The 49,289-nt window shown below is 73.5% G+C and carries 46 protein-coding genes, 1 tRNA gene and 1 pseudogene (1 of these 48 only partly in view); 27 read left to right on the forward strand and 21 right to left on the reverse strand.

Annotation, left to right across the window (positions count from 1 at the left end; genetic code table 11):
* Together ACQ393_RS15715 and ACQ393_RS15720 are read left to right on the forward strand one after the other, a co-directional pair.
* Positions 1-68 carry the end of a hypothetical protein gene (locus ACQ393_RS15715; RefSeq protein WP_430647814.1) on the forward strand. The gene continues 622 nt to the left of window position 1, outside the view, so the window shows 68 of its 690 coding nt (coding positions 623-690); its start codon lies off the left edge, out of view; its stop codon occupies positions 66-68.
* A 180-nt stretch (positions 69-248) separates the two neighbouring features.
* Positions 249-656: a dehydrogenase gene (locus ACQ393_RS15720; RefSeq protein ID WP_430647815.1), complete on the forward strand. Its 408-nt coding sequence runs from the start codon at positions 249-251 to the stop codon at positions 654-656.
* A 25-nt stretch (positions 657-681) separates the two neighbouring features.
* Here ACQ393_RS15720 and radA read toward each other — a convergent pair whose 3' ends face one another.
* Positions 682-2,049 (reverse strand): DNA repair protein RadA, encoded by a 1,368-nt coding sequence (radA, locus tag ACQ393_RS15725; protein ID WP_430647816.1) that lies wholly within the window; start codon positions 2,047-2,049, stop codon positions 682-684.
* A gap of 9 nt (positions 2,050-2,058) precedes the next feature.
* Positions 2,059-2,874 carry an SGNH/GDSL hydrolase family protein gene (locus ACQ393_RS15730; RefSeq protein WP_430647817.1) on the reverse strand — a complete coding sequence of 272 codons (816 nt, stop codon included), beginning with the start codon at positions 2,872-2,874 and terminating at the stop codon, positions 2,059-2,061.
* 137 nt (positions 2,875-3,011) lie between these two features.
* On the opposite strand from ACQ393_RS15730, the gene ACQ393_RS15735 reads away from it, so the two are divergent.
* Together ACQ393_RS15735 and ACQ393_RS15740 are read left to right on the forward strand one after the other, a co-directional pair.
* Positions 3,012-3,101, forward strand: a tRNA-Ser gene (locus ACQ393_RS15735).
* Between the two features lie 374 nt (positions 3,102-3,475).
* Positions 3,476-5,851, forward strand: a complete 2,376-nt coding sequence (locus ACQ393_RS15740; protein ID WP_430647818.1) for an FG-GAP repeat domain-containing protein — start codon at positions 3,476-3,478, stop codon at positions 5,849-5,851.
* A gap of 6 nt (positions 5,852-5,857) precedes the next feature.
* Here the strand turns inward: ACQ393_RS15740 and ACQ393_RS15745 are convergent, their stop codons facing one another.
* Positions 5,858-6,940 carry a DNA polymerase IV gene (locus tag ACQ393_RS15745; RefSeq protein WP_430647819.1) on the reverse strand — a complete coding sequence of 361 codons (1,083 nt, stop codon included), beginning with the start codon at positions 6,938-6,940 and terminating at the stop codon, positions 5,858-5,860.
* 178 nt (positions 6,941-7,118) lie between these two features.
* Here ACQ393_RS15745 and ACQ393_RS15750 point away from each other — a divergent pair, with 178 nt between their 5' ends.
* A complete protein-coding gene (locus tag ACQ393_RS15750) occupies positions 7,119-7,385 on the forward strand; it encodes a GlsB/YeaQ/YmgE family stress response membrane protein (RefSeq protein WP_430647820.1) in 267 nt (88 codons plus the stop codon).
* A gap of 126 nt (positions 7,386-7,511) precedes the next feature.
* Here ACQ393_RS15750 and ACQ393_RS15755 read toward each other — a convergent pair whose 3' ends face one another.
* Both ACQ393_RS15755 and ACQ393_RS15760 read right to left on the reverse strand, forming a co-directional pair.
* Positions 7,512-8,264, reverse strand: coding sequence for a glutamine amidotransferase (locus tag ACQ393_RS15755; protein WP_430647821.1), 753 nt, complete (start codon positions 8,262-8,264; stop codon positions 7,512-7,514).
* On the reverse strand, positions 8,261-8,974 hold the full coding sequence (locus tag ACQ393_RS15760; RefSeq protein ID WP_430647822.1) for a LysR family transcriptional regulator substrate-binding protein: 714 nt from the start codon (positions 8,972-8,974) through the stop codon (positions 8,261-8,263). Before ACQ393_RS15760 ends, ACQ393_RS15755 begins: the two co-directional genes overlap by 4 nt.
* Positions 8,975-9,116: 142 nt before the next feature.
* Here ACQ393_RS15760 and ACQ393_RS15765 point away from each other — a divergent pair, with 142 nt between their 5' ends.
* The gene (locus ACQ393_RS15765; RefSeq protein ID WP_430647897.1) at positions 9,117-9,518 is read left to right on the forward strand and encodes a DUF5997 family protein; all 402 of its coding nucleotides are present in this window, start codon (positions 9,117-9,119) and stop codon (positions 9,516-9,518) included.
* Between the two features lie 31 nt (positions 9,519-9,549).
* On the opposite strand, the gene ACQ393_RS15770 is transcribed toward ACQ393_RS15765, so the two are convergent.
* Positions 9,550-10,182, reverse strand: coding sequence for an alpha/beta hydrolase (locus tag ACQ393_RS15770; protein WP_430647823.1), 633 nt, complete (start codon positions 10,180-10,182; stop codon positions 9,550-9,552).
* Positions 10,183-10,223: 41 nt separating this feature from the next.
* Between ACQ393_RS15770 and ACQ393_RS15775 the strand changes: the two genes are divergently transcribed.
* Positions 10,224-10,805, forward strand: a complete 582-nt coding sequence (locus ACQ393_RS15775; RefSeq protein ID WP_430647824.1) for an NUDIX hydrolase family protein — start codon at positions 10,224-10,226, stop codon at positions 10,803-10,805.
* A gap of 33 nt (positions 10,806-10,838) precedes the next feature.
* Here the strand turns inward: ACQ393_RS15775 and ACQ393_RS15780 are convergent, their stop codons facing one another.
* From ACQ393_RS15780 to ACQ393_RS15795, 4 genes are all read right to left on the reverse strand, one after another.
* Positions 10,839-11,342, reverse strand: a complete 504-nt coding sequence (locus ACQ393_RS15780; protein WP_430647825.1) for an N-acetyltransferase family protein — start codon at positions 11,340-11,342, stop codon at positions 10,839-10,841.
* Positions 11,343-11,437: 95 nt separating this feature from the next.
* Positions 11,438-13,000, reverse strand: coding sequence for a DEAD/DEAH box helicase (locus ACQ393_RS15785; protein WP_430647826.1), 1,563 nt, complete (start codon positions 12,998-13,000; stop codon positions 11,438-11,440).
* Between the two features lie 226 nt (positions 13,001-13,226).
* Positions 13,227-13,856: a DUF1684 domain-containing protein gene (locus tag ACQ393_RS15790; RefSeq protein ID WP_430647827.1), complete on the reverse strand. Its 630-nt coding sequence runs from the start codon at positions 13,854-13,856 to the stop codon at positions 13,227-13,229.
* Positions 13,853-14,419 carry a hypothetical protein gene (locus ACQ393_RS15795; protein WP_430647828.1) on the reverse strand — a complete coding sequence of 189 codons (567 nt, stop codon included), beginning with the start codon at positions 14,417-14,419 and terminating at the stop codon, positions 13,853-13,855. Before ACQ393_RS15795 ends, ACQ393_RS15790 begins: the two co-directional genes overlap by 4 nt.
* Positions 14,420-14,531: 112 nt before the next feature.
* On the opposite strand from ACQ393_RS15795, the gene ACQ393_RS15800 reads away from it, so the two are divergent.
* On the forward strand, positions 14,532-15,797 hold the full coding sequence (locus ACQ393_RS15800; RefSeq protein WP_430647829.1) for a hypothetical protein: 1,266 nt from the start codon (positions 14,532-14,534) through the stop codon (positions 15,795-15,797).
* Positions 15,798-15,825: 28 nt separating this feature from the next.
* Here ACQ393_RS15800 and ACQ393_RS15805 read toward each other — a convergent pair whose 3' ends face one another.
* Positions 15,826-16,590, reverse strand: coding sequence for an SDR family NAD(P)-dependent oxidoreductase (locus ACQ393_RS15805; RefSeq protein WP_430647830.1), 765 nt, complete (start codon positions 16,588-16,590; stop codon positions 15,826-15,828).
* Positions 16,591-16,641: 51 nt separating this feature from the next.
* On the opposite strand from ACQ393_RS15805, the gene ACQ393_RS15810 reads away from it, so the two are divergent.
* Positions 16,642-17,238 (forward strand): 2-phosphosulfolactate phosphatase, encoded by a 597-nt coding sequence (locus ACQ393_RS15810; protein ID WP_430647831.1) that lies wholly within the window; start codon positions 16,642-16,644, stop codon positions 17,236-17,238.
* Here the strand turns inward: ACQ393_RS15810 and ACQ393_RS15815 are convergent.
* The 3 genes from ACQ393_RS15815 to ACQ393_RS15825 form a co-directional block, all read right to left on the reverse strand.
* Positions 17,225-17,845 (reverse strand): CGNR zinc finger domain-containing protein, encoded by a 621-nt coding sequence (locus tag ACQ393_RS15815; protein ID WP_430647832.1) that lies wholly within the window; start codon positions 17,843-17,845, stop codon positions 17,225-17,227. The genes ACQ393_RS15810 and ACQ393_RS15815 overlap by 14 nt on opposite strands.
* Before the next feature lie 61 nt (positions 17,846-17,906).
* Positions 17,907-18,401: a SprT-like domain-containing protein gene (locus ACQ393_RS15820; protein WP_430647833.1), complete on the reverse strand. Its 495-nt coding sequence runs from the start codon at positions 18,399-18,401 to the stop codon at positions 17,907-17,909.
* A gap of 123 nt (positions 18,402-18,524) precedes the next feature.
* Positions 18,525-19,691 carry a PQQ-dependent sugar dehydrogenase gene (locus tag ACQ393_RS15825; RefSeq protein ID WP_430647834.1) on the reverse strand — a complete coding sequence of 389 codons (1,167 nt, stop codon included), beginning with the start codon at positions 19,689-19,691 and terminating at the stop codon, positions 18,525-18,527.
* Between the two features lie 75 nt (positions 19,692-19,766).
* On the opposite strand from ACQ393_RS15825, the gene ACQ393_RS15830 reads away from it, so the two are divergent.
* From ACQ393_RS15830 to ACQ393_RS15840, 3 genes are read left to right on the forward strand one after another with little or no spacing between them, the layout of a single operon-like run.
* Entirely contained in the window at positions 19,767-20,528 is a 762-nt protein-coding gene (locus tag ACQ393_RS15830) for a LamB/YcsF family protein (protein WP_430647835.1), read from the forward strand.
* Positions 20,525-21,190, forward strand: coding sequence for a 5-oxoprolinase subunit B family protein (locus tag ACQ393_RS15835; RefSeq protein ID WP_430647836.1), 666 nt, complete (start codon positions 20,525-20,527; stop codon positions 21,188-21,190). The genes ACQ393_RS15830 and ACQ393_RS15835 overlap by 4 nt, the downstream gene beginning before the upstream one ends.
* On the forward strand, positions 21,187-22,047 hold the full coding sequence (locus ACQ393_RS15840) for a biotin-dependent carboxyltransferase family protein (protein WP_430647837.1): 861 nt from the start codon (positions 21,187-21,189) through the stop codon (positions 22,045-22,047). The genes ACQ393_RS15835 and ACQ393_RS15840 overlap by 4 nt, the downstream gene beginning before the upstream one ends.
* Before the next feature lie 33 nt (positions 22,048-22,080).
* On the opposite strand, the gene ACQ393_RS15845 is transcribed toward ACQ393_RS15840, so the two are convergent.
* From ACQ393_RS15845 to ACQ393_RS15875, 7 genes are all read right to left on the reverse strand, one after another.
* On the reverse strand, positions 22,081-22,935 hold the full coding sequence (locus tag ACQ393_RS15845) for a spermidine synthase (RefSeq protein WP_430647838.1): 855 nt from the start codon (positions 22,933-22,935) through the stop codon (positions 22,081-22,083).
* A gap of 24 nt (positions 22,936-22,959) precedes the next feature.
* The gene (locus tag ACQ393_RS15850) at positions 22,960-23,715 is read right to left on the reverse strand and encodes a spermidine synthase (RefSeq protein ID WP_430647839.1); all 756 of its coding nucleotides are present in this window, start codon (positions 23,713-23,715) and stop codon (positions 22,960-22,962) included.
* Positions 23,716-23,833: 118 nt separating this feature from the next.
* Positions 23,834-24,712: a hypothetical protein gene (locus ACQ393_RS15855; RefSeq protein WP_430647840.1), complete on the reverse strand. Its 879-nt coding sequence runs from the start codon at positions 24,710-24,712 to the stop codon at positions 23,834-23,836.
* On the reverse strand, positions 24,709-25,374 hold the full coding sequence (locus tag ACQ393_RS15860) for a hypothetical protein (protein ID WP_430647841.1): 666 nt from the start codon (positions 25,372-25,374) through the stop codon (positions 24,709-24,711). Before ACQ393_RS15860 ends, ACQ393_RS15855 begins: the two co-directional genes overlap by 4 nt.
* Positions 25,371-25,997 carry a hypothetical protein gene (locus ACQ393_RS15865; protein WP_430647842.1) on the reverse strand — a complete coding sequence of 209 codons (627 nt, stop codon included), beginning with the start codon at positions 25,995-25,997 and terminating at the stop codon, positions 25,371-25,373. The genes ACQ393_RS15860 and ACQ393_RS15865 overlap by 4 nt, the downstream gene beginning before the upstream one ends.
* A 9-nt stretch (positions 25,998-26,006) precedes the next feature.
* Positions 26,007-27,197, reverse strand: coding sequence for a hypothetical protein (locus ACQ393_RS15870; protein ID WP_430647843.1), 1,191 nt, complete (start codon positions 27,195-27,197; stop codon positions 26,007-26,009).
* Between the two features lie 28 nt (positions 27,198-27,225).
* Positions 27,226-27,522, reverse strand: coding sequence for a hypothetical protein (locus ACQ393_RS15875; protein ID WP_430647844.1), 297 nt, complete (start codon positions 27,520-27,522; stop codon positions 27,226-27,228).
* Positions 27,523-27,903: 381 nt separating this feature from the next.
* Between ACQ393_RS15875 and rpoB the strand changes: the two genes are divergently transcribed.
* The 15 genes and pseudogenes from rpoB to ACQ393_RS15950 form a co-directional block, all read left to right on the forward strand.
* Positions 27,904-31,395: a DNA-directed RNA polymerase subunit beta gene (gene rpoB / locus ACQ393_RS15880; protein WP_430647898.1), complete on the forward strand. Its 3,492-nt coding sequence runs from the start codon at positions 27,904-27,906 to the stop codon at positions 31,393-31,395.
* Between the two features lie 44 nt (positions 31,396-31,439).
* The gene (gene rpoC, locus ACQ393_RS15885; RefSeq protein WP_430647846.1) at positions 31,440-35,342 is read left to right on the forward strand and encodes a DNA-directed RNA polymerase subunit beta'; all 3,903 of its coding nucleotides are present in this window, start codon (positions 31,440-31,442) and stop codon (positions 35,340-35,342) included.
* Positions 35,343-35,506: 164 nt separating this feature from the next.
* Positions 35,507-36,181 carry a hypothetical protein gene (locus ACQ393_RS15890; protein WP_430647847.1) on the forward strand — a complete coding sequence of 225 codons (675 nt, stop codon included), beginning with the start codon at positions 35,507-35,509 and terminating at the stop codon, positions 36,179-36,181.
* A 170-nt stretch (positions 36,182-36,351) separates the two neighbouring features.
* Positions 36,352-37,533 (forward strand): hypothetical protein, encoded by a 1,182-nt coding sequence (locus tag ACQ393_RS15895; RefSeq protein ID WP_430647848.1) that lies wholly within the window; start codon positions 36,352-36,354, stop codon positions 37,531-37,533.
* A gap of 119 nt (positions 37,534-37,652) precedes the next feature.
* A complete protein-coding gene (locus tag ACQ393_RS15900) occupies positions 37,653-38,873 on the forward strand; it encodes an RDD family protein (protein ID WP_430647849.1) in 1,221 nt (406 codons plus the stop codon).
* The gene (locus ACQ393_RS15905) at positions 38,870-43,351 is read left to right on the forward strand and encodes an FtsK/SpoIIIE domain-containing protein (RefSeq protein ID WP_430647850.1); all 4,482 of its coding nucleotides are present in this window, start codon (positions 38,870-38,872) and stop codon (positions 43,349-43,351) included. The genes ACQ393_RS15900 and ACQ393_RS15905 overlap by 4 nt, the downstream gene beginning before the upstream one ends.
* A 120-nt stretch (positions 43,352-43,471) precedes the next feature.
* Positions 43,472-43,762 carry a WXG100 family type VII secretion target gene (locus tag ACQ393_RS15910; RefSeq protein WP_400996246.1) on the forward strand — a complete coding sequence of 97 codons (291 nt, stop codon included), beginning with the start codon at positions 43,472-43,474 and terminating at the stop codon, positions 43,760-43,762.
* 84 nt (positions 43,763-43,846) lie between these two features.
* Entirely contained in the window at positions 43,847-44,146 is a 300-nt protein-coding gene (locus tag ACQ393_RS15915; RefSeq protein WP_430647851.1) for a hypothetical protein, read from the forward strand.
* A 10-nt stretch (positions 44,147-44,156) separates the two neighbouring features.
* A complete protein-coding gene (locus ACQ393_RS15920; protein WP_430647852.1) occupies positions 44,157-45,434 on the forward strand; it encodes a hypothetical protein in 1,278 nt (425 codons plus the stop codon).
* On the forward strand, positions 45,431-46,045 hold the full coding sequence (locus ACQ393_RS15925) for a hypothetical protein (protein WP_430647853.1): 615 nt from the start codon (positions 45,431-45,433) through the stop codon (positions 46,043-46,045). The genes ACQ393_RS15920 and ACQ393_RS15925 overlap by 4 nt, the downstream gene beginning before the upstream one ends.
* The gene (locus ACQ393_RS15930; RefSeq protein WP_430647854.1) at positions 46,045-46,590 is read left to right on the forward strand and encodes a hypothetical protein; all 546 of its coding nucleotides are present in this window, start codon (positions 46,045-46,047) and stop codon (positions 46,588-46,590) included. Before ACQ393_RS15925 ends, ACQ393_RS15930 begins: the two co-directional genes overlap by 1 nt.
* Entirely contained in the window at positions 46,587-47,498 is a 912-nt protein-coding gene (locus ACQ393_RS15935) for a hypothetical protein (RefSeq protein ID WP_430647855.1), read from the forward strand. Before ACQ393_RS15930 ends, ACQ393_RS15935 begins: the two co-directional genes overlap by 4 nt.
* 88 nt (positions 47,499-47,586) lie before the next feature.
* The gene (locus ACQ393_RS15940; RefSeq protein WP_430647856.1) at positions 47,587-48,063 is read left to right on the forward strand and encodes a DUF6121 family protein; all 477 of its coding nucleotides are present in this window, start codon (positions 47,587-47,589) and stop codon (positions 48,061-48,063) included.
* Positions 48,064-48,136: 73 nt separating this feature from the next.
* Positions 48,137-48,784 carry a spermidine/putrescine ABC transporter substrate-binding protein gene (locus tag ACQ393_RS15945; protein WP_430647857.1) on the forward strand — a complete coding sequence of 216 codons (648 nt, stop codon included), beginning with the start codon at positions 48,137-48,139 and terminating at the stop codon, positions 48,782-48,784.
* A gap of 312 nt (positions 48,785-49,096) precedes the next feature.
* A pseudogene (locus tag ACQ393_RS15950) lies at positions 49,097-49,289 on the forward strand (30S ribosomal protein S12); the annotation flags it as partial.

Genomic DNA, 49,289 nt, shown 5'->3' on the forward strand with positions numbered 1-49,289 from the left:
CGTATCACCTGAGCGTGACGGTGGACGGCTTCGAGTCGGCGACGTCGAAGCAGTTCCTCGTCTACTGACCGGCGGATCGAAGCCTCGCATGTGTCCGCGTGTGACACGGGAACGTTGATGCGGCGAGGAATGCTCAGCAGGATCGAACCGGGCCAACCATCCTCCGGTCCACGGGGTCCGCGGTGTCACCTCGCACCGCGGGCCCCCGGCCGGGGCGGGAGCGCGGGCCGCCTCGGTAGGCTGGCCTGATGGCCGGTGCGAAGCGTTCGAAGCCCAAGCAGCCCGTGGAGTTCCGCTCGCAGGCGCTCGCCGAGGCCCTCGAGCGGCAGGACATGGCGGCGGTCGCCCTCGCGCTTCGGAACGGCAACACCGTCGTGCCCCTGATCAAGCCCGGCCCGCGCGACACGCCGCTCGACGGCGGCGAGGTGTGGACCTACCGCGACGCGAACACGGGTGAGGTCGCGCTCCTGCTCTTCAGCGACGCGAAGCACAAGCCCGCGAACCTGCCGCCCGCGGTCGGCCTGCAGAGCCCGGCGTGGCTGAAGACCTTCCTCACGCGCTACGAGTCGACGATCACGACGGTCTTCCTCGACATCGCCGGGCCGCACCCCATGCAGGCGTCGCCCGCCGAGTTGCTGAAGGCGCTCGAGATCTAGGCGGCCGAGTCTGCCGCCGCCGGATCTAGAACGCCGCGTCGAGTTCGCGTTCGCGTCGACCGGATGCCGCCATCATGGCCCGCTCGACCGCCGCCCGCACACTGCCGAGGTCGTCGTCGAGCAGGGCCCGGTAGCCCAGCCGCGCGGCCTCCGAGGCGCGCTGCCGGGCCGATGCCACCGGGCGCACCTCGCCCGCGAGGCTGATCTCGCCGACCGCGGCGAGGTCGTGCGGCACCGCCCTATCGCGCATCGCGCTCGCGATCGCGACGGCGATCGCGAGGTCGGCCGCGGGCTCCACGAGCCGCACGCCGCCGACCGTGGAGACGTAGACGTCGTGCTCGCCGAGCTGCCGAAGGCCCGCCCGGCGTTCGAGCACGGCGATGATCATGGCCACGCGCGACGGGTCGACCCCGTTCACCACGCGGCGCGGCTGCGGCGCCTTGGTGCCGACCACCAGGGCCTGCACCTCGACGGGAAGCGCTCGGCGCCCCTCGAGCGCGACCGTCACGCAGGTGCCGCTCACGGCACTGCGGGAGCGGCTGAGGAAGAGCCCGGACGGATCGGGCACCTCGGAGATGCCGTCGCCCGTCATCTCGAAGCAGCCGACCTCGTCGGTCGGGCCGAACCGGTTCTTCAGCGCCCGGACGAACCGCAGCGCGGTCTGGCGGTCGCCCTCGAACTGGCACACCACGTCGACGAGGTGCTCGAGCAGGCGCGGGCCGGCGATCGCGCCGTCCTTCGTGACGTGGCCGACGAGCAGCACGGGCAGCTGCCGCTCCTTCGCGACGCGGATGAGGGTCGACGCGACCTCGCGCACCTGGCTCGGCTGGCCCGGCAGCCCGTCGGAGAGCGCGCTCGAGACCGTCTGCACCGAGTCGACGATGAGGAGGTCGGGGGAGACCTGGTCGACCTGCCCGAGGATCGTCGCGAGGTCGGTCTCCGAGGCGAGGTAGAGCTCGTCGTGCAGCGCGCCCGTGCGACCGGCGCGGAGCCGGACCTGCGCGGTGGACTCCTCGGCGCTGACGTAGAGCACCCGGCGGCCGGCCGCGGCGACGCGGGCAGCGACCTCGAGCAGCAGCGTCGACTTGCCGACGCCCGGTTCGCCCGACAGCAGGATCGCGGCGCCGGCGACGATGCCCCCGCCGAGCACGCGGTCGAACTCGCCGACCCCGCTCGGCCGGTGCGTCGCGTCGTCGCTCTCGACGATCGCCGAGATCGGCCGGGCTGCTCGGGACGCGCTGGGCGCCACCGGCTGAAGCCCCCGCACGAGGCCCGTCTCGGTGCCCGCCTCGACGACCGTGCCCCACTGCTGGCACTCCGCGCACCGGCCCACCCACTTCACGGTGCTCCAGCCGCATTCGGTGCATCGGAACGCGGTCGTGGGTTTCGCCATGCCCCGAGACTAGGGCCGGCCCCCGACATCGGCCGGAGCCCCCGCCGCGGCACCGTCATCGGCCGGGAACCGCGCCTCGAGCGAAGCGAGGACGGCGGGGCGGAAGGCGTCGGCCCACACCTGGTACCCGTGGTCGTTGGGGTGGAACCAGTCGTTCGCGAAGTGCGTGAAGATGCGCCGCCATCCGCGCACCCGGGTCTCGCGGTGCAGTCGCACGACCTCGAGGCCACGCTCGGCGGCGAGGCGCCGCAGGATGAGGTTCGCGGTCGCGACCCGCCGCTCCTGCTGGGGGAAGTAGAAGAACGGCAGATCGGCGACGAGTGCGTGCGACGGGACCGCGGCGAAGATCTCGCGGAGGTTCCGCTCGAATCCCTCCGGGTCCCACTTCGCGATGTCGTTCGCGCCGATCGAGACCGTCATCACGTCGGGCCGGTACTTCGCGAGCTTCGGCAGCTGGTCCTGCACCGCGAGCGCGGTCGTGGCGCCGGAGACGCTGAGGTTCACCACGCGGACGGTCCGGCCGGTCGTGTCGCGCATGAGCCGGGCGAGCAGCCCGACGTAGCTGTGGTCGGGGCGGGTCGCGCCGATGCCCTGCGCCGCGCTGTCGCCGAGTGCGACGTAGAGGATCTCGCCGCGCACCTTCGCATGGTCGCGCCACCACTTCGAGTGCACGGGCAGCGTCTCGTTGAGGATCAGGCTGTTGGCCGTGATCCGCGCCCGGAACCCGCGCCACGCGGCCCGGAGCGCGAATGCGAGGCCCGCGACGATCGCGATCGGCACGAGCGCCGAGATGACGGATGCCGCGGGCGGACGTTCCTCGACCATGGCGCGACGCTATGGCCGGTGTCTGAACGGTCGCTGAACGGGCGCGGCGCGGAGGCGGCCCGCCGCGCCCGCGCGGCGGGCCGCCGCGGCATCCGCTCGTTTTGGCACCTCGCGCCGCGGCCGCTATCATCGATCTCGGTACCGTGTCCGAGCGGCCGAAGGTGCAACTCTCGAAAAGTTGTGTGCGTGAAAGCGCACCGTGGGTTCAAATCCCACCGGTACCGCCAGAGCGAACGCCCCGCATCCGAGTGATGCGGGGCGTTCGTCGTTGTCCCCTGAACGGGTCCTTGCGCCGGTCAGCGACCCCTCAATACCGTGGCCCGCGAACTGGGTGACCGAACCTCTGGTGCGTCGGGAACAGCTGCTCGCGGAGCCTCGGGGTGCGGTGATACGCGCGTGAGGATGATCGATGACCGGTGTGAAGAGGTTCCCGAACCGAGTTCGAGCAGAGGCCGCTGCGGCGGCGAGTCGCCGCCACCGCGGCCACGATCGCCGCCCATCGCGGACGGTCCGAGGGGCACGGGCATCGGCCATCGGCCTCGTCGCCGTCACCGCCCTGGTGCTCCCGGTGGCCGTGGGCTCGCCGGCCGCAGGGGCGCCCGTGGCGGCGAAGCGACCTCCACTGGGCGACCCGGGCTGCGCATCCGCGCCGTCGGCCGGCACGCCGGTCGGCCCGATCGCCGCGGGATCGCCGTCCGGCCCGTACGCGACTCCGGGGCTCGGGCTGCCGACCTGGGCCGACACGCAGTGGGCGCCCGCCGAGTACAACGACACCATCCAGCTCGGCGACGTCGACGGCGACGGGCTCTCCGAGCTGTTCGGCCGGTCGGCGAACGGCCTCGACCTGCAGGCGTTCGACGACGACACGGGCCAGTGGCTGCCACTGGGGTCCCTGGACGCGGCACCGTTCAGCGACGCCGACGGCTGGACCGAGGCGAGCTCCTACGAGACCCTCCAGACCGGCGACATCGACGGCTTCGCCGGCGTGGAGGTGTTCGGTCGCAGCGCGGACGGCGTCGTCGTCGAGTCCTTCGATCCGGATTCCCACTCGTGGGTGTCGTACCCGACGCTCGACCACTTCACCGACTCCCAGGGCCTCGACCGGGCCGAGTACTACCGGACGCTGCAGTCGGCCGACGTCGACGGCTCGCAGCGCGCGTCGGTCCTCGGCCGCACCCCGGGCGGCGTGAAGGTGTTCCAGTACCAGCCGTCGCCGGCCGAGGCGTCCGCAGGCACCTGGGAGGAGCTGCCGACGCTCGACACGTTCATCACGCCGCACTGGGACGAGGCCGAGTACTACTCGACGCTGCAGACGGCGGACCTCGACGGCGACGGTCGCGACGAGGTGCTCGCCCGCAACCGCGGCGGACTGGAGGCGTACACGTACGATCCGACGACGAAGGGATGGACGGCGTTGCCGGTCCTGTCGGACCTCGGCGACGCCGACGGCTGGGCGGGGGCGTCGCACTATGCGACGATCCAGACGGCCGACCTCGACGGCGACGGGGCTGCGGACGTGCTCGGTCGCGGGAAGGACGGCATCGTCGCGTGGCGGTTCCTCGAGGGCGCCTGGGTGCCGTTGCCCGGCCTCACGGGCGACTTCACCGATGCGGGAGGTTGGCAGCAGGCGAAGTACTTCTCCACGATCCAGACCGGCGACGTCGACGGCGACGGCGCCGACGAGGTCATCGGACGCGCCGCGAACGGCCTCCACACCTGGTCGCTGCACACCTCGACCAAGAAGTGGGTCGAGCTCGGCGTCTCCGGCCCGTTCCCGGACGACGCCGGATGGCACCGGGAGATGTCCTACCCGACGATCCTCGTCGGCGAGATCGGCCTCACGGCGCAGGTCGGCGGCTCCTCCCGCATCCCCGATCCGCGTGCCGAGGTCATCGGGCGCGGGCCGACGGGCGTGCAGACGTACCGCTGGAACACGAAGGGCCTCGCGTGGGAGAGCCCGTCCGCCGTGTTCCCCGACTACAGCACCGGAGCGGCGGGCAAGGCCTACGACCAGCTGAACTCCATGTTCGGCGGGACGATCGACCCCGGCTTCGACCTCCGCACCGCGTACCAGACGGCGAGTGACGGGGCGTTCTCGTGCTGGACGACCACGATCACGGCCCTCACGGCGAGCCAGCTCGGCGTGGCGGCGAGCGTCTGGACGCCCATGCAGGCGCAGCTGCTCGCCGAGATCGGCGCCGCGAAGGGCGTCGCGGACTGGTTCGAGGTCGTGCGCGACCGGATCACCGAGATGATCGCGCTCAAGGGCTTCGACGGGACGACCACGCGCCTCTCCTACTCCGAGAGCTCCAAGGCGAGCCTCGAGGCATCCGTCTTCAACATCTTCGGGGGAGTCGTCCGGTCCGCGGCGGTCGCGGGCGGACCCGCGGGCTCGGCGATCGGCGGGCTCGTCGCGACGGCGATCTCCGCGGGCGTCGGATTCGCGACGTCGCCGACGACGGGCGAGCTGCAGGGCGACTACGTCAAGATCGAGGCCGGCCTCGAGACGTCGTACCAGGACGCGCTCACCGGCAACGGGAACGCGCGCGCGGCGGTCGCCGCGGACTACGGCCGCCTGACGGCCGGCGACCTCCTCATCGAGGCCCTCGTCTGGGCCGAACCGCAGTCGGACGTCGAAGCCCGCATGACGGCCGCGTCGCTGCGCTCCTACACGATCTCGACGTGGCAGATGCTGACGCCCGCGATCTGGAACGTGTACGCCGGCAACGACGACGAGTACTGCTCGAATGCGCAGGGTGCGTGCTGGGGACTGTACGACGGCCTGTTCCTCCACGTGAAGGACGAGTTCGTCCACCAACTGTTCCACTCGCCCGACTCCAGCTGTGCGACGACCTGGGACTTCGACACGTGCAACCTCGACCAGAGCAAGGAGGACGTCTTCCGCGGTCGCGACGGGTGGAACATCCCCTGCCGATCGGACGAGTACTCGAACGCGGGGTGCCCACCCGGGGCGTGATGCGGGTCACCACCCGCTTCGGGTCGGCGTGTGCCCGTCGCGGGCCTCCTCGGGCATCGGCATCTCCGCGCGGAGGCCGAGCAGCCGCACCGCACGGGAGGTGTCGCGCTTCGCGGCGAGCTCGAACACCTGCGCGAGCAGCTCGTCGGGGTCGGTCGCCGGCGGCCTGATGCGGCGGCTGAAGGTCTTCGTCGTGAACGGGGCGTAGCGCACCTTGAGCGTGAGGCCGATCACGGGACGGCCCTCGGCTGCGACGTCGGCGAGCACCTGCGCGAGGAGCTCGCCGAGTGCTCGTTCGACCTCGGCGGGTTCGGTGAGGTCCTGCTGGTATGTCGTCTCGCGGCTGTGCCCTCGCGCCACCCACGGCGCGTCGTCGACCGTGCGGGTGCCCTCGCCGCGGCCGACGGTGCGGTACCACGGACCCATCCGCGGGCCGAACTCGTCGACGAGCACGTCGAGGTCGGCGTGCGCGAGTTGTTCGACGGTCCCGATGCCGTGCGCGGCGAGCCGCCGCCCGACGCGCGACCCGACACCCCACAGGGCGGTCACCGGGCGCTCGCCCATGACCGGCATCCAGTTCGCGGCGGTGAGCCGGAACACCCCCTGCGGCTTGCCGAACGCGGTCGCGACCTTGGCGCGGAGGAGCGTGTCGCCGATGCCGACGCTGCAGTGCAGTCCGGTCCGCTCGAGCACCTCGCGCTGCAGGTCGCGCGCGGTCGACTCGGGGAAGGCGGCCGTGACGCCCACGAACGCCTCGTCCCAGCCGAGGACCTGCACGACGGCCCCGGGGTGCGCCCGCAGCGTGGCCATGACCTGGGCGGATGCCGCGGTGTATGCGTCCGCATCGACCGGCAGGATCACGGCGTCGGGCACCTTGCGGGCGGCGATGCGCAGCGGCATCCCCGACCCGACGCCGAATTCGCGCGCCTCGTACGACGCCGTCGAGACCACCGCGCGCTCGGTCGGGTCGCCGCGCCCGCCGACGATCAGGGGGCGTCCGGCCAGTTCCGGATGCCGCAGCACCTCGACCGCGGCGATGAACTGGTCGAGGTCGACGTGCAGCACCCAGGCGTCGGCGCGTTCCCCCATGCGGCCAGAATTCCGCGGTGCGTACCTCCGCGCAAGCATCGAGCGGCGAGGGTCGGGCGGGTCGCGCACCCGCCGGGCCCCGGCCTCGCGCGGAATAGCGCGTCGGAACACGCCCTCGCAACCTCTTGCACTCAGGAAGCATTCAGGAGGACAGTGGTGCCCAACGGAAGGAGAATCGATGAGTTTCCTCGCATTCCTGATCCTCGGCCTCATCGCCGGAGCGATCGCCAAGCTGATCCTGCCCGGAAAGCAGGGCGGCGGCTGGTTGATCACCCTCCTGCTCGGCGTCGTCGGCGCCCTGCTCGGCGGGTGGCTCGGCAGCGTGCTCTTCGGAGTCGGCCTCGAGGAGTTCTGGGACCTCGGCACGTGGTTGCTCGCCATCGGCGGCGCCATCATCGTGCTGCTGATCTACGGACTCATCGTCGGTCGCCGGAAGACCGCCTGATCCACGAAGCTCCATCCGGACGGCCCGGTCGACCTCGCGTCGGCCGGGCCGTCCGGCATTCGGGCGGTGTCCGGCGGCGGGACGCCGGCGTGCGACCCGGGTCCGGAGGGAGCTCGCCGAGTCCGTTCAGGCCGCCGCGCGGGCCTCGGCGAGTTCGACGAACCGCCGTAGCATCCGCTGCGGTTCGGTGACGGATGCCGCGTTCACGCGATCGCGGAGCGCCTCGAGTTCGTGCGCCGGGAAGTACCCGTGGTGGCGGTACACGCGCGCCCGGGCGAGGAAGTCGGCCGCGGAGACCTCCGGGTGGAACTGGGTGGCGTACACGCTCGTGCCGACCCGGTACACCTGCACCGGGCAGCCCGCGGAGCGGGCGAGGTGCACGGCGCCGCCGGGGAGCGTGCCGGTGGCCTCCTTGTGGCCGACGAGTGCGTCGAATCGCGCCGGGAGCGCCCCGAGCAGGGGATCGGCCCGGCCCTCGTCGGTGAGGGTGATCTCGACCGGCGCGGCCTCCTCGCCGTGGAGCGTGCCGACCTCGCCGCCGAGGACGCGCGTGAGCACGCCGATGCCGTAGCAGGTGAAGAGCACGGGGTGGTCGGCCGCGACCGCACGTTCCGCCAGCCGGGCGAGGTCGGCCTCGACGCGACGCTGCGTCGCATGCTTGCCGGTCTCGGGCGTCGTCACGTTGTACGGGCTGCCCCCGACGACGATGCCCGCGTAGCGGCGCGGGTCGAGGTCGCCGATCGTCTCGACGTCGAGGCGCACGTGCTCGAGCCGCCCGGCGTCGAGTCCCGACGCGCGCCGCACGGACTCGTACTCGGGCCCGACGGCCTCGACCTCGGGGCGCGCGGAGAGGAACAGGAACTCGTTCGTCATCGTCATCGGCGCTTGCCGCCCTTCCGCCGGCCGCTGCCGCCGGTGCGGTGCGAGCCGCCCGTCGAGGCGCCGCGGCCCCTCGTCCCGCGACCGCCCTGTCCCGATGTCGCGGGCGCCGGACGCGCACTGCCGCCGCGCTTCCGGCCGTCGTCCCGCGCGCCGCCGCCCGAGGCATCCGGCGCTCCGCCGCGGGAGCTCCGCGACGTTCGGCCGCGGACCACGCCCACGAACTCCTGGATGTCGGCGTCGTCGCGCTCGACGCGCCACACGAGCGCGATGCGCGTCGGCGCGGCATCGGCCACCGGGGTCGCGACGACGTCGCGGCGATGGTGCAGCCGCGCGACGCCGTGGGGGAGCATCGCCCAGCCCGTGCCGGCCGCGACGAGCTCGACGGTCATCGCCGGGTCGTCCTGCTCGGGCGCACGGGGCTCGTCGACGAGATCGGCCAGCGTGAGTGCCTCGGCGTCGGCGTACGCGTGGTCCTTCGGCAGGACCGCGACCGGCACCTCCTCCCACAGGGGGATGACGTGCAGGCCCTCGTCGTCGATGGGCAGGCGTACGAACGCGACGTCCGCGTCGCCGGCGAGGAGGTCGGCGAGCTGCTCGCCCTGCTCGACCCGCGTCGCCTCGAGCGGCAGCTCTGGGCGACGGTCGGCCCACGCCCGGAGCCACTTCGCGGGGCTCACCCCCGCGACGTACCTCAGCCGCAGCGACACGTCCGTCCTCATTCCCGCCGCGCGCGCGGCCCTCTCAGGCTAGCGCCGGGCGGCCGGCCCGTGACGTCCCGATGACGCGTCGCGCGGCCGACGCGACTACCGTGGAGGGGTGAACGCCGACAAGCCCCGCCAGTCCCAGTCGATGAAGCCGGAGACGGCGGCCAAGAAGCTCGGCATCCTGCTCGATGCGACGCCCGAGGAGTTCCGCTCCTCGACGCTGACGCGCGACGAGCTCGCCGCACTGCAGGCCGACCCGCCGGAGTGGCTCGCGACGCTCCGCCGGGAGGGCCCGCATCCGCGGAGCGTCGTCGCCGCCAAGCTCGGCGTGTCCAACTCCGGACTCGCCCGCGCGGGCATCAGCGACCCGCTCACCACCGCCGAGATCAAGGCGCTCCTCGAGGCGCCGCCCGCGTGGCTCGTCGAGGAGCGCGCACGTCAGGCCGGGGTGCGCGCCGAGAAGCGGCGCATCGCCGAGCGCGACGCCGAGCGCGCGGCGCGCGCGGACGGCGGTCGCGGCGGGGGCGGCGGCGGCGCGGGCGTCTGAGTCGCCCCGATCACGGTCGGTCCGGCTCCGCTCAGGCCGCGTAGCGCGCCGCCAGGAAGGCCCGGACGTCGCCGAGCTCGCGATCGGACACCGAGTGCCCGAGCCCTTCGTACACCCGCTGGTCCAGCGTCGTGTGCCCGGGCAGCCACTCCTGCGTCCGCACCACGGCGTTCGCCGGGATCACCTCGTCGGCGGTGCCGCGGCCCCAGAAGACGGGCGGCGCGAGCGCGGCCATCCGCTCGTCGCCCTCGCGTGAGCCCGGCAGCGCGAACCCGGCGAGGCTGACCGCGAAGGCGAACCGCTCGGGTGCGCGACGCAGCAGCTCGAGCGCCATGGCCCCGCCCTGCGAGAAGCCGAGCAGCCCCACGGAGGTCGCGTCGGGCGCCACCCGGTCGAGCCACTCGATCACCGCGGTCGTCGCCTCGTCGGCGCCCGTGACGGCGAACTCCTCCCCCTGCGCGAGCAGCGGGAACCAGGCATGCCCGTAGCCCGTTGCGATCGGCGCGCGGAGCGAGGCGATCGCCGGTTCGAGCGGCAGGTAGGGGCTCAGGCCGAACAGGTCGCCCTCGTGGGAGTTGTAGCCGTGGAGCAGCACCAGGAGCGGGCGTCCCTCCCGGTCGGACGGCGAGGCCGACCACATCACCGCCTCGTCGTCGATCCGCATCGGGGCATCGTACCCCGGGGCGCGTGGGGCAGAATCGACCCATGGCCGTACGCACCCCGGACCCGGACTGGAACCCCGACGACGAACCCGTCGTGCAGCCCCCCGCCAACCCCGGCTGGCTGTCCGATCTCGAGCTCGCCGAGATCCGCGGCCGGCTGCCGCTGCTCTACGTGGAGGCGGTGCCCGTGCGCGTCGACGGCGTCGGCCAGGTCACCGAGGTGGGCGTGCTGCTCCGCGCGAACGCGGTCGGCGAGATGACGCGCACGCTCGTCTCCGGCCGGGTGATGTACGGCGAGACCATCCGCGATGCGCTCTTCCGCCACCTCGAGAAGGACCTCGGGCCGATGGCGTTCCCGCTGCTGCCCGCGAGCCCAGTGCCGGCGACGGTCGCCGAGTACTTCCCGCTGCCCGGCATCTCGCCCTTCACTGACGAGCGCCAGCACGCGGTCTCGCTCGCCTACGTCGTGCCGGTCACGGGCACGTGCGAGCCGCGCCAGGACGCGCTCGAGGTCACCTGGGTCTCGCCCGCCGAGGCGGCGAGCGACGCGTTCTGCGCCGAGATGGAGGGCGGTCGCGGCGTGCTGCTGCGCCGTGCGCTCGCGTCGGCCGGCGCCCTCGACTGAACGGACGGCGCGGGCCCGACGACCACGCTCGCGTCAGCGCACCATCCGGATCTCGTGGATGCTCTCGCCGAGGAACGGCTCGTCGTGCGCGGCCCCGTCGGCCGTGAAGCCGTTGCGCTCGTAGAAGTGCACCGCGTGCGCGTTGGCCGACGGCACCCAGAGGTAGACCGACTCGTCGCCGACGGCGGCGTCGAACAGCTTCTGGCCGATGCCCATGCCGTGGTGCGAGTCGAGCAGGTGGATGAAGAAGAGCTCCCGCTCGCGCGGCGCGTCCGCGTCACGGGCGGGCCCCGCTCCGGCGAACCCGACGATCTCGCTGTCGACGAGCGCGGCGACGTGCGTGAACTCCTCGCCCTGGCTCATCCAGTGCGTCCAGAGCTCGGCCATGCGGCGCGGCGAGAGGTTGGCGAGCGTGGCGGCGCTCACGAGCTGGTCGTAGTCCTCGTGCCAGCACTGCGCGTGGACCCGGCCCAGCGCCTCGGCGTCGGAATCGCGGATGGGACGGATGACGACATCGGCAGCGACCTCGGTGCTCATGCGGCACAGGCTAACCCGGGCTGCGGTCGCGGGCGAAATCGGCGACGGCCCCGTCACCCCCCTCGGGTGCGGGGCCGTCGACGGCGCGATCGGGCTCAGCCCTGGGCGCGGCGGTTGGTCCGGGTGTTGCGGTTCGGCGAGACGAGGCTGCCGACGCGCAGCGGCTGCCTCTGCGAACCGCGGGCGGATGACGCGCGCTGCGCGCCCGTCGTCTGCGCGCCGCGCGACTGGCCGCCGCCCTGCTTCGGCGCGTGCGCCTTCGCCTCGGCGGGACGGCCCGAACGGTCGCGGCGCGGTGCGGCCGGAGCGACGTCCGCCTGGCCGCCGCGACCGCGGCCGCGGCTGCGGCGCCCCTCGCCCGCGGGCCGGGGGGTGCCCCCCGCGCGCTCGTCGCGCGCGGCGCGCTTGCGCTGCGCGTTGGCACCCTGCGAACGGCCGCCGCCCTGCTGGGGCTTCGCCTCGCGCGGTGCGGGCTTCACGTAGGGGGCGACCTCGCCGACGAGCGCCACGACCTTCGGCGTGGTCGGCGACACCTTCTCGGGCGCGACGCGGATCTCGGCCTTCCGGAGGAGCTTGCCGAGGTCGTCCATCTGGCCGGGGAGCGCGATCGTCACGACGTCGCCCTCGCTGCCTGCTCGTGCCGTGCGGCCCGAGCGGTGCAGGTACGCCTTGTGCTCCATGGGCGGGTCGACGTGGATGACGAGCTCGATGTCGTCGACGTGCACGCCGCGCGCGGCGACATCCGTGGCCACCATGACCTTGACCGAGCCGTCGCCGAACGCGGCGAGGTTGCGGTCGCGCTGCGGCTGCGACAGGTTGCCGTGCAGGTCGACCGCGGGGATGCCCTGCTCGGTGAGCTTCTTCGCGAGCTTCTTCGCGTGGTGCTTGGTGCGCATGAACAGGATGCGGCGGCCGGTGCCCGAGGCGAGCGTCTTCACGAGCTCGTGCTTCGCGTCGGTGTCGGCGACCTGGAAGACGTGGTGCGTCATCGCGGCGACCGGGGAGTGCGCCTCGTCGACCGAGTGCAGCACCTCGTTCTGCAGGTAGCGCTTGACGAGCCTGTCCACGCCGTTGTCGAGCGTGGCCGAGAACAGCAGGCGCTGGCCGCCCGTGGGGGTCTTGTCGAGGATGCGGGTCACGACCGGCAGGAAGCCGAGGTCGGCCATGTGGTCGGCCTCGTCGAGCACCGTGATCTCGACCGCGTCGAGGTGCGCGAAGCCCTGCTTCATGAGGTCCTCGAGGCGGCCGGGCGTGGCGACGACGATGTCGACGCCCGCGCGCAGCGCCTCGACCTGGCGCTTCTGGTTGATGCCGCCGAAGATCGTCGTGACCTTCAGGCCGTACGCCGCGGCGAGCGGCTCGAAGGTCTGGGTGATCTGCGTCGCGAGCTCGCGGGTGGGCGCGAGCACGAGGCCGAGGGGCCGGCCGGCGCGACGGCGGCCGCCGGCGAGGCTCGTGCCGAGGCGGGCGACCATGGGCAGCGCGAACGCGATGGTCTTGCCCGAGCCGGTCTTGCCGCGGCCGAGCACGTCGCGGCCGGCGAGCGTGTCGGGCAGGGTGTCGGCCTGGATGGGGAAGGGGGTTGTCTTGCCGTCGGCCGCGAGGGCCGCGACGAGGGGGGCGGGCACGCCGAGCGCGCCGAAGGTGATCTCGGTCAAGGGGGTCCGTTCCGGATGGCACGGCCGGGCGCGCCGGTGCACGTGCGGCAGCGGCGGATGGGCCCGGCGGTGGGTGATGGCGAAGACGCCGGTCGGCGAATCCGTTCGCCGTATGAAGTCATCGGGCTCGAAGCCCGGAAGCGTGTCTACGACGCAGGCGGCGCGTTCGTCGCGCACGCCGCGGACCACCATAGCAGGGTCACCTGCGGACCCGTCCCGAGGCTCGTCAGCGCGGCATCCGCTCGCCGACGGGCACGGGCTCGCGCACCGTGTTGCCCGGAGGTGCGAGCGGGCACGACCACGAGGGGTCGTAGGCGCACGACGGGTTGTAGGCGAAGTTCAGGTCGATGACGAGGCTGTCGTCGTTGCCGCCGGAGCCGAGGTCGGCGCCCTTGATCGTGTCGAGGAGGTAGCGCCCGCCGCCGTACGTGCCGCCCGGCACGCCCGCGAGGCCGTCCTTGACCGGCAGGAAGAGCCCGCCGCCGTACGCGGTGAGACGCCACACGTCGAGCGTGCCGAGATAGGGCAGCCGCACCGTCCCGACGAGCGAGAACGGGATCTTCCCGTCGTTCGAGCTGTCGACCACCATCCGCTGCGGCTCGTCGGGACGGCGCACCTCGAGCTCGAACCGCCAATCGGGGTCGTACGGCGCGATGTCCAGCCCGGTGAACCGCGCGCGGTCGTCGGGAAGCAGCGGCGACTGCGGATGCCCGCCGAACAGCTCGTCCCGCCCCGACCGCCACAGTTCGTGGCCCTGCGCCGGATCGTGGACGCTGAGGTGCCGCACGCCCGCGTAGAGCGAGAAGACGTGCCGTCGCCAGTCGGCGAGCTGCAGCGCACCGAGGGAGGCGGTCACGGGGTGCTCCCGCGATCGGCGCGCGGCGCGGCGCCGGCGACCGCGGCGCGGAGCGCCTCGGCACGCGCCGCGTCCGCCGTGCCCGGCGGGTCGTACGCCCACGTCGGCGCGAGCTGCCGCAGCCGCCGCCCGCGGTACTGCCAGAACGCCCACGTCGGGTACCAGTAGAGGGCGTCGAGCGCGCCGGCGCTCGCCCGCAGCTGGTCGCGGTAGAGCGTCCGTCCGTCGGGCAGCGGCGAGATCGCCATCCGGTGGTCCCAGTGCCGGAACGCCGCGAGCGGTCCGGTGAGCGCACCGCCGGCGTCGCGCAGCATGCGCACCCCGGTGGGCAGTCCGCCCGGGTACGACACGTCCACGTACTCCTCGCCGCTCGGGGCGATGCCGAACGCGAGCGCGCGCATGCGGTGCGGTCCGTCCGGCCAGGTGGCCGGGAACCCGTCGGCCTCGAGCGACTCGAAGTCGAGCCACGGCGCGACGACCTCGCGCAGCACGGCCGGGCTGCGGATCGCGCGCCACGCGGCATCCGCATCGCAGTCGAGGGTCAGCTTGAGCAGCACCCGCATGGCACGACCCTAGGGGCGACGGATGGCGCGTCCAAGCCTCCGCGCCGGATTCACGGGCGGTGCACGGCGATCGCCCGGCCCGGTCCCGGCCGATCCGGATAGGCTCCCGAGCATGGCCGACGCCGCCGACTGGCTGCCCTCGCTCGTCGTCTTCGGTGCCGCCGCGCTCGCGCTCGCCGCGGGGGTGGTCGGGTACCGCCGGCTCGGCGTGCGTCGCGAGGCGCGCGACGCCGCGACCGCACGCGAACTCGAGACCGCCGCGAAGGCCCGGCTGGTCGGCGCCGACGAGGCCGTGCGCGACGCGGTGCAGGAGATCCGCTTCGCCGAAGCGCAGTTCGGCCCCGAGACCGCCCGCGACCTCGGCGAGACGGTCGAGCGCGCCCGCGGATGGCTCCGCGAGGCGTTCCTCCTGCAGCAGCGCCTCGACGACGGCGAGTCCGACCCGGCCGCGGCGCGGCGCACGTGGAGCACGCGCATCGCGTCGCTCTGCGACGCCGTCGAGCACGCGCTCGCCGACGCCGATGCGGTGCTCTCGGCTCGGCGTGCGGCCGAGCGCGGCGCGGTCGACGACACCCCCGCGCTCCGCGAGCGCCAGCGGCGGCTGGTCGGGCGACGAGCGGATGCCGCATCCGCCCTCGACCGGCTCGGCACCCGGTTCTCGGCCTCGGCGCTCTCCGGGGCGCAGGGGGCGCTCGCGCGCGCCGACCACGACCTCGCGGCCGCGGCGACGGCCCTCGAGGAGGCCGCGCGACGGCTCGGGGCCGCGCCGGGCACCCCCGTCGCGGGGCTGCTCGGCACCGCGGCGCACGCACTGCAACGCGCCGACGGCGAGCTCGATCGCGTCGAGCACGTCGAACTCGACCTCGCGGCCGCCGCCCGGGCCGCCGACGGCGAGGCGGCCGACCTGGACGCGGAGCTCGTCGCCGCCCGCCGCGAGCGCGACCTCGCCGCTGATCCTGATGCGGGCGCCGCGCTCGCCGCCGCGATCGGGGACCTCTCGCCCCTCCTCATCGGCCGCGAGCACCGTGCCGACGACCCGTTCGCCGAGCGCGATCGGCTGCGCGCCGCCCGCGACCGGCTCGAAGCGGCGCGAGCCGGTGCTCGGCGCGCCCAGGACCGCCTCGACGGTGCGAGCGGAGCGCTCCCGGGTGCCATCGCGATCGCCGAGAGCCAGATCGGCGTCGCCGGCGAGGCGCTCGAGCGTGCGCGGGCGTTCGCGGGGGCCGACGCGAGGACCCGCCTCGCCGAGGCCGAACGCCAGCTCGCCATCGCCCGGCGCGAGTCCGACCCGGTCGCGGCGCTCGACGCCGCGCGGCGCGCGGCGTCGCGGGCGAGCGATGCGGAGGCGCTCGCGCACTACGCGGCCCTGCACCGCTGATCGGAGCGGGCGGCGGCCGCCCGCGCCGCTACTTGCCGCCCGCGATGAGGATGTCGGCCCCGGAGGTGTACGACGCGTCCTCGGAGAGGAGGTAGGCCACTGCGCCCGCGATCTCGTGCGGCTCGCCAGGCCGGCGCATCGGGATGTTGCCGGCGCGCTCGTCGGGCGCGTTCGGCCGGCCGGCCGCGGCGTGGATCTCGGTGCGGGTGGTCCCGGGCGAGACCGTGTTCACGCGCACGCCGGCGGGACCGAACTCCTTGGCGAGGCCGATCGTCATGACGTTGAGCGCGGCCTTGCTCGCGGCGTAGGGGATGTAGGTGTCGGGCGCGCCATGGGTGGCCGCACCGGAGGAGATGTTGACGATGGACCCGCCCGCTCCGCCGCGATCGGTCGCCATGTGCGCGATCGCGGAGCGGCAGAGCACCATGGGCGCGAGCACGTTGATGCGGAACACGAGCTCGGACTCCTCGATCGAGCCGTCGAGGAACGGCCCGATGAGGCCGGTGATGCCCGCGTTGTTCACGAGGCCGGTGACCCGGCCGAAGGCGCGCACCGCCTCCGGCACGATCTCGGTCGCGCGGTCCAGGTCGGCGAGGTCGAGCTGCATGAGCTCGACCCGCGCGCCGGCCGCGCGGCATCCGTCGGCCACCGCCTCGGCCTCGTCGCGCCGCTCCCGGTAGGTGAGCACCAGGTCGTGGCCGTCGGCCGCGAGCCGCTCGGCGATGGCACGGCCGATGCCGCGGCCGCCGCCGGTGATGATCGTCACGGGTCGCGCGTCGACATTCGAGGTCATGCACCCACCCTACGAGTGGGCGCCCCCGCGGCCATCGCGTAGCCTGACGCGGTGAGCGAGACCACCCAGCCCTCCACCGTCGCCGCCACGCCCGCCGCGCAGGCGAAGTACCAGGTCCGCTTCGACCAGGGCGTCGACGCCGTTCGCCGCATCGCGGCCGGTGCCGACGTGCTCGTCTGGGTCGACCAGGTGGCGGATGCCGCGCCGGCGGGCATCGCGGGCGACACCGCCGCCGCGTTCGTGCCCGAGGCGGCTCTGGCCGAGGCGCCCGGCACCGTGGTCGTCGCGGGCCTCGGCGACGCCGCGGCGGTCGCCGCCTGGATCCTCGCGGAGCAGGAGCGACTGGGCCGCCGCGCGTTCCTCGCCGTCGTCGCCGCCGGGCGGTCGGACGGCGGGTTCGCGGCCGACGACGTGCTCGCCGCCGGCGCCGTGATCGACGCGCTCACCGAGCTCGGCATCGACGACACCTCACCCGAGGCCGCGGTCGCATCCGCGTCCTACACGGGGCTCCGACGCGCGGTCGCGCACCTCGCGACGGCGTCGGTCGGCGGCCGCGAGGCGATCGCGGCCGGCACCGACGCCGCGGTGCTCCGCCGCGCGGCGAGCCGTGACGGCGACGCGACGGTGCGCGTGCTCAGGCGGCGCTGAGCGCGACCTTGCCCGACTTCCGCGCGCGGTGGGCACGGACCTTCGCGCGGTTGCCGCAGCGCTGCATCGAGCACCACCTGCGGCTCGCGGCGCGCGAGGTGTCGAGGTAGACGATGCCGCAGCCGCCGGCGCAGATGCGCACGCGGCCATGGTTGGCCTCGCCGAAGCAGTCGACGGCGTCGCGCGCGATCGTCGAGAGCGCCTGCCCGACGGTCTGCACGGAGCGACCGGCCTGGCGCGAGCCGCCGGCGAGCGTGGGCGGGATGTCGGGGGTCGCCGCATAGAGGTTGACGGTGTCGATGTCGGCGGTCGCGAGCTCCTCGCCGCGGCCCGCGGCGAGGGCCAGCCGCGCGATCGCGTCGCGCAGCGAGGCCGCGTCGAACAGGTCGCGGGACCGGGCAGGTGCGACGGGCATCGGGAAGCGGTCGCGCATCCACGCGGTGAGGTCGTCGGGCGAGTTCAGCCGGGCGGGGGCGACGGCGACGACGACGGGGATCCCTCCGGTGTAGGCGAAGTCGAGCGCGAACGATCCGGAGTCGAACCACCACCGGCCGCTGTCGTCCGTGAACCACTGGCCGACGGGGATCGAGACGGTCGAGACGGGCACCGGACCAAACTACCGGTTCGCGCGGTGCGCGGTCGTCACGCGCAGGTCGAGCGGAGGCGCCTCAGTCGGCGGCCGCGCTCGCCGCGGCCCGGCGCATGGCCGCGGTGATCTCGCGACGCTGCCACACGATCAGGTTGCGGCGGTCGAAGCCGCGGCGGCAGAGCCCGCAGCTGAGCGGTCGGCTGGGCTGGCGGTAGCGGTAGTGCTCGTGCCCGACCGGGCAGCGGCCGACCCACGGGGCGAGCTCGTCGGCGACGGCGCCGTCGTGCGTGCGCCGGCCGACGTAGCCGAGGTCGGCGGCGATGCCCGCCCATTTCGGGCCGTGCCCGGCGCGCGGTCCCGCCATGGCGTGGGCGACCTCGTGCAGCAGGATCTGGTGGATCTCGTCGTCGTCGTAGCGGGCGGCGAGGTAGCGGGAGACCGAGATCCGCTTCTCCGTGTAGTTGCAGAGTCCGGCGCGCTTCTTGGCGTTGTCGAAGCCGAAGCTCCACGCCGGATCCAGGTGCAGGGCGATGAGCGCCTCCGCCCAGACCCGAACCCTCGCGAGATCCGCCATGCGATCGAGGATATCCCCGGGCGTACCGGGATCGGGCGGGATCGGGGGTCCCCCGAACGGGGGTCCGGCCACCCCCGGGACCCCGCCGTCCGGGGGACCGGCGCGCCGCGATCGCGGCGCGGCTCAGCCGACGTCCTCCACGCCGATCCGGACGAGGCGGTCGTCGCCGTCGCGCGGCGTCCCCCGCCCGTCGGTGTTGTTCGTGAGCGCCCACACGTCGTCGCCGGGACCCGGGACCACGTCGCGCAGCCGTCCGAGCTCGCCGACGAACGCGGCATCCGCCTCGGTCGGCGCGGTGGTCGCCGGTGAGGCGAACCAGAGCCGCTCACCGCGCAGCGCCGCGAGCACGATCGTGTCGCCCACGATCGCGATGCCCGACGGGCTCGCCTCGGCGGTCGGCCACTGCACCGCGGGGTCGCGGAACCGGTCGTCGCCGGCACGGCCCTCGACCACGGCCCATCCGTAGTCCTCGCCCGGTTCGATGCGATTGAGCTCGTCCCACGTGTTCTGGCCGAACTCCGCCGCCCACATGCCGCCCGCGGCATCCCAGGCCAGGCCCTGGGGGTTGCGGTGGCCGAGGCTCCAGACGAGCGTGCCGAACGGGTTGCCCGGCGCCGCCTCGCCCTCGGGCGTCATCCGCAGGATCTTGCCGCCGAGCGACTCCCGGTCCCGGGCGAGGTCGACGGAACCCGCGTCGCCGGTCGTGGCGTAGAGGTATCCGTCGGGGCCGATCGCGAGGCGCCCCCCGTTGTGCCGGCTGCCGCGCGGGATGCCGTCGAGCACGACCTCGGGTTCGCCGAGGCCCAGCTCCCCGGGCTCGCCCGTAAGCGGCATCCGCACGATGCGGTTGTCGTCGCCGGTCGAGAGGTACGCGAAGACGGATGCCGCGTCGTCGCCGTCGCCCGGAAGGTGGGCGAGCCCGAGCAGCCCGCCCTCGCCGCCCGCGACGACGTCCGGAAGGACAGCGACCTCGCGGAGGTCCCCGTCGGGGAGCACCTCGACGATCCGGCCCGCGTCGCGTTCGGTCACCAGGACGCCGCCGTCGGGCAGGCGGAGGATCGACCAGGGCGCGTCGAGGCCGGAGGCGAGCGTCTCCGGTTCCCCGACCGGGCGCACGACGGGCGGAGCCGACACCGCCGGGGGCGTGGTCGCGGAGGCCGACGGCGCGTTCACGACGGGACCGGACTCGGGGGCGGGCGTGCAGCCCGCGAGCAGGACCGCGCCCGACGTCGCGACCGCGACCGCGCCCCCGCGGCGCGATCCGGTCCGTCCGGTCCGTCCGGTCCTCATCCGCGACCTCCCCACCGGCCGGTGCGTCGTCCGGCCGCCAGCCCAGTCTGCGGGAGTGCGCGGGAGAATGGGAGCATGCAGCGCGCGATCGACCTCAACGCCGACCTCGGCGAGTCGTACGGCGCCTGGAGCATGGGTGACGACGATGCCATGTTCGAGGTCGTCTCGAGCGCGAACGTCGCGTGCGGATTCCACGCGGGCGACCCGCTGACGATGCTGCGCAGCGCGCGCCTCGCCGCACGGCACGGCGTGGTGCTCGGCGCGCACCCCGGCTACCGGGACCGCGCCGGGTTCGGACGGCGGGCCCTCGACGTGTCGGTCGGCGAGCTGGCCGCCGAGCTCGTCTACCAGCTCGGCGCGCTCGACGCCATCGCGCGGACGGTCGGCCTCGGCGTCGCATACGTCAAGGCGCACGGCGCGCTCTACCACCGGCTCGGCGCCGATCCGTCGGCGGCCGCCGCCGTCGCGGACGCCCTCGCCGCGGCCGCCCCGGGCGTCGTCGTCCTCGGGCCGCCCGACAGCCAGCTCGAACGCGCGTCGGCGGTCGCCGGCATCCGCTACGCCCGCGAGGCCTTCATCGACCGCGGGTACCTCGCCGACGGGCGGCTCGTGCCGCGCGAGCACCCCGACGCGCTCGTGCACGATGCCGAGCGGGCGGCCGACCGCGCGCTCGAGCTCGTCGAGACCGGCGGCATCGCCGCGGCCGACGGCGCCCGGGTGGAGCTCGCGCCCGACTCGCTCTGCCTGCACGGCGACACCCCGGGCTCGGTCGGCATCGCGCGCGCCGTCCGGGCGGCGCTCGCGACCGCCGGGCACGACGTGCGGCCCTTCGCATGAGCGCCGGTCGGAGCGGCGCGGCGCCGAGGCTGCTGCCGTCGGGCCGCTCGGCGATCCTCGTCGAGTGCGACGACCTCGACGGCGTGCTCGCCCTGCACGACGCGCTCGCCCGCGACGTACCCGACGGCGTCGTCGAGCTCGTGCCGGCGGCCCGCACCGTGCTCGTGGCCGTCGACCCGGCGAGGCTGGCGCTCGAATCGGCGGCGAACTGGATCCGGCGGGCGGCGCGCACCGCGACCGCCGCTCGACCGGCCGGCACGCACGACCCGGCCGCGACCGACGACGTCGTGATCGACGTCGACTACCGCGGCGCCGACCTCGCCGACCTCGCCGCGCACCTCGGCATCACGCCCGAGCACCTCGTCGCGCGGCACGTCGCAGCCCGGTGGCGCGTCGCGTTCGTCGGCTTCGCGCCTGGCTTCGGCTACCTCGTCGCCGACGACTGGCCCTTCGACGTGCCGCGGCTCGGCGTCGCCCGCACGCGGGTCCCGGCCGGCGCCGTGGGCCTCGCCGGGGCGTTCTCCGGCGCCTACCCCCGCGAGAGCCCGGGCGGATGGCGCCTGATCGGGCGCACCGACGCCGCGCTCTGGAACCCGCACGCCGACCCGCCCGCGCTGCTCCGGCCCGGGCACGGCGTGCGCTTCCGCGAGGTCCGCGGATGACGCTGCTGCGCGTCGAGGCGACCGGCGGCCGGGTGCTCGTGCAGGACCTCGGCCGCCCCGGACTCGCCCACCTCGGCGTCGCGCCGTCCGGCGCGCTCGACCGCGGCGCCCTCGCGCTCGCGAACCGGCTCGTCGGCAACGCCGACGGGCTCGCGGGGCTCGAGGTCGTGCTCGGCGGCCTCCGGTTCGCGCCCGACCGCGACCTCTGGTTCGCCGTGACCGGGGCGTGGGGCTCCGTGCGCGTGGGCGACCGCGAGGTGGGGCCGTACCGGGCGGCGCGCGTGCGCGCGGGGGAGCCCGTCGAGCTGGGCGCCGCCGACCGCGGCCTGCGGTACCTCGTGGCGGTCCGCGGCGGGATCGACGAAGCGCCCGTGCTCGGCTCGCGCAGCCGTGACACGCTCGCCGGCATCGGGCCCGAACCCGTCGTCGCGGGGCGCGAGCTCGCCGTCGGGCCCGAGCCCGCGGCATCCGTGCCCCTGCTCGACGACGACGCGGCGTACCCGCCGCCCACCGGCGCGGTCACCCTGCGCCTGCTGCCGGGGCCGCGGGCCGACTGGGTGACCGATGCCGCCCTCGCCGCGTTGCACGAGGGGCGCTGGCGCGTCTCCGCGTCGGCCGACCGGGTCGGCGCGAGGCTCGAGGGCCCGGCGCTCGAGCGCCGCATCCTGCGCGAGCTCATGAGCGAGCCGACCGTCGCGGGCGCGATCCAGGTCACGGGCGCCGGCGTGCCGACGGTGCTGCTCGCCGACCGGCCGGTCACGGGCGGCTACCCCGTCGTGGCGATCGTGGACCCCGCGTCGCTCGACCGGCTCGCGCAGGTGCGTCCGGGGCAGGAGGTGCGCTTCCGCCACGCCTGAGCCGGGCGGGGCCGGCGTCGCCGCACCCGTGCACTACGGCTTGGCGAGGAACACCGATCGCGCGGGCGGCGGCGACGGCACCGCCGTGGCATCCGTCACCACCGGGGCGCCCGCGATGAAGCGGGTCAGCTCGTCGCCCTCGACGAGCTTCGCCGGGGCCGGGTCGCTCGCCAGCCGGCGGGGCATCGTGTCGAAGGGCAGCGGCTCGTCGGAGGCGTACATCACGACGTTGCCGAACCGACGGCCCTTCAGCATGCCGGTGTCGGCCGCGAGCGCGACGTGGGCGTACACGTGCGCCAGGGTCGCCGCCTGCGACCGGGCGAACGCGAGGCCGGCGCCGTCGGCGACGTTCACCGCGACGATGCCGCCGGGCGCGAGGCGCGGCGAGACGAGCCCGTGGAACTCGGCGCTCGTCACGTGCGCGGGCGTGCGGGCCCCCGAGAAGATGTCGACGACCGCGACGTCGACCGCGCCGTCGAGCCCCGCGGGCAGCTTCGCGAGCACCTCGCGCGCATCCCCGTGGCGCACGCGGACCTGCGCGCCGCGCGGGAAGGGCAGGGTCTCGCGGACCAGGTCGACGAGGTCGGACTCGAGCTCGATCACCTGCTGGCGCGAGCCCGGTCGCGTCGCGATGACGTAGCGGGGCAGCGTGAAGGCGCCGCCGCCGAGGTGCAGCGCGGTGACCGGGCGGCCCGCCTCGCGCACGAGGTCGATCGCGTGCCCGATCCGCCGGACGTACTCGAAGCCCAGCCACTCGGGCTGCTCGAGGTCGACGTGCGACTGGGGCGTGCCGTCGACCGTGAGCGTCCACGATCCGGGTCGCGTGCGCGACTCCTCGAGTCGGGCGAGGTGGCCGCTCACGGCGAGGCGTCGTTCGAGTCCGGGCACGGATGCCACGCTACCCGTGCCGGCTCAGCACGCGCCCCACAGCACGGCGTCCAGGCGCGCTCCCTGCAGCACCTCCGCGGGGAACGGGCCGGCGGTGCCGAGCCGCTCGACCACCCGCGACGGGATCGCGCGGCCGGCGACGATCACGGCGTTGCCCTCCTCGGCGCCGGCGAGCACCGACGGCGGCCCCGCCACGAGGAGGTCGGCGGCGGGGTCGGCGCGGGCGATGCCCCGTGCCTGCGCGGCGAGGCGCGGTCCGCCCGCGGCGTCCGCGACGTTGACGATGAGCAGGCCGTGCGCGGTCAGTCGGGCGAGGCACGCGCCGAGGAACGCCGGCTCGTCCACGAACGCGGGGGCGTCGAGTCGGGAGTACAGGTCGACGAGTACGAGGTCGAAGCGCCGCCCGGCGTCGAGCCCCGTGAGGGCGTCGCGCGCGTCGGCCACGATGATCGAGACGCCGGCGTCCGCCGGGAGCGGGAGTCGCTCGGTCACGAGCGCGACGAGTCGCGCGTCGGCGTCGACGACGACCTGTTCCGAGTCGGGTCGGGTCGCGGCGACGTACCGGGCGAGGCTCATGGCCCCGCCGCCGAGGTGCAGCACGTCGATCGGCGCGCCCGGGTCGGTGAACGCGTCGATCACGTTGCCGATCCGCCGCACGTACTCGAAGAACAGCCGGGTCGGCTGCTCGGCATCGACGTGCGACTGGGCGGCGCCGTCGACGAGCAGGGTCCAGCCGGTCGACGAGAAGACGTCGCGCTCGAACTCGATGCCGGGGGCCATGCGGGCATCGTCGCACGCGGGCGCCGGGGATCGCCAGCGTCCGCCGACGCGGCGAACGGTGGTGGGCGCGCCGGGGCGCTGACGGGCCCACCCGGGGGTTCGCGAGCGCGGAGGCGCGTCAGGCCGAGGCCGACAGCCGGCCGAGGGGCGAGCGGATGGCGCGCGCCGCCTCGTCCGGCGAGATCGAGCCGTGCAGCCGCAGCCACTCCAGCGCACGGCGACGGTCGTCGAGCAGACGGGTGCGCTCGTCGTCGCCGATGCGATCGAGCGCCGCGTCGAGTCGCCGCTCTCGCTCGAGTTGCTCCGAGGGCCGGCCCGCGTCGGTCGCGGGTCGCGCGACCGTCCGGCCGGCGCGCCCGGCGCGCCCGGTCCGGTCGGCCCGGCCGCTCGCGAGCGCGTCCGCGCCCGGCCGTGCCGCGGCATCCGTCCCAACCGGCCGGCGTGCCGAACGGCGCCCGGTCGCCTCGACGAGACCGCCCAGGAGCGCGACCACGACCGCGACCGCGAACCAGGCCTGCCAGCCGGGGACGTCCTGGCGGCTGCCGACGAGGCCCGTGCCGACCGCGATGAGCGCCGCGAGGATGCTCGTGATCGCGCCGATCCCGCCCGTGTCCGGCCGACCGCCCAGCGCCCGGACGAGCAGCACGACCTGCACGGCGCCGGCGACGAGGAGCGAGAGGCCCGCGATCGGCAGGGCCACCGCCCCGTCGACGTCGCGGATGCCGAACGGGTCGCCGACGAGCGCGGCGAGGCCCCAGACCGGGGCGGCGACGACCGGCAGCGCGACGAGGGCCGCGATCGCGATGCCGGCGGCGAGGGCGACGCGGATGCCGCGGCGCCCGACACGCACGCCCTCCCCCGCGGGCCCGAGCGCGCGGAGCGCCTCGGGGTGGTCGCGGAGCACGTGCGCCTCGAGCTCGTCCCAGTCCACGCGTGCGCCGCGCGGCAGGGTCCGCACCCAGTCGGCGGCGCTCGGCGTCCGCGCGGACCGGCTCACGCGCCGGCCCGGACCACGGGGGACTCCGGCCACGCCTCGACGTCGGCGCGCGTGGCGACGTCCTCGGGGAGCGGCAGCGCCTGCCAGTCGCCGTCGGCCTGCACGCGACGGAGGGACCGCGTGAACGCGCGCACGTCGTCGATGACGTGCGGAAGGAGGTCGGGCAGCGTCGGATCGAGGGTCACGAGCACCATCGTGTCGTCGTCCGCGAAGCAGGCCTGCGTGCCGACGAGCTGCTCGGCACCGGCGCCGTCCGTTCCCCGCCCGGCGGCACCGGGCAGCGCGTCGCCGTGCACCCACTCGACGCCGGGCCCGAGGCGCGCGCCGGCGACGTGCTCGGGATGCGCCGCCCGGTTCGCCCGGAGCTCGGCGGCGATCGCGCCGCGACCCGGGGAGGCGAGCACCGACACGCGGACCGTCACGGGCATCGGCACCACGGCCGGCCAGCGCAGCAGGACCAGGTGGTCCGCTCCTCGACGATCGAGCGCGTGCTCGAGCATGGACGGGACCAGGTCGGCGGACCCGTCGGGCCAGGTCCGGCCGAGCTCGCGCACCCGGGCGGACGTCGCGGCGACCCACACGGCGCGGGACGCGGCATCCGCCTCGCCCGGCACCTCGACCCAGCGCTCGTCGACGTCGGCGACGAGCTCGCCCGCGCTCACGCGCGGCCGCCGTCGGCCGGCGGCAGCCAGCGGAGGGTCGCGACGTGCGCGTCGATCGTGAAGCGCGTCGCCGCGAGGAGCGGATCGTCCTCCGGCGTCTCCGGCTCGTGCGGCAGCACCGCCGTGAGCAGCAGCGCCCGCCGCCGCCCGCTGCCGGGCACGGGCGTGAGGTAGCGGACGGTCGTCACGCCGATCCGCACGCCGTCCTCCATGCGCACCTCGCGCTCCTCGAGCCGGATGAAGCGCTTGTCCTCGCCGAGCGGGGTCGCGCCGCGGGTGATGAGGCCCGCCACGAACTCGTCGAGCGTGGCGCCGTCGAGGCCCGACTGCACCGACGCCGTGACCGAGGCGGGCACGAACGGCACGCCGTCGCCGCTCGAGGTCTGCAGCATGACCGCGACGCCGCCGCTCCTCCGCAGGCCCTCGAACGCGTTCGTCACGGCCGCGCGCGCGGCGGCCCACAGGTCGGGCCGATGGGCGGCGGCCAGGCGCGAGCGGAGGTCGCCGAGCAGGCGGTCGCGGGCCTCGTCGGTCGCGTCGAGCCGCGACCAGCCCTCGGGGAGCATCATGGTGAACTCGGGGTCGCGGGCCGCACCCAGCGCCTCGCGCAGGCTTCCGGTCATCGTGCGAGCCTATCGATCCGCGCCGACGACGCCGTCGTACACCCGGCTCCACAGCCCCTGGCCGGTGCCCCACGACAGTCCGGTGTTCACGCGGCCGAGCTGGTTCCAGAGGGTGCCGATCACGATGTCGGCCGGCGCTCCCGAGGTCGCCGCCGACGCGGCCCTGCCGGTCAACAGGCGGGCGAGCGAGTCGACGAGGCGACCGTCCGTTCCGTGGTTGCGCACGAGGTGCGAGAGGCCGTTGCGGATGCCGACGATGCCCGAGCCCGAGAACCGGAACGCGGCGGTGCCCGAGCCGAGGACCGTCGAGATCTCGGTCCGGACGGCACTGCGGCCCGCCCCGGTCAGGAGCCCGCCGAGCACCGAGTCGGCGAACTTCGCCGAGCCGAGCTTCCCGAGGCTCCCGAACGGGATGACCGCGATGCCGGCGAGGATCACCTCCTTCCAGCCCGTGTCGCCCCGCGCCTTCTGGTAGATCGTCAGGACGAGGGTCGCGATCGAGACGATCGCCGCGAGCGCGGCCACGAGCGGACCGCCGACGATGATCGCGGCGATCGTGAGCACGATCCCGACGATCTTGAGCACCTCGAGCGTGCCGGCGACGAAGCCGTCGACCCGATCCCAGAAGCCGTCCTCGATGCGGCCGTCGAGCACCTCGCCGACGTTCGACGCCGCGCGCTCGAAGGCCTCCTCCCACGTGTCGTACTCGCGATCGAACCCGTCGGCGGCCTCCACCCACAGGTCGTGGGCCGCTTGCCGAGCGCGGTCCTGCGCCGCGGCCGCCGAGGCCTCCTCGCCGTCGGGGTCGACCGGGGTCAGGTACGGCGGGCGTTCGCCCTCGAGGTAGCCGGGCGTGGCGAGGTAGTCCTGCCAGAGCTCCTCGCACGTCTCGGCGCGACGGTCGATGCGGGGCTGGACCTCGGCGAGCGCCTCGCCGTACGCCCGCACGACGGGGCCGGTCGGCCGATACATCTCGCCCGCCCTGCGGAGTTCCTCGTGGACGTCGCCGACGACGTCGCGGAGCTCGTCCATGGCGAGGCCGCGCTGGCCCGCCGCTCCGTCGGCGATCGCGCGGAGCGTCACGGCGCTCGAGATCATGTCGTCGCCGAGCTGCTCGATCTCGGTGCCGCGGCGGATGATGGTCGACGGCGTGCCTTCGAGCCGGCAGATGGTCCGGCCGCGGGGCGAGGTGGGGTGCATGTCGCGTCCTTCCGGGGGCGGATCGGGGTCAGTCCTGCTCGAACCCGGCGGCCGTCTCGCGGTCCCAGGCGCGGAATCCCTCGAGCACGCCGTGCACGTGCTCCTGCACGCCCGCGATGTCCTCCGCGAGGTTCTTGCGGCGGTTGTTCCATCGGTCCTCGAAGTCCTCGACGGCCTCGCGGAGGTCGTTCCGTCCGAACGGGTCGCCGACGGCGTCCTCGAGCACGTCCGCGCGCGCCGCGGCCTGCTGCAGCTCCGCGGTGATCGACTGCAGCTTCGCATCCAGTTCCGCGAGCTCCTCGTAGCTCACGACGACGTCGGTCATGCCGGCTCCTCTCCCGTACCGGGAGTCACGGTAGCGGCGGTGCGCGGCGCGGCTCCATGGGGAGCGATCCCCATGTGCGCGCGGGCGTCGGCGAGCGGATGCCGCGGGCTCACGCGAGCGCCGAAAGGCGCCGCGATCGGGGCCTGCTCCGCGGTTCGCGCGGGTTATACCCGAGATGCGCGGACAAATCAAGAATCCGACTGGACATGGCGCGTCATCCGGTCTATGCTTGACCTTTGCGCTCCCAGACCCACTATGCCTTCATATTGCGGTCGGCTTCTGCGTGTCGGGTCTCCCGGCATCCGCACCACGTCTGAGGGGTCAACTCCACCACCACCGACAGTGAACCGGCCCCGAGACGGGGCCATGGAGGTCATTTCCTTGGCTGCTGCGCGCAACGCATCCACGCCCACCCCCAAGAACGGACGCGGTGCAAGCCGCCTCTCGTTCGCGAAGGTCACCGACACCCTCACCGTACCCGATCTGCTCGCCCTCCAGACCGAGAGCTTCGACTGGCTCGTCGGCAACGAGGCATGGCGCGCCCGCGTCGAGGAGGCCATCGAGTCCGGCCGTCAGGACCTTCCCGAGGCCACCGGCCTCGAGGAGATCTTCGAGGAGATCTCGCCCATCGAGGACCTCGGCGAGACCATGCAGCTCTCGTTCTCCAACCCGGAGCTCGAGCCGCCGAAGTACACCATCGACGAGTGCAAGGAGAAGGGCAAGACCTACTCCGCTCCGCTGTACGTCAACGCGGAGTTCATGAACCACCTCACCGGTGAGATCAAGACCCAGACGGTCTTCATGGGCGACTTCCCGCTCATGACGCCCAAGGGCACGTTCGTCATCAACGGCACCGAGCGCGTCGTCGTCTCGCAGCTCGTCCGTTCGCCCGGCGTCTACTTCGAGCGCACCCCCGACAAGACCTCCGACAAGGACATCTACTCGGCGCGCGTCATCCCGAGCCGCGGCGCCTGGCTCGAGTTCGAGGTCGACAAGCGCGACCAGGTCGGCGTCCGCATCGACCGCAAGCGCAAGCAGTCGGTCACCGTCTTCCTGAAGGCCCTGGGCCTCACCTCCGAGGAGATCCTCGAGGAGTTCGCCGGCTACGAGTCCATCGCGCTCACCCTCGAGAAGGACAACATCCTCACGAAGGAGGAGGCGCTCAAGGACATCTACCGCAAGCTCCGTCCGGGCGAGCAGGTGGCCGCCGAGGCCGCGCGTGCGCTCCTCGACAACTTCTACTTCAACCCGAAGCGCTACGACCTCGCCAAGGTCGGCCGGTACAAGATCAACAACAAGCTGGGCCTCGAGGCGCCGCTCACCGACTCGGTGCTGACCGTCCAGGACATCGTCGCCACGATCAAGTACCTCGTCGCGCTGCACGAGGACCGCCCGACCCTGCCCGGTCGCCGCGGCGGCAAGGCGGTCGACATCCGCCTCGACGTCGACGACATCGACAACTTCGGCAACCGTCGCATCCGCGCGGTGGGCGAGCTGATCCAGAACCAGGTCCGCACGGGCCTGTCCCGCATGGAGCGCGTCGTCCGCGAGCGCATGACCACGCAGGACATCGAGGCGATCACGCCGCAGACCCTGATCAACGTCCGCCCCGTCGTGGCCGCGATCAAGGAGTTCTTCGGAACCTCGCAGCTGTCGCAGTTCATGGACCAGAACAACCCGCTGGCCGGCCTCACGCACAAGCGTCGCCTCTCGGCGCTCGGCCCCGGCGGCCTCTCGCGCGACCGCGCGGGCGTCGAGGTCCGCGACGTGCACCCGTCCCACTACGGCCGCATGTGCCCGATCGAGACGCCGGAAGGCCCGAACATCGGCCTCATCGGCTCGCTCGCGTCGTTCGCGCGCATCAACTCGTTCGGATTCATCGAGACGCCCTACCGCAAGGTCGAGGGCGGCAAGGTGACCGACCGGATCGACTACCTCACCGCGATGGAGGAGGACGACTACATCGTCGCCCAGGCCAACGCGCCGCTCGACGCGAAGGGCCACTTCGTGGAGGAGCGCGTGCTCGCCCGTCGCAAGGGCGGCGAGGTCGACCTGTTCCCGGCCGACGAGATCGGCTACATGGACGTCTCCCCGCGCCAGATGGTGTCGGTCGGCACGTCGCTCATCCCGTTCCTCGAGCACGACGACGCGAACCGCGCCCTCATGGGTGCGAACATGCAGCGCCAGGCGGTGCCGCTGCTGCGCAGCGACTCGCCGTTCGTCGGCACGGGCATGGAGGGCTACGCCGCGATCGACGCCGGTGACGTGATCACCGCCGACCGTGCGGGCGTCGTCGCCGAGGTCTCGGCCGACGCGGTCACGCTGCAGCTCGACGAGGGCGGCACGCAGACCTACTACCTGCGCAAGTTCGACCGCTCGAACCAGGGCACGTCGTACAACAACCGCGTCGTCGTCTCGGCGGGCGACCGGGTCGAGGTCGGCGAGGTCATCGCCGACGGCCCGGCGACCGACAACGGCGAGCTCGCGCTCGGCAAGAACCTCCTCGTGGCGTTCATGCCGTGGGAGGGCCACAACTTCGAGGACGCCATCATCCTCAGCCAGAACCTGGTGAAGGACGACGTCCTCTCCTCGATCCACATCGAGGAGTACGAGGTCGATGCCCGCGACACCAAGCTCGGCAAGGAGGAGATCACCCGCGACCTCCCCAACGTGAGCCCCGACCTGCTCGCCGACCTCGACGAGCGCGGCATCATCCGCATCGGCGCCGAGGTCCGCCCCGGCGACATCCTGGTCGGCAAGGTCACGCCGAAGGGCGAGACCGAGCTCTCGGCCGAGGAGCGACTGCTCCGCGCGATCTTCAACGAGAAGAGCCGCGAGGTCCGCGACACGTCGCTCAAGGTCCCCCACGGCGAGCAGGGCACGATCATCGGCGTCAAGGTGTTCGACGCACAGGACGGCGACGACGAGCTCGGCTCGGGCGTCAACCAGCGCGTGGTCGTCTACATCGCCCAGAAGCGCAAGATCACCGAGGGCGACAAGCTCGCCGGCCGCCACGGCAACAAGGGCGTCATCTCGAAGATCCTGCCGGTCGAGGACATGCCGTTCCTCGCCGACGGCACGCCGGTCGACGTCATCCTGAACCCGCTCGGCATCCCCGGCCGCATGAACTTCGGCCAGGTGCTGGAGACCCACCTCGGCTGGGTCGCCAAGCAGGGCTGGAAGGTCGACGGCGACCCCGAGTGGGCCAAGCGCCTGCCCGAGGTCGCCCGCGAGGCCGCGCCCGGCACCAAGGTGGCCACGCCCGTGTTCGACGGCGCGCTCGAGGAGGAGATCGCGGGTCTGCTCGACTCGACGCTCCCCAACCGCGACGGCGAGCGGCTGATCGACTCCAGCGGCAAGACGCAGCTGTTCGACGGCCGTTCGGGCGAGCCCTTCCCGTACCCGGTCTCGGTCGGCTACATGTACATCCTGAAGCTCCACCACCTCGTCGACGACAAGATCCACGCGCGTTCGACCGGCCCGTACTCGATGATCACCCAGCAGCCGCTGGGCGGGAAGGCGCAGTTCGGCGGCCAGCGCTTCGGTGAGATGGAGGTGTGGGCGCTCGAGGCCTACGGCGCCGCGTACGCGCTGCAGGAGCTCCTCACGATCAAGTCCGACGACATCCTCGGCCGCGTCAAGGTGTACGAGGCGATCGTCAAGGGCGAGAACATCCAGGAGCCCGGCATCCCCGAGTCCTTCAAGGTGCTCATGAAGGAGATGCAGTCGCTGTGCCTGAACGTCGAGGTCCTCTCGGCCGACGGCACCGCGGTGAGCCTCCGCGACACCGATGACGAGGCCTTCCGCGCAGCGGAGGAGCTCGGCATCAACATCTCCGCGCGATTCGAGTCGTCGAACATCGACGAGATCTGATCCGCCAGGCACACGAGAACGACTTCAGGAATCTAGGAGAGAAATTGCTCGACGCAACGACGTTCGATGAGCTCCGTATCGGCCTGGCGACCGCCGAGGACATCCGCAAGTGGTCCTACGGCGAGGTCAAGAAGCCCGAGACCATCAACTACCGCACGCTGAAGCCCGAGAAGGACGGGCTCTTCGGCGAGCAGATCTTCGGACCCAGCCGCGACTGGGAGTGCGCCTGCGGCAAGTACAAGCGCGTCCGCTTCAAGGGCATCGTCTGCGAGCGATGCGGTGTCGAGGTCACCAAGTCCTCGGTCCGCCGCGAGCGGATGGGCCACATCGAGCTGGCCGCGCCCGTGACGCACATCTGGTACTTCAAGGGCGTGCCCTCGCGCCTCGGGTACCTGCTCGACATGGCGCCGAAGGACCTCGAGAAGGTCATCTACTTCGCCGCCTACATGGTGATCGACGTCGACGACGAGGGTCGTCACGCCGACATGCCCGGCCTCGAGAACGAGCTCCGCCTCGAGATCAAGGCCATCGGCGACGCCCGCGACGCGCGCATCGCCGAGCTCATGCAGCGCAAGGAGGAGGAGCTCGCGGCACTCGAGGCCGAGGGCGCCAAGTCCGACCAGAAGAAGCGCGCCGAGGCGGCGGCCGACAAGGAGATGGCCGGCGTCCGCAAGTCGGGCGACGAGCAGATCGCGCACCTCGAGCGCGTGTGGGAGGACTTCCGCACGCTGAAGGTCGGCGACCTGAAGCCCGAGGACTCGGTCTTCCAGGAGCTCCAGGACCGCTTCGGCATGTACTTCGAGGCCTACATGGGCGCCGAGGCGATCAAGAAGCGCCTCGAGTCGTTCGACCTGGCCGCCGAGGCGGAGGACCTGCACCTGCAGATCGCCGAGGGCAAGGGCCAGAAGAAGATCCGCGCCATCAAGCGGCTCAAGGTCGTCAACTCGTTCCTGCAGACCGGCAACTCGCCGGCCGCGATGGTCCTCGACGTCGTCCCGGTGATCCCGCCGGAGCTGCGCCCGATGGTCCAGCTCGACGGCGGCCGCTTCGCGACCTCCGACCTGAACGACCTCTACCGTCGCGTGATCAACCGCAACAACCGCCTCCGTCGCCTGCTCGACCTCGGCGCGCCCGAGATCATCGTGAACAACGAGAAGCGGATGCTGCAGGAGGCCGTCGACGCGCTGTTCGACAACGGCCGCCGCGGTCGCCCCGTCACCGGCACCGGCAACCGCGCCCTCAAGTCCCTGAGCGACATGCTCAAGGGCAAGCAGGGTCGCTTCCGCCAGAACCTGCTCGGCAAGCGCGTCGACTACTCGGGCCGTTCGGTCATCGTCGTCGGCCCGCAGCTCAAGCTGCACCAGTGCGGCCTGCCGAAGCAGATGGCGCTCGAGCTGTTCAAGCCGTTCGTCATCAAGCGCCTGATCGACCTCAGCCACGCGCAGAACATCAAGGCCGCCAAGCGCATGGTGGAGCGTTCGCGTCCGCAGGTGTGGGACGTGCTCGAGGAGATCATCCGCGAGCGCCCCGTGCTGCTGAACCGTGCGCCCACGCTGCACCGCCTCGGCATCCAGGCGTTCGAGCCGCAGCTCGTCGAGGGCAAGGCCATCCAGCTCCACCCGCTCGTCTGCGCCGCGTTCAACGCGGACTTCGACGGCGACCAGATGGCCGTGCACCTGCCGCTGTCGGTCGAGGCGCAGGCCGAGGCCCGCATCCTGATGCTGGCGTCGAACAACATCCTGAAGCCGTCGGACGGCCGTCCGGTGACCCTGCCCTCGCAGGACATGATCATCGGCCTGCACCACCTGACGACGGTCATCGAGGGTGGCGCCGGTGAGGGCCGCGCGTTCTCGTCGATCGCCGAGGCGATCCTCGCGTTCGACCAGAACCGTCCGGGCGAGCCCGTGCTCGACCTCGGCGCGACGGTGAAGATCCGCCTGAACGACCTGCACTTCGCCGAGGGCCAGGAGCCCGAGGGCTTCGTCGCGGGTCAGCCGTTCCTGATGGAGACGACCCTCGGTCGCGCCCTCTTCAACGAGGCGCTGCCGGCGGACTACCCGTACTTCAACGCGCAGGCCGGCAAGTCGCAGATCTCGCAGATCGTCAACGACCTCGCCGAGCGCTACCCGAAGACCGAGGTGGCCGCGACGCTCGACCGGATCAAGGACGCCGGCTTCCGCTGGGCGACCCGTTCGGGCGTGACCGTCGCGCTCTCCGACATCGTCGAGCTGCCGCAGAAGCGGGAGATCGTCTCGAAGTACGAGAAGCAGGCCGCGAAGGTCCAGTCGCAGTTCGAGAAGGGTCTCACGACCGACCTCGAGCGTCGTCAGGAGCTCATCCAGATCTGGACCAAGGCGACCGACGAGGTCGCGAAGGCCATGCAGGAGGAGTTCGCGGCGAACCAGGGCAACACCATCAACCGCATGGTGACCTCGGGTGCTCGAGGCAACTGGCTGCAGGTGCGCAACATCGCCGGCATGCGAGGCCTCGTGAACAACCCGAAGGGCGAGATCATCCCGCGCCCGATCATCTCCTCGTACCGCGAGGGGCTGTCGGTGGCCGAGTACTTCATCGCCACGCACGGTGCCCGCAAGGGCCTGGCCGACACGGCACTCCGCACGGCCGACTCGGGCTACCTGACGCGTCGTCTGGTGGACGTCTCGCAGGACGTCATCATCCGCGAGGACGACTGCGGTACCGGCAAGGGCCTCGAGATGCCGATCGCCGCGGTCGACACGACCGGCGCGCTCGTGCGCGACCCGAACGTCGAGAACTCGGTGTTCGCCCGGTCGCTCGCGGCCGACGCGGTGAACGCGAAGGGCGAGGTCGTGGCCGAGGCCGGCGAGGACGTCGGCGACGTGCTCATCGACAAGCTCGTCGCGGCGGGCGTCGAGTCGATCAAGGTCCGTTCGGTGCTCACCTGCGAGTCCGCCGTCGGCGTGTGCGCGAAGTGCTACGGCCGTTCGCTCGCGACGGGCAAGCTCGTCGACATCGGCGAGGCCGTCGGCATCATCGCCGCGCAGTCCATCGGCGAGCCGGGCACCCAGCTCACGATGCGCACCTTCCACACCGGTGGTTCGGCCTCGGCCGACGACATCACGCAGGGTCTTCCCCGCGTGCAGGAGCTCTTCGAGGCCCGCACCCCCAAGGGTGCGTCGCCCATCGTCGAGGCCCCGGGCCGCATCACGATCGACGAGACCGAGAAGCAGCGCAAGGTCATCCTCACGCCCGACAACGGCGACGAGCCGATCGCGTACAACGTGCTCAAGCGTTCGACGCTGCTCGTCGAGGACGGCCAGCACGTCGACCTCGGCCAGCAGCTGATCGTCGGCACCGTCGACCCGAAGGAGGTCCTCCGGGTCAAGGGCGTGCGCGAGGTGCAGAAGCACCTGGTGAACGGCGTGCAGGACGTGTACCGCTCGCAGGGCGTGCCGATCCACGACAAGCACATCGAGGTCATCGTCCGCCAGATGCTCCGCAAGGTCACCGTCGTCGACCACGGCGACACCGACCTGCTGCCGGGCGAGCTCGTCGACCGCTCGCGGTACAACGAGATCAACCGGGCCGCGCTCACCGAGGGCAAGAAGACCGCGTCGGCGCGCCAGGAGGTCATGGGCATCACCAAGGCCTCGCTCGCGACCGAGTCGTGGCTCTCGGCCGCGTCCTTCCAGGAGACGACCCGCGTACTCACGCAGGCCGCCATGGAGGGCAAGTCCGACCCGCTCGTCGGCCTCAAGGAGAACGTGATCATCGGCAAGCTGATCCCGGCCGGTACGGGCCTCGCCAAGTACCGGAACGTCACCGTCGAGGCGACCGAGGAGGCGAAGGCGGAGCGGTACCCGAACCGCATCTTCGCCGACGACGCGTCATTCGCCGAGGGCGACCTCAGCTTCGTCGACTTCGACTCATTCTCGAGCGACGACTTCACGCCCGGCAACTACAGCTGAGCACCGCGGGCGGCGGCCTCGCCGCCGCCCGCAGTCCCGCGAACGGCCCCGGAGCGATCCGGGGCCGTTCGTCGTCCGATTCCGAGGCTCCTGATGACGGCACTCAGGTGCGTTGGCTAGTATCTCGGGCGGTCGCCCCCAACCGAATCCGACCCGGAGCCCACATGCCAGACGCCGCCCCCGCCTCCCGCCGATCGAGGACGCTGCTCATCGTCGCGGCGTCCGCGCTGGTGATCGCGGTCGTCGCGCTCGTCGCCGCGCTGGCGCTGCCCGCGCCCGGCAGCGAGTCGGCCGAACCGACGTCCGAGTCGCGTCCGGCGCCGTCCGCCGGCGCCGACCCCTCGCCGGTCGCGGTCCCGACGCCGGAACCGGTCCGCGACGAGCGCATCCCGACCGACTGCGCGGCGATCTACACGTTCGACTGGTCGAGCGCGTTCGCGCCCGGGTACGTCCTGAACCCCGAGTGGTCGACCGCCGACGGGACTCCCGCACTCCTCGGCACCGACGACGCCGGCGCACTGCCCACGCTGCAGGAGACCTCGCAGCTCACGTGCGCCTGGCTTCCCCCCGAGGGAGGCGACGGCCGCATCGGCCTCGTGACGAACGTGGCGAGCCTCGACGAGGCGCAGACCGCGGCCGTCGTCGCCGCCCTCCAGGCCGCCGGCCAGGAGTGCTACGAGGAGCAGGGCGGGACCCGCTGCATCGCCGAGTGGGAGGGCGCTGCGGGCTCCGCCGGCGAGTCCCACTTCATCCGCGAGGGGCTCTGGATCGCCACTCGCTGGGACGGCCCGGCCGTGAGCGGCTACACGCTCGACATCGCGACGCAGCTCTTCGCCTGATCCTGCTCCGTCCGCGCGCGCCCCTCCGCCGGCGGCCGCGGCTCCGGCGAGCCGGTCGACGCCCGCGGCACGCCGGCGAAGCGCCGCGCGCGCTCCCCGTCAGGCCGACGGCGCGTTGCTAGAGTGAGCCGCACCACGGGCGGCCCGGTCCTGCCCGGAAGGAGCGGACGATGAGCAGCACGACCCCCGGATCCGAGCCCGACCGCCGCGACCTCGACGGCGACGGCCTGCCCGACCGACCTGTCTCCGGCGACGGAGCGACCGCCTCGGAGGCGCCGGCGACCGAGTCGACGACCGACGACGTCGCCGCCGCGCAGGCGGAGGTCGACCCGACGGCGCCCGATGCGGAGCACGTCGACCGGGTCGAACAGCCGGATGCCACGTCCGACCCGACGTCGTCGGGCGACGAGCAGCACGCGTTCACCGGGACGGCCGCCGCGAGCGAGTCCGCTTCCGACTCGACGCCCGTCGCGCCCGCGGCATCGGATTCGGTCGCCGACCGCGAGGCCGACACCGCCGATGAGCGTTCCGAGCTCGACGCCGCCGTCGAGCGGGCGCGCACGGAGCATCCGCCGGTCGTGAGCTCCGACCCGGCCGATCGCACCGACACGACGGCGATGCAGCGCGACGAGCTGGCCGCCGGGAACGCTGAGCCGGTGCGTGCCGCGGAGGTCCGCCGCGAGACCGGCGTGCCCGAGACCGTGGGGGCCGCCGGGATCGGCGCCGCTGCGGGAGTCGGCGCAGCCACCGCCGCACCGGAGACCCCGGCCCCGCCGTCTCCGCAGACGATCTACGTCCAGGCGCCGACGCCTCCGCGCGAGAAGGGCAACCGCGGGTTCGGCGTGCTCGTCGGCCTGATCGCGACGGTCGCGTTCGCGCTGCTCTACGCGGGCATCTCGTACCTCGTGATCACCTGGTACGGCGCGGGACGCGGCGACGGGATCCGCGTCTTCACCGAGTTCCTCGCGCAGCCGGTGTTCTGGATCCCCGTGATCTTCTTCTTCCTCGCGTTCGCGCTGCTCGCCGCCATCCTGAACCGGGCGGCCTGGTGGACCTGGGCGGTGTTCGGCCTCGGCGTCGGCATCATCGTCTACTTCTCCTACATCGGCGCATCCCTCCTCACCGTCGCCGCGTGGCAGTTCACGCCGCAGCAGGCCGCGGACTTCGTCGCCGAGCGGTGGGTCGACCCCTTCGCGATCATCGCCTTCATCGTCGCGCGGGAGCTGCCGATCTGGTTCGGCGGCTGGATCGCCGCCCGCGGCCGCACCGTCGGCGAGCGGAACATCCGAGCGCGCGAGGAGTACGACCGGCAGCTCGCGGCGGGACCGCGTCCGGTGACGTCCTCGCGCTAGCGGAGGGATCGGTCCGGGTACCCTCGACTGGGGTGCGCTCATGGTGAGCGCTCCCCATCGACGTGGCGCACCCGGCCTGCTTGGGTGGCTCCCTGACCCTGCACACCCGAGGAGCGCAGTTGAGCATCACCATGCAGACCGCCGAGCCGATCCCCGGCACCGGTCCCGACGGTCGGCCCGATCCCGCCTACGCGGCGGCGCTCGGCATCGTGCCGGCTCCGACCGGGCGGCGCGCCGCCGCGTTCGCGCTCGATGCGGCCGTGTGGGTGGTCGTCGCGGTGCCGGCCGTCATCGGCTGGGCGCAGCTGGTCGTCGCGGTGACGGCGGCCGGGGCGGCGGCGATCCCGGCGACGGCGGATGTCGCGGCGCTCGTCGGCCCGCTCGTCCTGGGCGGCGTCGGACAGCTCCTCCTCACGGTGCTCGGCATCGTGCAGCTCGCGCTCCACGGCCGGAAGGGCGTCACGATCGGCAAGGCGTCCCTCGGCCTCAGGTCGGTGAACGCCGCCACCTTCGAGCGCCCCGGCTTCTGGCGGGTCGTGCTGCGCGCGCTCGTGCTCTGGCTCTCCCAGGCCGTCCTGCCGTTCGTCGGGCCCGCCGTGTGCTTCGCATCCGGGCTCTGGGATCCGGAGGCCAGGGGCCGCAGCTGGCTCGACCGGATCGGGCGGTGCGTCGTGGTCGACGCGCGGAACGGCCTCGACCCGTTCGACGCGAAGGCGCTGCGACACGCGCGCCGGCAGGTCGAGTCCGAGCCGCTCGCGCAGCGGGCGGTGCTGCCCTCGCTGGCGTCCGAGCGGGGCGTCGACGAGCGCACGTTCATCCCCGCGGCCCGATCGAGCTCGGGCGTGGTCGCCGCGCCGGCGGCACCCGCAGCCGCCGAGGCGGCGCCGGGCGGCTGGACGCCGCCGCCGCTCGGTGCGCCCGCACCGTCGCCCGGGCCCACGAGCGCGCCGGCGAGCGCGGTCGCGCCGGCGCCCGCGGCCGCCCCGGCCTCGGCTTCCGCGCCCGCGGTCACGCTCGTCTTCGCCGACGGCGCGCGGATCGCGGCATCCGGCACCACCCTGCTCGGGCGGGGCCCGGCGCGCAGCGATGCCGACCCGGCCGACGCGGTGCTCGTCCCGCTCACCGACCCGAGCATGGGGCTGTCGAAGACGCACGCCGCCGTCGAGGTCGACGCGCGCGGGGTCCGCGTCATCGACCGGTGGTCGAGCAACGGCACCGTCCTCGTGGATGCGGACGGGCTCGGGCGCGAGCTCGAGCCGGGCGTGCCGCACGTCGTCCCGGCCGGCTCCGCGGTCCGGCTCGGCGGGCTCGAGTTCCGCGTCGAGGCGGTGCGGGCATGAGGCTCAAGCTCGGGCTGCGCCGCCAGTCGGGCGCCGGCGTCGACGTGGTCGTCACCGCCGACGCGACCGCCACCGTCGGCGACGTCGCGCGCGCCGTCGCCGACACCGACCCGGCCTCGGCGCACCTGCCGTCCCACCCCGGTCCGCTGACCCTCGCGGTCGCGCCGCCGACGTCCTCCGAACCGGTCGTGCTCGACCCCGGCACGCTGGCCGCCGACGCCCCGATCGGGTCGGGCTTCAACGCGGCCGTCGTCTCGCCGGCCGCGCGGACCGCGGCCGCCGATGCGCCGGTCGCCGTCATGCACGTCCACTCCGGGCCCGACGCCGGGCGCGAGTTCCCGCTCCGCCGCGGCCACGGCGTGATCGGCCGCGCGGCCGACGCCGACGTCGTCCTCGCCGACCCGCTCGTGTCGAAGCGGCACGCGCGCGTCGAGGTCGACCAGGCGGTCGAGCTCGTCGACCTGAACTCGGCGAACGGCCTCCTCGTCGACGGCGGCCAGGTCGCGCGCGTGCGCGCCCTTCCCGGCGTGCGCGTCACGATCGGCGACACCGTGGTCTCGTTCAGCGCGGTGGCGGGCACGGATGCCGCGGTCGACCCCGTGCTCGAGCGCGGCGGCGCGCTCATGTTCAACCGGTCGCCCCGCGTCGAGGCGCGTTACCCGGGCACCGCGCACCCCGAGCCGCGCGTGCCGAGCGAGGAGACGCCGCGCCTCTTCCCGTGGCCGATGATCGCCTCGCCCGTGCTCATGGGCCTCGGCATCTTCGCCATCACCCAGCGGCCGGCATCGCTGCTCATCGTCGTGCTCACGCCGATCATGCTGCTCGCCAACTTCATGGGCCAGCGCATGGGCAGCGGCAAGAAGCTGCAGCGCGAAGTCGAGACGTTCGAAGTCCAGCTCGAGGACCTCGAGGAGAAGCTGGAGCGCGAACGGCACGTCGAGCGCGAGCGGCGGCATGACGAGACCCCACCGGTCGCGACGGTGTACGAGCAGGCGATGCGCCTCGGACCCATGCTGTGGACCCGCCGGCCGGAGCACTGGAACTTCCTCGGCCTGCGCCTCGGGGTCGGTCGCGCCCGCAGCCGCAACTCGATCCGCGAGTCGGAGGGCGCGAGCGACGGCATCCCGACGTACGCCAAGCAGGTCGACGTGCTGCGCGAGCGGTACCGCGACATCGACGACGTGCCCGTGATGGAGCTGCTGCCGAGCTCGGGCGCGCTCGGCATCGCGGGCCCGGCGAACCTCGCCGCGGACGCGCTGCGCGGCATCGCGGTGCAGCTGTTCGGCCTGCACGCGCCGAACGACGTGGTCGCGGCCGCGATCGTCGATCCGGCCTGGAGCCGCGAGCTCGACTGGCTGAAGTGGCTGCCGCACACGTCGGGGGAGCGGAACCCGGTCGCCGGCGCGGCCCTCGCCGACAGCGCCTCCGCGGGCGCGGCCCTGCTCAACGCGCTCGAGGAGCTCATCCTGCAGCGCCTCTCCGCGGCACCCGTGCGTCGCGGACCGCTCGCCGACGAGGACGGCTCGATGGCCCGCGGGTCGCGCATCGGCACGCCCGGCGGCGTGCGCGAGGAGGCGCGGCCCGACTCGGCGCTCATCCTGATCGTCTCCGCCGAGGCGCCCGTCGACCGCCCGCGCCTCGTGCAGCTCATCGAGCGCGGCGCCGAGGTCGGCATCCACGCCGTCTTCGTCGCACCCACGGTCGAGTCGCTGCCCGCCGCGTGCCGCACCTTCGTCGACGTGGCGCCCGGCCTCGACCGGGCGCGTGTCGGGGTCGTCCGCTCGGGCCTCGAGTACGCCGACGTCGCCGTCGAGGGCGTCTCGCTCCGCTACGCGGAGGTGTTCGCGCGCCGGCTCGCGCCGGTCGTCGACGCGAGCACCGTCGTCGAGGACTCGAGCGACCTGCCGCGCAGCGTCTCGATGCTCTCGCTCATCGGGAGCGAGATGGCGCACGACGCCGAGAGCGTCGTCGAGCGCTGGCGGCAGAACGCGTCGGTCATCGACCGGTCCGGCATCAAGCTGCCGCGATTGAAGCGCGCGGGCACGCTCAAGGCGTTCGTCGGCCAGGGCAGCCCGGACGCCATGACCCTCGACCTGCGCACGCAGGGCCCGCACGCGCTCGTCGGCGGCACGACCGGTGCAGGCAAGTCCGAGTTCCTGCAGGCATGGGTGCTCGGGATGGCGGCCGAGTACAGCCCCGATCGCGTCACGTTCCTCTTCGTCGACTACAAGGGCGGGTCGGCGTTCGCCGACTGCGTCGAGCTGCCCCACTGCGTGGGCCTCGTGACCGACCTCAGCCCGCACCTCGTCCGCCGCGCGCTGACGAGCCTGCGCGCCGAGCTGCACCACCGCGAGCACCTGTTCAACCGCAAGAAGGCGAAGGACCTGCTCGAACTCGAGAAGCGGCAGGACCCGGAGACGCCGCCGGCACTCGTCATCGTGATCGACGAGTTCGCCGCGCTCGCCGGCGACGTGCCCGAGTTCGTCGACGGCGTCGTCGACATCGCGCAGCGCGGCCGCTCGCTCGGCATCCACCTGATCATGGCCACGCAGCGGCCGGCGGGCGTCATCAAGGACAACCTGCGCGCGAACACCAACCTGCGCGTGGCGCTGCGCATGGCGGACGAGTCGGACTCCCGGGACGTGGTCGGCGACGCCGTCGCGGCCGGCTTCGACCCCGGCATCCCCGGGCGCGGCATCGCCAAGACCGGCCCCGGCCGGCTCGTGCCGTTCCAGTCGGCGTACGCCGGCGGGTGGACGAGCGACGAACCCGAGGTCGCCGACGTGCGTCTCGCCGAACTCCGCTTCGGCTCGACCATCGTGTGGGAGCGCGAGGGCGTCGCCGACGACGACGTCCACGCGGGCGACCCCGGCCCCAACGACCAGAAGCGCATGGTCGACGCGTTCATCCGGGCGGCGACGGCCGCCGGCATCCCGGCCCCGCGCCGACCGTGGCTCGACGACCTCGCGACGACGGTCGCCGTCGAGGCGCTGCCGACGCGCGGCGACGGCGACGTCCTGTTCGGACTCGCGGACGTGCCGGAGCGCCAGCTGCAGGCGCCCATGTCGTTCGTCCCCGACCGCGACGGCGCCATGCTCGTCTACGGCACGAGCGGGTCGGGCAAGTCGACGCTGCTGCGCACGCTCGCCGTCTCGATCGGCATGCGGCCCGAGCTCGGCGCCGCGGAGGTGTACGGGCTCGACTTCGGCTCGGGCGCGCTCCGCTCGGTCGAGGCGCTGCCGCACGTCGGCTCCGTCATCGCGGGCGACGACCCCGAGCGCATCCAGCGCCTGCTCCGCACGCTCGACGAATTGCTCGACCGTCGCGGGCGCGCCTTCAGCGCCGCGAACGCGGCGAGCCTCACCGAGTACCGCGAGCTCACCGGCATCCGCGAACCGCGCGTGCTGCTGCTGATCGACGGCTTCGCGCAGTTCAAGGCCGACTGGGACTCGACGACCGTGCGCATGCCGTTCTACAACATCCTCATGCGCGTGCTGGCCGAGGGCCGGCCGCTCGGCGTGCACGTCGTCGCCACGGCCGACCGGTCGGGTGCGGTGCCCACCGCGGTGAGCGCCAACGTCACCAGGCGCATCGTGCTGCGGCTCTCCGACGAGAGCGGCTACCAGATCCTCGGCGTGCCGAAGGACGTGCTCGACGAGCGCTCCGCGCCGGGCCGTGCCATCGTCGACGGGCTCGAGACGCAGGTCGCGGTGCTCGGCGGCACCGCGAACGTGGCCGAGCAGACGAAGGCGCTCGAGGCGCTCGCCGACCGGCTCCGCGCCGCGGGCGCGCCGGAGGTCGCCCCGATCCGCTCGCTGCCGGCCTCGTTCGGCGCGCACGAGCTGCCGAGGCAGGTCGCGGGCGAGCCCGCGCTGGGGCTCTCGGATGACACGCTCGCACCGATCGGCTTCGAACCCGTCGGCACGTTCGCGATCACCGGTCCACCGCAGAGCGGCAAGACGACGGCGATGCGCGCGGTCATCGACGCCGTGCGCCGCCACGATCCCGAGGTGCGGCTGTTCCACATGGCGGGCCGCCGTGCGGCGCTCACCGACCACGCGGACTGGATGCGGAGTGCCACGAGCGTCGAGGACGTCAAGGCGCTCGCACGCGAGCTGCTCGACGTGATCGGCGATCCGACGGTGCCCGGGCGCTACCTCATCGCGGTAGAGAACGTCACCCAGTTCGCCGACTCCGACGCCGAGCGGCCGCTCAAGGAGCTCTTCCAGGCCGTCAACCGGAGCGATCACTTCCTCGTCGGCGACGCCGACGTGGCGAACCTCTCGAGCGGGTTCGGGTTCGTGGGCGACTTCAAGGCCGGCCGCCGCGGCGTCGCCCTGAAGCCCGACGCGTACGACGGCGACTCGGTGTTCAAGACGCCGTTCCCGAAGGTCAAGCGCTCCGACTTCCCCGAGGGACGCGGGATCTTCGTGCAGAACGGACGCGTCACGACCGTCCAGATGCCGCTCGTCGGGTGACCGTCCGCCGCGGCCCGCGGGTGGGGAGTGCTCCCCATGGGCCGGGCCCCGCGGCATCCGTAGTCTGGTGACACCGGCTCGCAGTCGCGGGCACATCCCGAACGAACGAAAGGTTCCACCATGGCTGCAGACTTCGGCGCCTCGTACGGCGAGATGGAAGCGATGGCGAGCAAGCTGTCCGACGCGCGCGACGACATCCAGTCGCAGCTCGACCAGCTGAAGAGCTCCGTCGACAACCTGCTCGGCAACGACTTCAAGACCCAGCACGCCTCCGGCAAGTTCGGCCAGGGGTACGAGGAGCTCACCACCGGCCTGAAGAACGCCGTCGACGGCATCGGCGAGATGGGCGAGGCCCTCCGCGGCATGATGCAGGCGATCCAGGACCTCGACCAGCAGCTCGCCGGTCGCTGACCCTCGCGGCGCGGCGGCCGGCCCTCGTGCCGGCCGCCGCGCCGCGTCCCGTCCGAAGCCCGTGATCGTCAGTGAGGAGTCGCCGTGGGAGACGGAGTCGACATTCCGCTGTCCTCCATGCAGGAGCTGGACCAGGCCCTGAAGGACATCGTGATCGAGTTCGACGAGGCCGGAGGCCGCACCGGCCGGCTGGTCGAGGCGATCGGCCGGCCACTGGGCCGGTCGGGCCTGCGCGACGCCGCGGACGAGTTCGAGGGCGCGTGGGACGACAAGCGCGAGACGCTCAAGGGGCACCTCGTGGAACTCCAGCAGCGGGTCGAGGCCGTGAAGGACGGCTGGGCGTCGCTCGACCGCGACCTCGCCGCCCAGCTCGAGACGAAGTGACGGACCGACCATGGGGAACAGCGCGTACTTCCACCGGTTCATGCCGGACTCGCCGAAGGGGCGTGAGATCGAGCGGCTCGAGGGCGACGCCGCCGACATCATCGAGCGCGGGACCGCGATCGAGGACCTCGGCCTGCGGATGCAGCAGGCGGCGAACACGCTCCGCCTCCTCGCCGACGGCCAGGTCGGGCAGGGGGAGTCGCTCGACGCGGTCCGCGACCAGGCGGAGGAGGTGCACGCCGACCTCCGGACGGCCGGGCTGCGCTACTCGCCGAGCGGCACGGCGCTGCGCGCCTACGGCGAGGCGCTCGCCGACGTGAAGTGGCGGCTGAACGCCGCCGTCCGCCACTGCGAGGAGCTCTGGGAGACGGTGCGCACCCGCGCCGCGGCCGTGGACGACGCCGGAGACACGCCGGCCGACCCCGACGGCTCGACGTCCGCCCGCGATGAGGCGCTGGCCCAGGCCGACGGCGACCTCTCCTCCGCCGGGGAGGCATGGCGCGAGGCCGCGGCGAAGTTCGACGGCCACTACGACACGTGGGACGACGCGTACGAGGCGGCGCTCACCGGGCTCGAGGGGGCCAACGAGGACGGCGTCGAGGACGGGTTCTGGGATGACACGCTGCCCGCGCTCGAGTTCATCGTCGAGGTGCTCGAGGTCGTCGGCCTCGTGCTCTTCGTCGCCGCGTTGATCGTCGGCGGTCCGCTCGTGGCGATCCTCGCGACGGCCGCGGCGCTCATCACGCTGGCCGCCACGATCGTGCTGTACGCGAAGGGGCGGAAGAACGGCATGGACCTCGGGCTGGCGATCGTGGGCGTCATCCCGTTCGGCAAGCTCGGGCGCATCTTCGCGGCGGCGGGCGAGGGCAGCGCGCTCGCCCGTATCGGGAAGCCGATCGGGCTCTTCCTCGGCTTCGACGACGTCGGGGCCCTGCGCACGCACCTCGGCACCATCAGCCGCAACGCGGCGGACGCCTGGAACGCGGGCGACAACGTGGTGCCGTGGGTGCAGACCTCGGTGGTGAGCCAGATGGTGCGCGAGACCTCCGAGGGGTGGCGCTACGCCCTGGACGCCGCGCAGCTGCCCACCAGCTCCGACGTGTTCCTCGGCCGGCTCTGGGGCGTCGGCGACTCGCTCGCCGAGTCGTTCGACTCGGGTGCGGCGGGCATCGGCGATCTCGTGGCGGGTTCCAAGCAGCCGTGGGCGCAGGGGGTCCAGATCACCGACTTCATCACGGGCGAGGTCGCCGAGGCCGCCGAGGATCGGCTCGTAGACTCGTGGCGATGAGCCTCCGCGACGAACTGACCGGTTCCACCCGTACGCCGGTCCCGCCGTTCGTGCTCCTCCTGCCTCCCGGATGGGTCTCGGTCGAGCCGAGCCGCGAGACCTTCGACGAACTGCTCGGCGCGGTGTCCGCGCAGATGCGCGCCGAGCACCGCCCCGACCTCGACGCCCGGTTCCGGACGCTGGTCCGTCGCGCGTCGGACGAGTTCCTGCGACGCGACCCGGTGCGCCTCGTCTACCAGCGGTCGGTGCCCGCCGAGCGGATGCTGCCGCTCGCGATCACGGCCGCGCGCGTCGTCGGTCCCGCCGGCGCCACGCTCGACGCCCAGGTCGCCGAGCTCGTGCGGAACCGCGGAGCGCGGCCGCTCGACGACGCCAGGGTCGTCATGCGCTGGACCTCGGACTCGTCGCACCGGATCGACGGCGGGACGCTCCGGACCCGCTCGTTCGACTACCTCGTCGCGATCCCCGGCACCGGCCGGCGCGAGGCGCTCGTGTTCACGGCGGTCGTCCCCCTCGCGGCCGGCGGTGAACGCCTCGACGACGAGACCGCCGAGGAGTTCGGCCTCCTCGCCGACGCCATCCTGTCCACCTTCCGCTGGAGCGGCGCCTGATGCGATTCGAGATCTCCTACGACGAGCGCGTGTGGGCGGTCATGCCCGAACCGGATGCCGCGGCGGACGGCCTCTGGATCGCAGAGCAGCGGATGCGCTTCGCCGACGGGCCGTTCGGCGCCCACCTCGCGGCGTTCGAGGGGGCGGCACGCGAGGCGCTGGCCCGACGGCGCACCGGCGGCGTCACCTCGCTCTTCTTCCGCCCCGAGTCGGTGCCCGCGACGGGAGTGCTCCACGTGGGCCTCGTCGAGCGGCGCGTCGACGAGCGGGAGGGTGCGCTCGCCTGGCTGCCGCCCGGCACGACGCCCCGGATCGACGCGGCCGTCGCGTCGTTCGAGACCCGGCTCGTCCGTCGCGGACAGCGCATCGCCTACGTGAGCGATCGCGACGCCGCCGACGGCGCTCCGCTCGCCGGTCTCGTCTACGGACTCCCGCTCGACGACCTCACCGGCTACGTGGTCGCCGAGGAGGCGCACAGCGACGTCATCGGGCTCATGCAGGCGCACGCCGACGCGATCGTCGGGTCGTTGAAGCTCGTCGCATGAGCGGGGGCACCGCCGCGGACTGGGCGGCGCGAGCGGATGCGACCGCACTGGCCGTCCGCCGTGACGAGATCGACCGGCGCGCGCTCGCCGACCTGCCGGAGACGCGCGACGCGCTCGCGGACCTCGGGGTCCGGGCGGCGCACGAGCTCCGCCGGTGGCGCGACGCCAGACTGGCCCGGCTCGCGGACGAGGAGCCGGGTGTCGCCGCCATCCTCAGGCCCCGCCGTGGCGTGACGGCCGGCTACCTGGCCGCGTCGCTCGCCGTGGCGGTGGCGTACGCGCTGTTCTTCAGCCGGGGGAACCTGGGCCTCGAGGCCGAGGTGATCGCATCGGCCGTCGCACTCGCGTTCGGCGCCGGCGCGATGGCGCTGGCCGCGCCCTGGTCGCCGCGACGGCGCGCGACGGCGGCCGACGCGACGATGGCGTGGATCGTCGCCGGCTTCGGCGGTGCGGCCGCGATCGCCACGGCCGTCCAGGCCGAGCGTGCCGGGGGCGGCCCGGCCGTCGCGGTCGCGATCGCGCTCGCCGGCGGGATCGCCCTCGTCGGCATGGCGGGGATGACGACCGTCCGACGACTGCGGACTCCGCGCGGAGTCAGGGAGCGGGAGGCGGTGCGTGCGGCCGAGGTGCGCGACGAGCTCGGCGAGGCGGTCGCCCGTGCCCGGCGGGACGGGGGCGAGCAGGTCGCGGCGGCCCTCGCACGGTCCGACCCGGATGCCGTCGAGCACGCCAGGGCGGAGCTCGCCGCCGCCTACGCGGTGCTCGCCCGTCGCGGCCTGGTCGCCGCGACGGCGACGCCGCACGAGCCCGGGATGCTGCTCATCGACGATCCGCTCGGGCGGGCGGCCCGCGCGATCGGGCTGCCCGACCGCGATCCGCTCGTCCCGGCGCTCGCCCGCGCCAGCTGAGGGCGGCGGGCGGCGCCGCAGGCCGGCGGGCGGCGGCAGGCGGTGCCCGCGTCGACGGCCCCGCCCTGCCGCGGCGTAGGCTCGGACCATGGCGTCCAACCCGGTCTCCGCGTGGGCCGTCGCGGGCTTCGCGGCCGCCCTCGACCTCGCGCTCATCGTCGCGACGTTCGGGTTCGTGAGCCTGCTCGCCGACCTCGAGCCGATCGCGGATCCCGCCGCCGGGCGCCTCGTCGGGCCGATCACGATCGGCGCCGCCGTCGCCGCCCTGCTGCTCCTGCTCGGGGTCGGCCTGGGTCGCGGCGTCCGGCCGTGGTCGCTCGCGGGGCTCGCGCTGCTCGTGACCTGGACGACGGGCGTGCTCGCGGGCGCGATCGCGTACGCGGCGGCCACCGGCACCGTCCTCGCCGCGTTCCTGTTCGCGCTCTCCTTCATGTCCGTCGGATTCGGGCTCGTCATCCCGATCGCGAGTGCGCTCGTCGCCCTGCTCGCCGCCGTCACGGTCCGAGCGGGCGAGGGCGGGGTCGAGCGACCGAGGTGGCCGTGGGAACGCGACGACGAGGAGTGAGCCGAGCGCTCCGGCGTGACATCCGTTCACCGCTTCGCCGCCGCACTCGCCCGCCCGCAGTAGGGTGAACCGCGTGGAGGGATCGGTCGAGGCCCGCGTGAGCCACGAGGTCGACCGCTGGCTGGCGTGGCTGCCGCGTTGGCGGCCGGGCACGCATCGGGGTCGCGTGCGCCTCTGCACGCGGTGCTTCGGCTCGCCGATCCTCGCCGCGGCGGGCCTCGACGTCGACGTGCCGCACCCCGTGCAGCACGCCTTCTCGATGCGCATGAAGGGCATCATCGACGTCGCCGTCGACGACTACACCGCCAGGAACCTGCCGATGCTCCACCGCGAGATCCGCCTCGCCGAGGAGCGCAAGGCGCGACGGCCCTACCGCGCGGGGGAGGGGCTCGATCCGGAGTTCCTCGGGCTCGACCTCGATCCCGACCCGACGCCGGGCGAGCCGTTCCTGTTCACGCTCCAGGGCCTCGAGGCGGATGCCGCTGCCGAGGCCGCCGAGCCGGCGCCGCGACCGTTCACCCCGCAGGAGAAGGAGGCGCTCCGCGAGGAGGTCCGGCTCGCCGACGACTTCGCCAAGCAGCTCGGCCGGCGGATCTGCGCGGAGCTCGCGCGGCACCGGCAGCGGATCGCCAACGCGGTCGAGCGGCTCGTGGAGCCGCAGGTGGCCGAACTGCTCGCCGACCTCGACCGCGAACTCGACGCCCCGGGCTGGACGAACTGACCCGGCCGGCCCCGAGCCGCCGCGTTCGCGCGCGTTCGCCGTGGGCGTGCGCGGCCATTTGACCGCATCGTGACGCCGGATTACCATTGATCGGGTGTGCGCGTTGCCGCGCGCTCGTGCCGTGCCCGCGGATCCACCGGATCCCCGGATGCGGGACGGGTTCTCACAGGGCGCACACCAGGGCACCGGCCGCACGGCCGGGACGCCCCCACGGCATACCCACCACTGAAGGCAGCGCCGCTCGGCGGTGCCGGTGGGTCGTGATGTGAAATCCATCAACGCTGTCACCGTGCAGCACAACAAGGAGAAGCAGTGCCAACCATTCAGCAGTTGGTCCGCAAGGGTCGCTCGCCGAAGGTCACCAAGACCAAGGCTCCCGCCCTGAAGGCCAACCCCCAGCAGCGCGGCGTGTGCACGCGTGTGTACACCACCACCCCGAAGAAGCCGAACTCCGCGCTCCGCAAGGTCGCCCGTGTGAAGCTCTCGAACGGCACCGAGGTCACCG

Origin of the sequence: Agromyces sp. GXS1127 (assembly GCF_050565425.1) — a bacterium.
Classification (GTDB): domain Bacteria; phylum Actinomycetota; class Actinomycetes; order Actinomycetales; family Microbacteriaceae; genus Agromyces.

Bases quoted from the DNA above. Each gene is read 5' to 3' on its own strand.
- ACQ393_RS15925 (WP_430647853.1), top strand. From the start codon at position 45,431: ATGAGCCTCCGCGACGAACTGACCGGTTCCACCCGTACGCCGGTCCCG.
- ACQ393_RS15940 (WP_430647856.1), top strand. From the start codon at position 47,587: ATGGCGTCCAACCCGGTCTCCGCGTGGGCCGTCGCGGGCTTCGCGGCC.
- ACQ393_RS15805 (WP_430647830.1), bottom strand. From the start codon at position 16,590: ATGACCTCGAATGTCGACGCGCGACCCGTGACGATCATCACCGGCGGC.
- ACQ393_RS15830 (WP_430647835.1), top strand. From the start codon at position 19,767: ATGCAGCGCGCGATCGACCTCAACGCCGACCTCGGCGAGTCGTACGGC.
- ACQ393_RS15850 (WP_430647839.1), bottom strand. From the start codon at position 23,715: ATGGCCCCCGGCATCGAGTTCGAGCGCGACGTCTTCTCGTCGACCGGC.
- ACQ393_RS15720 (WP_430647815.1), top strand. From the start codon at position 249: ATGGCCGGTGCGAAGCGTTCGAAGCCCAAGCAGCCCGTGGAGTTCCGC.
- ACQ393_RS15765 (WP_430647897.1), top strand. From the start codon at position 9,117: ATGAAGCCGGAGACGGCGGCCAAGAAGCTCGGCATCCTGCTCGATGCG.
- ACQ393_RS15745 (WP_430647819.1), bottom strand. From the start codon at position 6,940: ATGGGGGAACGCGCCGACGCCTGGGTGCTGCACGTCGACCTCGACCAG.
- ACQ393_RS15835 (WP_430647836.1), top strand. From the start codon at position 20,525: ATGAGCGCCGGTCGGAGCGGCGCGGCGCCGAGGCTGCTGCCGTCGGGC.
- ACQ393_RS15870 (WP_430647843.1), bottom strand. From the start codon at position 27,197: ATGCACCCCACCTCGCCCCGCGGCCGGACCATCTGCCGGCTCGAAGGC.
- ACQ393_RS15890 (WP_430647847.1), top strand. From the start codon at position 35,507: ATGCCAGACGCCGCCCCCGCCTCCCGCCGATCGAGGACGCTGCTCATC.
- ACQ393_RS15875 (WP_430647844.1), bottom strand. From the start codon at position 27,522: ATGACCGACGTCGTCGTGAGCTACGAGGAGCTCGCGGAACTGGATGCG.
- ACQ393_RS15795 (WP_430647828.1), bottom strand. From the start codon at position 14,419: ATGCGGGTGCTGCTCAAGCTGACCCTCGACTGCGATGCGGATGCCGCG.
- ACQ393_RS15820 (WP_430647833.1), bottom strand. From the start codon at position 18,401: ATGGCGGATCTCGCGAGGGTTCGGGTCTGGGCGGAGGCGCTCATCGCC.
- ACQ393_RS15865 (WP_430647842.1), bottom strand. From the start codon at position 25,997: ATGACCGGAAGCCTGCGCGAGGCGCTGGGTGCGGCCCGCGACCCCGAG.
- ACQ393_RS15755 (WP_430647821.1), bottom strand. From the start codon at position 8,264: ATGACGATGACGAACGAGTTCCTGTTCCTCTCCGCGCGCCCCGAGGTC.
- ACQ393_RS15920 (WP_430647852.1), top strand. From the start codon at position 44,157: ATGGGGAACAGCGCGTACTTCCACCGGTTCATGCCGGACTCGCCGAAG.
- ACQ393_RS15770 (WP_430647823.1), bottom strand. From the start codon at position 10,182: ATGCGGATCGACGACGAGGCGGTGATGTGGTCGGCCTCGCCGTCCGAC.
- ACQ393_RS15840 (WP_430647837.1), top strand. From the start codon at position 21,187: ATGACGCTGCTGCGCGTCGAGGCGACCGGCGGCCGGGTGCTCGTGCAG.
- ACQ393_RS15905 (WP_430647850.1), top strand. From the start codon at position 38,870: ATGAGGCTCAAGCTCGGGCTGCGCCGCCAGTCGGGCGCCGGCGTCGAC.
- radA (WP_430647816.1), bottom strand. From the start codon at position 2,049: ATGGCGAAACCCACGACCGCGTTCCGATGCACCGAATGCGGCTGGAGC.
- ACQ393_RS15895 (WP_430647848.1), top strand. From the start codon at position 36,352: ATGAGCAGCACGACCCCCGGATCCGAGCCCGACCGCCGCGACCTCGAC.
- ACQ393_RS15800 (WP_430647829.1), top strand. From the start codon at position 14,532: ATGGCCGACGCCGCCGACTGGCTGCCCTCGCTCGTCGTCTTCGGTGCC.
- ACQ393_RS15780 (WP_430647825.1), bottom strand. From the start codon at position 11,342: ATGAGCACCGAGGTCGCTGCCGATGTCGTCATCCGTCCCATCCGCGAT.
- ACQ393_RS15730 (WP_430647817.1), bottom strand. From the start codon at position 2,874: ATGGTCGAGGAACGTCCGCCCGCGGCATCCGTCATCTCGGCGCTCGTG.
- ACQ393_RS15930 (WP_430647854.1), top strand. From the start codon at position 46,045: ATGCGATTCGAGATCTCCTACGACGAGCGCGTGTGGGCGGTCATGCCC.
- ACQ393_RS15910 (WP_400996246.1), top strand. From the start codon at position 43,472: ATGGCTGCAGACTTCGGCGCCTCGTACGGCGAGATGGAAGCGATGGCG.
- ACQ393_RS15775 (WP_430647824.1), top strand. From the start codon at position 10,224: ATGGCCGTACGCACCCCGGACCCGGACTGGAACCCCGACGACGAACCC.
- ACQ393_RS15935 (WP_430647855.1), top strand. From the start codon at position 46,587: ATGAGCGGGGGCACCGCCGCGGACTGGGCGGCGCGAGCGGATGCGACC.
- ACQ393_RS15750 (WP_430647820.1), top strand. From the start codon at position 7,119: ATGAGTTTCCTCGCATTCCTGATCCTCGGCCTCATCGCCGGAGCGATC.
- ACQ393_RS15825 (WP_430647834.1), bottom strand. From the start codon at position 19,691: ATGAGGACCGGACGGACCGGACGGACCGGATCGCGCCGCGGGGGCGCG.